The organism is Rhizobium sp. PP-CC-3G-465, from assembly GCF_004343445.1.
GTDB lineage: Bacteria > Pseudomonadota > Alphaproteobacteria > Rhizobiales > Rhizobiaceae > Ferranicluibacter > Ferranicluibacter rubi.
On record NZ_SLYH01000001.1, the window covers coordinates 1,188,799 to 1,237,178 of the forward strand.

General features: G+C 60.9%; 58 protein-coding genes and 1 tRNA gene (1 of these 59 running past the window's edge). 12 read left to right on the top strand and 47 right to left on the bottom strand.

Annotated features, from left to right (window positions below):
* Positions 1–89, top strand: the final stretch of a protein-coding gene (gene lipB, locus C8J33_RS05515) for a lipoyl(octanoyl) transferase LipB (protein ID WP_132663405.1). It extends 667 nt beyond the left edge of the window; the window shows 89 of its 756 coding nt (coding positions 668–756); its start codon lies off the left edge, out of view; its stop codon occupies positions 87–89.
* Here the strand turns inward: lipB and C8J33_RS05520 are convergent.
* The gene (locus C8J33_RS05520) at positions 52–936 is read right to left on the bottom strand and encodes a DMT family transporter (RefSeq protein ID WP_132664465.1); all 885 of its coding nucleotides are present in this window, start codon (positions 934–936) and stop codon (positions 52–54) included. The genes lipB and C8J33_RS05520 overlap by 38 nt on opposite strands.
* A 296-nt stretch (positions 937–1,232) precedes the next feature.
* Here C8J33_RS05520 and C8J33_RS05525 point away from each other — a divergent pair, with 296 nt between their 5' ends.
* From C8J33_RS05525 to C8J33_RS05570, 10 genes are all read left to right on the top strand, one after another.
* Entirely contained in the window at positions 1,233–1,628 is a 396-nt protein-coding gene (locus C8J33_RS05525) for a helix-turn-helix domain-containing protein (RefSeq protein WP_132663406.1), read from the top strand.
* Positions 1,629–1,706: 78 nt separating this feature from the next.
* Positions 1,707–2,834, top strand: coding sequence for an S-(hydroxymethyl)glutathione dehydrogenase/class III alcohol dehydrogenase (locus tag C8J33_RS05530; protein WP_132663407.1), 1,128 nt, complete (start codon positions 1,707–1,709; stop codon positions 2,832–2,834).
* Positions 2,834–3,316, top strand: coding sequence for a GNAT family N-acetyltransferase (locus tag C8J33_RS05535; protein WP_132663408.1), 483 nt, complete (start codon positions 2,834–2,836; stop codon positions 3,314–3,316). The genes C8J33_RS05530 and C8J33_RS05535 overlap by 1 nt, the downstream gene beginning before the upstream one ends.
* On the top strand, positions 3,313–3,756 hold the full coding sequence (locus C8J33_RS05540) for a YaiI/YqxD family protein (RefSeq protein ID WP_132663409.1): 444 nt from the start codon (positions 3,313–3,315) through the stop codon (positions 3,754–3,756). Before C8J33_RS05535 ends, C8J33_RS05540 begins: the two co-directional genes overlap by 4 nt.
* Before the next feature lie 4 nt (positions 3,757–3,760).
* On the top strand, positions 3,761–4,426 hold the full coding sequence (locus C8J33_RS05545) for a DUF1345 domain-containing protein (RefSeq protein ID WP_132663410.1): 666 nt from the start codon (positions 3,761–3,763) through the stop codon (positions 4,424–4,426).
* Positions 4,427–4,459: 33 nt separating this feature from the next.
* Positions 4,460–5,293, top strand: coding sequence for an S-formylglutathione hydrolase (gene fghA, locus C8J33_RS05550; protein WP_132663411.1), 834 nt, complete (start codon positions 4,460–4,462; stop codon positions 5,291–5,293).
* Positions 5,294–5,351: 58 nt separating this feature from the next.
* The gene (gene crcB / locus C8J33_RS05555) at positions 5,352–5,729 is read left to right on the top strand and encodes a fluoride efflux transporter CrcB (protein ID WP_132663412.1); all 378 of its coding nucleotides are present in this window, start codon (positions 5,352–5,354) and stop codon (positions 5,727–5,729) included.
* Between the two features lie 65 nt (positions 5,730–5,794).
* The gene (locus tag C8J33_RS05560) at positions 5,795–6,781 is read left to right on the top strand and encodes an RluA family pseudouridine synthase (RefSeq protein WP_132663413.1); all 987 of its coding nucleotides are present in this window, start codon (positions 5,795–5,797) and stop codon (positions 6,779–6,781) included.
* Positions 6,781–7,437, top strand: coding sequence for an HAD-IA family hydrolase (locus C8J33_RS05565; RefSeq protein ID WP_132664466.1), 657 nt, complete (start codon positions 6,781–6,783; stop codon positions 7,435–7,437). Before C8J33_RS05560 ends, C8J33_RS05565 begins: the two co-directional genes overlap by 1 nt.
* Positions 7,430–8,221: an ATP12 family chaperone protein gene (locus tag C8J33_RS05570; RefSeq protein ID WP_132663414.1), complete on the top strand. Its 792-nt coding sequence runs from the start codon at positions 7,430–7,432 to the stop codon at positions 8,219–8,221. The genes C8J33_RS05565 and C8J33_RS05570 overlap by 8 nt, the downstream gene beginning before the upstream one ends.
* 3 nt (positions 8,222–8,224) lie before the next feature.
* Here C8J33_RS05570 and sugE read toward each other — a convergent pair whose 3' ends face one another.
* The 34 genes from sugE to rpsL all read right to left on the bottom strand — a co-directional run bounded on the left by sugE (position 8,225) and on the right by rpsL (position 31,550).
* A complete protein-coding gene (gene sugE / locus C8J33_RS05575; RefSeq protein ID WP_132663415.1) occupies positions 8,225–8,539 on the bottom strand; it encodes a quaternary ammonium compound efflux SMR transporter SugE in 315 nt (104 codons plus the stop codon).
* A gap of 101 nt (positions 8,540–8,640) precedes the next feature.
* Positions 8,641–9,957: a replication-associated recombination protein A gene (locus tag C8J33_RS05580; protein ID WP_132663416.1), complete on the bottom strand. Its 1,317-nt coding sequence runs from the start codon at positions 9,955–9,957 to the stop codon at positions 8,641–8,643.
* Positions 9,954–11,249 carry a DegQ family serine endoprotease gene (locus C8J33_RS05585; RefSeq protein WP_422038061.1) on the bottom strand — a complete coding sequence of 432 codons (1,296 nt, stop codon included), beginning with the start codon at positions 11,247–11,249 and terminating at the stop codon, positions 9,954–9,956. Before C8J33_RS05585 ends, C8J33_RS05580 begins: the two co-directional genes overlap by 4 nt.
* Before the next feature lie 501 nt (positions 11,250–11,750).
* Positions 11,751–12,176, bottom strand: a complete 426-nt coding sequence (gene rplQ / locus C8J33_RS05590) for a 50S ribosomal protein L17 (RefSeq protein ID WP_110798751.1) — start codon at positions 12,174–12,176, stop codon at positions 11,751–11,753.
* Positions 12,177–12,367: 191 nt separating this feature from the next.
* A complete protein-coding gene (locus tag C8J33_RS05595; protein ID WP_110729614.1) occupies positions 12,368–13,378 on the bottom strand; it encodes a DNA-directed RNA polymerase subunit alpha in 1,011 nt (336 codons plus the stop codon).
* A 100-nt stretch (positions 13,379–13,478) separates the two neighbouring features.
* Entirely contained in the window at positions 13,479–13,868 is a 390-nt protein-coding gene (gene rpsK / locus C8J33_RS05600) for a 30S ribosomal protein S11 (RefSeq protein WP_062468256.1), read from the bottom strand.
* Between the two features lie 233 nt (positions 13,869–14,101).
* A complete protein-coding gene (rpsM, locus tag C8J33_RS05605; protein WP_062596570.1) occupies positions 14,102–14,470 on the bottom strand; it encodes a 30S ribosomal protein S13 in 369 nt (122 codons plus the stop codon).
* A 242-nt stretch (positions 14,471–14,712) separates the two neighbouring features.
* Positions 14,713–15,309 carry an adenylate kinase gene (locus C8J33_RS05610; protein ID WP_132663418.1) on the bottom strand — a complete coding sequence of 199 codons (597 nt, stop codon included), beginning with the start codon at positions 15,307–15,309 and terminating at the stop codon, positions 14,713–14,715.
* Positions 15,306–16,646 carry a preprotein translocase subunit SecY gene (gene secY / locus C8J33_RS05615; protein ID WP_132449306.1) on the bottom strand — a complete coding sequence of 447 codons (1,341 nt, stop codon included), beginning with the start codon at positions 16,644–16,646 and terminating at the stop codon, positions 15,306–15,308. The genes C8J33_RS05610 and secY overlap by 4 nt, the downstream gene beginning before the upstream one ends.
* 316 nt (positions 16,647–16,962) lie before the next feature.
* Positions 16,963–17,445, bottom strand: coding sequence for a 50S ribosomal protein L15 (gene rplO, locus C8J33_RS05620; protein ID WP_110729611.1), 483 nt, complete (start codon positions 17,443–17,445; stop codon positions 16,963–16,965).
* 13 nt (positions 17,446–17,458) lie between these two features.
* Complete coding sequence (gene rpmD / locus C8J33_RS05625) at positions 17,459–17,659, bottom strand: 50S ribosomal protein L30 (protein WP_062596574.1); 201 nt, start codon at positions 17,657–17,659, stop codon at positions 17,459–17,461.
* A 13-nt stretch (positions 17,660–17,672) separates the two neighbouring features.
* A complete protein-coding gene (rpsE, locus tag C8J33_RS05630) occupies positions 17,673–18,242 on the bottom strand; it encodes a 30S ribosomal protein S5 (RefSeq protein ID WP_062468268.1) in 570 nt (189 codons plus the stop codon).
* A gap of 192 nt (positions 18,243–18,434) precedes the next feature.
* Positions 18,435–18,797, bottom strand: a complete 363-nt coding sequence (gene rplR, locus C8J33_RS05635) for a 50S ribosomal protein L18 (RefSeq protein ID WP_062468270.1) — start codon at positions 18,795–18,797, stop codon at positions 18,435–18,437.
* 12 nt (positions 18,798–18,809) lie between these two features.
* Positions 18,810–19,343 (bottom strand): 50S ribosomal protein L6, encoded by a 534-nt coding sequence (rplF, locus tag C8J33_RS05640; RefSeq protein WP_110798748.1) that lies wholly within the window; start codon positions 19,341–19,343, stop codon positions 18,810–18,812.
* Between the two features lie 42 nt (positions 19,344–19,385).
* Positions 19,386–19,784 (bottom strand): 30S ribosomal protein S8, encoded by a 399-nt coding sequence (gene rpsH / locus C8J33_RS05645; RefSeq protein ID WP_062468274.1) that lies wholly within the window; start codon positions 19,782–19,784, stop codon positions 19,386–19,388.
* A gap of 12 nt (positions 19,785–19,796) precedes the next feature.
* Positions 19,797–20,102 carry a 30S ribosomal protein S14 gene (gene rpsN, locus C8J33_RS05650; protein WP_062596576.1) on the bottom strand — a complete coding sequence of 102 codons (306 nt, stop codon included), beginning with the start codon at positions 20,100–20,102 and terminating at the stop codon, positions 19,797–19,799.
* A gap of 31 nt (positions 20,103–20,133) precedes the next feature.
* Positions 20,134–20,694, bottom strand: coding sequence for a 50S ribosomal protein L5 (gene rplE, locus C8J33_RS05655; protein WP_110798747.1), 561 nt, complete (start codon positions 20,692–20,694; stop codon positions 20,134–20,136).
* The gene (gene rplX / locus C8J33_RS05660; RefSeq protein WP_062596578.1) at positions 20,694–20,996 is read right to left on the bottom strand and encodes a 50S ribosomal protein L24; all 303 of its coding nucleotides are present in this window, start codon (positions 20,994–20,996) and stop codon (positions 20,694–20,696) included. The genes rplE and rplX overlap by 1 nt, the downstream gene beginning before the upstream one ends.
* A 13-nt stretch (positions 20,997–21,009) precedes the next feature.
* Positions 21,010–21,378 (bottom strand): 50S ribosomal protein L14, encoded by a 369-nt coding sequence (rplN, locus tag C8J33_RS05665; protein ID WP_062468282.1) that lies wholly within the window; start codon positions 21,376–21,378, stop codon positions 21,010–21,012.
* A gap of 442 nt (positions 21,379–21,820) precedes the next feature.
* A complete protein-coding gene (rpsQ, locus tag C8J33_RS05670; protein ID WP_062596579.1) occupies positions 21,821–22,057 on the bottom strand; it encodes a 30S ribosomal protein S17 in 237 nt (78 codons plus the stop codon).
* A 12-nt stretch (positions 22,058–22,069) separates the two neighbouring features.
* Positions 22,070–22,270 (bottom strand): 50S ribosomal protein L29, encoded by a 201-nt coding sequence (rpmC, locus tag C8J33_RS05675; protein WP_092933405.1) that lies wholly within the window; start codon positions 22,268–22,270, stop codon positions 22,070–22,072.
* Positions 22,271–22,281: 11 nt separating this feature from the next.
* The gene (gene rplP, locus C8J33_RS05680) at positions 22,282–22,695 is read right to left on the bottom strand and encodes a 50S ribosomal protein L16 (RefSeq protein WP_062601052.1); all 414 of its coding nucleotides are present in this window, start codon (positions 22,693–22,695) and stop codon (positions 22,282–22,284) included.
* 38 nt (positions 22,696–22,733) lie between these two features.
* The gene (gene rpsC / locus C8J33_RS05685; RefSeq protein ID WP_062468290.1) at positions 22,734–23,465 is read right to left on the bottom strand and encodes a 30S ribosomal protein S3; all 732 of its coding nucleotides are present in this window, start codon (positions 23,463–23,465) and stop codon (positions 22,734–22,736) included.
* Entirely contained in the window at positions 23,465–23,854 is a 390-nt protein-coding gene (gene rplV, locus C8J33_RS05690) for a 50S ribosomal protein L22 (RefSeq protein WP_092933403.1), read from the bottom strand. Before rplV ends, rpsC begins: the two co-directional genes overlap by 1 nt.
* Positions 23,855–23,856: 2 nt before the next feature.
* The gene (gene rpsS / locus C8J33_RS05695) at positions 23,857–24,135 is read right to left on the bottom strand and encodes a 30S ribosomal protein S19 (RefSeq protein ID WP_092933401.1); all 279 of its coding nucleotides are present in this window, start codon (positions 24,133–24,135) and stop codon (positions 23,857–23,859) included.
* A gap of 16 nt (positions 24,136–24,151) precedes the next feature.
* Positions 24,152–24,988 carry a 50S ribosomal protein L2 gene (gene rplB, locus C8J33_RS05700; protein ID WP_110798746.1) on the bottom strand — a complete coding sequence of 279 codons (837 nt, stop codon included), beginning with the start codon at positions 24,986–24,988 and terminating at the stop codon, positions 24,152–24,154.
* 59 nt (positions 24,989–25,047) lie between these two features.
* A complete protein-coding gene (locus tag C8J33_RS05705) occupies positions 25,048–25,341 on the bottom strand; it encodes a 50S ribosomal protein L23 (protein WP_062468296.1) in 294 nt (97 codons plus the stop codon).
* Positions 25,338–25,958, bottom strand: coding sequence for a 50S ribosomal protein L4 (gene rplD, locus C8J33_RS05710; protein ID WP_092933399.1), 621 nt, complete (start codon positions 25,956–25,958; stop codon positions 25,338–25,340). Before rplD ends, C8J33_RS05705 begins: the two co-directional genes overlap by 4 nt.
* Positions 25,958–26,653: a 50S ribosomal protein L3 gene (rplC, locus tag C8J33_RS05715; protein WP_062468299.1), complete on the bottom strand. Its 696-nt coding sequence runs from the start codon at positions 26,651–26,653 to the stop codon at positions 25,958–25,960. The genes rplD and rplC overlap by 1 nt, the downstream gene beginning before the upstream one ends.
* Before the next feature lie 173 nt (positions 26,654–26,826).
* Positions 26,827–27,135 (bottom strand): 30S ribosomal protein S10, encoded by a 309-nt coding sequence (gene rpsJ, locus C8J33_RS05720; protein WP_003507767.1) that lies wholly within the window; start codon positions 27,133–27,135, stop codon positions 26,827–26,829.
* A 140-nt stretch (positions 27,136–27,275) separates the two neighbouring features.
* Positions 27,276–28,451 (bottom strand): elongation factor Tu, encoded by a 1,176-nt coding sequence (tuf, locus tag C8J33_RS05725; protein WP_092933380.1) that lies wholly within the window; start codon positions 28,449–28,451, stop codon positions 27,276–27,278.
* A gap of 69 nt (positions 28,452–28,520) precedes the next feature.
* On the bottom strand, positions 28,521–30,620 hold the full coding sequence (fusA, locus tag C8J33_RS05730) for an elongation factor G (RefSeq protein ID WP_132663419.1): 2,100 nt from the start codon (positions 30,618–30,620) through the stop codon (positions 28,521–28,523).
* Between the two features lie 30 nt (positions 30,621–30,650).
* Positions 30,651–31,121, bottom strand: a complete 471-nt coding sequence (rpsG, locus tag C8J33_RS05735; RefSeq protein ID WP_018325882.1) for a 30S ribosomal protein S7 — start codon at positions 31,119–31,121, stop codon at positions 30,651–30,653.
* A gap of 57 nt (positions 31,122–31,178) precedes the next feature.
* On the bottom strand, positions 31,179–31,550 hold the full coding sequence (gene rpsL / locus C8J33_RS05740; protein ID WP_003507760.1) for a 30S ribosomal protein S12: 372 nt from the start codon (positions 31,548–31,550) through the stop codon (positions 31,179–31,181).
* Between the two features lie 548 nt (positions 31,551–32,098).
* Between rpsL and C8J33_RS05745 the strand changes: the two genes are divergently transcribed.
* Positions 32,099–32,395, top strand: coding sequence for a transcriptional regulator (locus C8J33_RS05745; RefSeq protein WP_092933395.1), 297 nt, complete (start codon positions 32,099–32,101; stop codon positions 32,393–32,395).
* Positions 32,396–32,497: 102 nt separating this feature from the next.
* On the opposite strand, the gene rpoC is transcribed toward C8J33_RS05745, so the two are convergent.
* The 12 genes from rpoC to tuf (C8J33_RS05805) all read right to left on the bottom strand — a co-directional run bounded on the left by rpoC (position 32,498) and on the right by tuf (C8J33_RS05805) (position 48,377).
* A complete protein-coding gene (gene rpoC / locus C8J33_RS05750) occupies positions 32,498–36,703 on the bottom strand; it encodes a DNA-directed RNA polymerase subunit beta' (protein WP_110803129.1) in 4,206 nt (1,401 codons plus the stop codon).
* A gap of 194 nt (positions 36,704–36,897) precedes the next feature.
* Entirely contained in the window at positions 36,898–41,037 is a 4,140-nt protein-coding gene (gene rpoB / locus C8J33_RS05755; protein WP_132663420.1) for a DNA-directed RNA polymerase subunit beta, read from the bottom strand.
* Between the two features lie 265 nt (positions 41,038–41,302).
* On the bottom strand, positions 41,303–41,680 hold the full coding sequence (rplL, locus tag C8J33_RS05760) for a 50S ribosomal protein L7/L12 (protein WP_092933389.1): 378 nt from the start codon (positions 41,678–41,680) through the stop codon (positions 41,303–41,305).
* Between the two features lie 59 nt (positions 41,681–41,739).
* Positions 41,740–42,261, bottom strand: coding sequence for a 50S ribosomal protein L10 (rplJ, locus tag C8J33_RS05765; RefSeq protein WP_110731253.1), 522 nt, complete (start codon positions 42,259–42,261; stop codon positions 41,740–41,742).
* Between the two features lie 328 nt (positions 42,262–42,589).
* Complete coding sequence (rplA, locus tag C8J33_RS05770; RefSeq protein ID WP_110731252.1) at positions 42,590–43,288, bottom strand: 50S ribosomal protein L1; 699 nt, start codon at positions 43,286–43,288, stop codon at positions 42,590–42,592.
* Between the two features lies 1 nt (position 43,289).
* On the bottom strand, positions 43,290–43,721 hold the full coding sequence (gene rplK, locus C8J33_RS05775; protein ID WP_092933386.1) for a 50S ribosomal protein L11: 432 nt from the start codon (positions 43,719–43,721) through the stop codon (positions 43,290–43,292).
* Between the two features lie 229 nt (positions 43,722–43,950).
* Positions 43,951–44,481: a transcription termination/antitermination protein NusG gene (nusG, locus tag C8J33_RS05780; protein ID WP_062594498.1), complete on the bottom strand. Its 531-nt coding sequence runs from the start codon at positions 44,479–44,481 to the stop codon at positions 43,951–43,953.
* Positions 44,482–44,497: 16 nt separating this feature from the next.
* Entirely contained in the window at positions 44,498–44,698 is a 201-nt protein-coding gene (secE, locus tag C8J33_RS05785; protein ID WP_062594489.1) for a preprotein translocase subunit SecE, read from the bottom strand.
* A gap of 237 nt (positions 44,699–44,935) precedes the next feature.
* Positions 44,936–45,011, bottom strand: a tRNA-Trp gene (locus C8J33_RS05790).
* A gap of 147 nt (positions 45,012–45,158) precedes the next feature.
* Positions 45,159–45,818: a hypothetical protein gene (locus tag C8J33_RS05795; RefSeq protein ID WP_132663421.1), complete on the bottom strand. Its 660-nt coding sequence runs from the start codon at positions 45,816–45,818 to the stop codon at positions 45,159–45,161.
* A 273-nt stretch (positions 45,819–46,091) separates the two neighbouring features.
* The gene (locus C8J33_RS05800; protein WP_132663422.1) at positions 46,092–47,006 is read right to left on the bottom strand and encodes an NAD-dependent epimerase/dehydratase family protein; all 915 of its coding nucleotides are present in this window, start codon (positions 47,004–47,006) and stop codon (positions 46,092–46,094) included.
* A gap of 195 nt (positions 47,007–47,201) precedes the next feature.
* Positions 47,202–48,377 (bottom strand): elongation factor Tu, encoded by a 1,176-nt coding sequence (gene tuf, locus C8J33_RS05805; protein WP_092933380.1) that lies wholly within the window; start codon positions 48,375–48,377, stop codon positions 47,202–47,204.
* Between the last annotated feature and the right edge of the window lie 3 nt (positions 48,378–48,380).

The following is a 48,380-nucleotide window of genomic DNA, read 5'->3' on the forward strand; positions in this document are numbered from 1 at the left end:
TTCGGGATGCGTTCGAGGCCGTCTTCGGGCCGACGGTGACAGACACGACCGTCAGTGCGCCGGCTGGCGACGCTCCCGCCAGATCATGAACAGGCCGGACCCGACGATGATGGCGACGCCGAGCCATTTGGAAGCCGTCGGGAACTCACCGAAGACGAGATAGCCGAGCGCGGTTGCCGCGATGATCTCGAAATAATGCAGCGGCGCCAGCACCGAGGCGGGCGCGGCCTGGAACGCCTTGACCACCATGAGGTGCCCGTAGCCGGAGATCGTGCCGAGCGCGATGACGAGCACCCAGCCGAGCGGCGTATGCGGCAGCGACGGCACGAAATCCGCAGCGCCCATGCCATGGCCGATGCCAATCGTCGCTATCATGAACAATGTGCCGCCGACACCGGCGAAGGTCTGCATGGCGAGCGGGCTGTCGGCAGCGCCGGAGGCGCGGTTCATCAGGAGATAGCAGGCGAAGAGAAAGGCGCAGGCCACGGGCATCAGCGCGGTGAGGCCGAACACCTGAAAGCTCGGCTGGATGACGATCATCGCACCGAAGAAGCCGATCCCGATCGCCACCCACCGCCGCCAGCCGACCTTCTCACCGAGGATGAGCGCCGACAGGCAGGTGAGGATGAACGGCTCGACGAAATAGATCGCGAAGACGTCGGCAAGCGGCATGTATTTGACCGAAACGAAGAAGAACAGCGATGCCGCCGCGAGCAGAATGCCGCGCAGCATGTTGTACCACGGCCTCTGCGGCACGAGGGCCTTTGGGCCGCCGAGCCGCAGCAGCATGGGCAGCGTCGCGACGAGCTGGAAGAAGAAGCGGTAGAACGTCACCTGCGCCGGCGACATGCCGAGTTCGACAGCCATATATTTGGCGATGGCATCCATGCAGGGCAGGATCATCATGGCGGCGAGCAGCAGGAGGACCCCCTGCATGACCGTGGCCGGCACGACCGTTGCGGGCAGAGCGGACGGAGATGGACGTGTCATGCGAATCAGGCTCCAGGTCCGGTGTCGGACATGCTTATGGCAATGCCCTCGCGACGCTTTCCGCAAGGCGTGTCTCGACAGATAATTGACGCTGCAGGCTCTTTTCTTTCCCGGTCGCGGCTGTAGGCTCAGGCATATGGAAGGCCCCGGGCATCTGCGTTCAGGAACGGTTTCGACGTGGTGGTCAACGCGTCGTTCCAAGGTACCCAGCGCGGCACCGGAGCACGATCAGGGAGAACGCCATGCGCGTATCGACGGAAGCCATGATGGCGATGCTGCGGCAGCCGCGCGACACGGATACGCCCGGTGGGCGGCTTTTCCGCGCACGGGGCGCGCTCAACCTCAGCCTTGCGGATCTCGCGGAACGCCTTGCCGTTTCGCCCGACACGGTTTCGGACTGGGAACGTGACCGGAGCGAGCCGGAGGGCGAAAAGCTGGCGCTGCTCGCCGACCTGCTGGGCGTCACGCCGAAATGGCTGATTGCCGGCATTGCGGAACCCTCCGGCGTCATGCTTTCACCATCGGCCGTGCAGTCCCTGCTCGATGAGCTGGCCACCGCCAAGGCGTTGCATGCGCAGACCGGCAAGGCGATAGACGCGCTTGAGACCTCGCTTCGCCGCGTCCTAAAGGGTATCTGAATCGCAAGCCCCGAATCGTGGACTTTGGTCCGCGTGACGCCACGACCAACCAAGACCTTCAAATCCAGGAGACATTTCATGGACGTTCGCGCTGCTGTCGCCGTTCAGGCCGGCAAACCCCTCGAGATCATGACCGTACAACTGGAAGGCCCACGGGTCGGCGAAGTGCTGGTCGAGGTCAAGGCCACCGGCATTTGCCATACGGACGAGTTCACCCTGTCGGGTGCCGATCCGGAAGGCCTGTTTCCCGCCATCCTCGGCCATGAGGGTGCCGGCATCGTGGTCGACGTCGGCCCGGGCGTGACATCGTTGAAGAAGGGCGACCACGTCATTCCGCTCTACACGCCGGAATGCCGCGAATGCTATTCGTGCCTGTCGCGCAAGACGAACCTCTGCACCTCCATCCGCGCAACGCAGGGCCAGGGCCTGATGCCGGACGGCACGTCGCGGTTCTCGATCGGCAAGGACAAGATCTTCCACTACATGGGCTGCTCCACCTTCGCGAACTTCACGGTCCTGCCGGAAATCGCGTTGGCCAAGGTCAACCCGGACGCGCCCTTCGACAAGATCTGCTACATCGGCTGCGGCGTGACGACCGGCATCGGCGCCGTGATCAACACGGCCAAGGTCGAGATCGGTTCGACCGCCATTGTCTTCGGCCTCGGCGGCATCGGTCTCAACGTGCTGCAGGGTCTGCGTCTTGCCGGCGCGGACATGATCATCGGCGTCGACATCAACAATGATCGCAAGGCCTGGGGCGAAAAATTCGGCATGACGCATTTCGTCAATCCGAAGGAGGTCGGCGACGACATCGTGCCCTATCTGGTCAACCTGACGAAACGCAATGGCGACACGATCGGCGGCGCAGACTACACCTTCGACTGCACCGGCAACACGAAGGTCATGCGCCAGGCGCTCGAATCGTCGCATCGCGGCTGGGGCAAGTCCATCATCATCGGCGTTGCCGGCGCGGGCCAGGAAATCTCCACCCGCCCCTTTCAGCTGGTCACCGGCCGCAACTGGATGGGCACGGCCTTCGGTGGCGCGCGCGGCCGCACGGACGTGCCGAAGATCGTCGAATGGTACATGGAGGGCAAGATCCAGATCGACCCGATGATCACCCACACGATGCCGCTGGACGACATCAACAAGGGCTTCGACCTGATGCATTCGGGCGAAAGCATCCGCGGCGTCGTGGTCTACTGATGCCCAAAACCGCCTATACGGTCGATCTGCGGACGATGGACGCCCTGTCCGCAGCCGACCTGTATGCGCTGTTGAAAATGCGGGTCGATGTGTTCGTGGTGGAGCAGGCGTGCCCCTACCCGGAACTCGACGGCAAGGATTCGGCCGCATTGCACCTGCGGCTGATCGAGGGCGATGCGCTCGTCGCGTCCGCCCGACTGATCGAACCGCAGCAGTCGGGCGATCCGGTCCGCATCGGCCGCGTCGTCGTTTCACCGGATCATCGTGGCAGGCGGCTCGGAGACGCCCTGATGCGCGAGGCGGTCTCTGCCTGCGACACGACATTTCCAGGCGTGCCGATCGCACTTTCGGCGCAGAGCCATCTGCACGCGTTCTACACCGGTTTCGGCTTCATCGTGACATCCGACGAATATCTCGAAGACGGCATTCCCCATGTCGACATGCTGCGGCCCGCCTCACCCAGATCAACGGACATCTCATGATCTACGTCGATGCCGATGCCTGCCCCGTCAAGCCCGAAATCCTCAAGGTTGCCGAGCGGCACAATCTGCCGGTCACGCTGGTGGCCAATTCAGGGCTCCGGCCATCGCGCGATCCAATGGTGACGAACGTGATCGTGTCAACCGGTTTCGATGCGGCCGACGACTGGATTGCGGAACGCGCCGGCCCCGGCGATGTCGTGATTACCGCAGATGTGCCACTCGCCGGGCGCTGCGTTGCCAAGGGCGCACTGGTGACCGGACCGACGGGTCGCGTTTTCGATGTCGCGAATATCGGCATGGCAACCGCCATGCGGGATCTCGGCGCCCACCTTCGCGAGACCGGCGAGAGCCGTGGCTTCAATGCCGCCTTCACGGCCCGCGACCGTTCGGCCTTTCTCGAAACGCTCGACCGGCTCTGCCGTCGGGCGAAGCAGGCCTGAGGCGATGGCGCGCGCGAGCAGCAGGCTGATCCCCCGGCGACACCTGCCCTTTACGCTCGGTGCGGTCGTTGCTGCCCTGTCGCTGCCGATCGGCTTCGTCGAAAGCGAGCGCTTCGCGATCGAGCTTGCTGCCGTTCTCTTCTTCCTCGTTTACCTCGTGATGATCGCGATCCGTATTCCGAAGCTGAGCGGCGCCTATCTCAAGGAGAACGCTGCCGGTACAGACGAGCCGGAGATCGTCATCCTCGGCGTCACGCTCGCCGCCGTCGTCATCTGCCTCGTCTCCCTGTTTCAGGCGTTGAACGAGAAGGACGGCGCACCGCCCGCCGATCAGATCCTCGCCTTCGCCTCCGTGGCGCTCGGCTGGCTGACGGTGCATACGATGGCGGCCATCCATTATGCGCATCGTTACTGGAGCCCGGAGCTTTCCGAAGCCGGCGCGGGAGAGAACGGCGATCGCCGCGGGCTGGACTTTCCGGGCACGGACATGCCGGGTATCTTCGATTTCCTCTATTTCTCCTTCGTCATCGGCATGACGGCGCAGACATCGGATGTCGCGATCAACACGACGGCGATGCGCAAGATCAACCTGCTGCACGCCATCATCTCCTACTTCTTCAACACCGTGCTCATCGCCGTGGCGGTCAATGCTGCGGTCGCCCTGCTTTAACGCATCGTCCGGTTTGCCCTAAGGGAGTCTCCCATGAAAGTCCTGTCCCAGAACGTCGCCTTTGGTGGCATGCAAGGCGTTTATTCGCATCGCTCGGAAGCCTGCGACTGCGATATGACCTTTGCCGTCTTCGTGCCGCCGCAGGCCGTCAGCCAGCCCTGCCCGGTCGTCTGGTACCTCTCCGGCCTGACCTGCAGCCATGCCAACGTAATGGATAAGGGCGAGTACCGCCGGCTTGCGGCGGAACTCGGCCTCATCATCGTCTGCCCGGATACCAGCCCGCGAGGCGACGACGTTGCCGACGAAGCGGCGAACTGGCAGATGGGCAAGGGCGCCGGCTTCTATCTCGATGCCACGCAGGAACCCTGGGCGCGCCATTACCGCATGGAGACCTATATCACGCAGGAGCTGCCGGCGCTGATCGCCGCGCAGTTCCGCACGGACATGAACCGTCAGGCGATCTTCGGCCACTCCATGGGCGGACACGGCGCGATGACGATCGCCTTGAAGAACCCGGAACGTTTCCGCAGCTGCTCGGCCTTCGCCCCCATCGTTCAGCCCTCGACGGCCGATTGGTCTATGGGCACCTTCGAGAAATATCTCGGCACAGACAAGGCCGCCTGGCGCGCTTACGATGCATGCGCACTGGTCGAAGACGGCGCACGCTTCCCCGAATTCCTGATCGACCAGGGTACGGCCGACGGGTTCCTCGAAAACGGCCTGCGTCCTTGGGCTTTCGAGGAGGCGATCAAGGGCACCGGCATCGCCCTGACGCTCCGCATGCAGGAGCGCTATGATCACTCCTATTATTTCATCTCCACCTTCATGGACGATCACCTGCGGTGGCATGCGGAGCGGCTGGGCTGATGCCGGACACGGCAGTGCTTTCTCACGCGTCGGCCACTCGGCCCGGAAGATCCGGGCGATGCTGAACGTTCTCCTCGTCGCGCTGGGCGGCGCGCTCGGCTCCGTCCTTCGTTATCTCTGCGGCGTCGCCAGCGTCCGGCTGATGGGTGCCGGCTTTCCCTGGGGCACGCTGTTCGTCAACGTCACCGGCTCGTTCCTCATCGGCGTGCTCTCCGAGGTCGTCGTTCGGCGGTTCGGGGCTTCGCCGGAGCTGCGCCTCTTCCTCGTCACCGGCATTCTCGGCGGCTACACCACCTTCTCCGCCTTCTCGCTCGATGCCGCGATGCTGGCCGAACAGGGGCAATTCGGCTCGGCGGCGCTCTATGTGGCCCTCAGCCTCGTGCTTTCCGGCCTCGCCGTCGTTGCAGGTCTGGCCCTGATGCGCGCAATCGTCTAAAGCGGGCGCTTGAAGACGATGATGGATGGCAGGCCTTTGGCCGCCGAGGACGAAAGACCACTGACATGGCGGGTATCGAGCACAAGACGGTGGAAGCCGACGAAAACGGCATGCGCCTCGATCGCTGGTTCAAGGTGCATTATCCAGGCCTCGGATTCGGGCCGCTGCAGAAGCTGCTCCGCTCCGGTCAGGTCCGCGTGAACGGTGGCCGCGTGAAATCCGACTTTCGGGTGGAAGCCGGCCAGATGATCCGTATTCCGCCGATGGATGTCGATGAAAACCGCAAGTCGGGGCCCATCCCGAACCACGACCTGAAGCACTCGTCCGACCACGAGCTGCTGTCGCGCATGCTGCTGCACGAAGATGCCAAGGTGATCGTGCTGAACAAGCCGCCAGGCATCGCCGTGCAGGGCGGCTCTGGCCTCAACCGGCATATCGACCAGATGCTTGAAGCCTGGACCAGCCCGCGGGGCGAGAAGCCGCGGCTCGTGCACCGGCTCGATCGCGACACGTCGGGCGTGCTGGTCGTGGCGCGCACCCGCGGTGCTGCCCAGAAGCTGACGGCCGCGTTTCGCGAACGCGACACGAAGAAGACCTACTGGTCGCTGGTGAAGGGCGTTCCGCGCAAGCGCGAGGACAAGGTGTCCAGCTGGCTCGTCAAGGAACAGACGCCCGATGGCGACCGGATGCGCATCGCCCGTCATGGCGACGACGGCGCCGACCACGCGATTTCCTACTACCGGGTTCTGGAGCAGGCGGGCCAGAACTTTGCCTGGCTGGAGATGGAGCCTTACACCGGCCGAACCCACCAACTGCGCGTCCACGCCCTCCATATCGGCAATCCCATTATTGGCGACCCCAAGTACTTCGACGACGCCCCCGGCTGGAATTTCCCCAGCGGCGTCCAGAACCGCCTTCACCTCCATGCGCGCAAGATCGACATTCCCCATCCCGATGGCGGACGTCTGACGATCACGGCGCCGATGCCCCAGCATATGGTCCAGACCTGGAACCTCTTCGGTTTCGACATGGCCAATGCCGGAGAGGAATGATGCGGCTCGTCCTGTTCGATTGCGACGGCACGCTGGTCGATAGCGCCGGCGTGATCCACGCCACGATGGCGCGGACATTCGAGGCCTTCGGCCTCACGCCGCCGGCGCTCGAGGACACGAAGTCGATCATCGGCCTGACGCTCGACATCGCGATCGCCCGGCTGACCGGCGAACCGCATGTCAACGACCAGGCGCTGGCGATGACCGCGCATTACAAGGACATCTATACGGACGTCCGCGCCGCCGGCATGTCCGAGCAGCCCTTCCCGGGCATCGCCGCCATGATGGAAACGCTCTCGCAACGCGACGATCTGGTCATCGGTGCCGTCACGGGAAAATCCCGGCGCGGATTGGACATGATCCGCACGTCGCACGGCTTCGACTTCGCGGTCTCGCGCACCGCCGACGACTGCCCGTCCAAACCGCATCCCGCCATGGTGGCCGAATGCTGTGCGGAAGCCGGTTTTGAGCCGAGCGATACGCTTGTCATCGGCGACGCTATTTACGATATGCAGATGGCAAAGAGTGCGGGCGCCAAGGCCATCGGCGTTTCCTGGGGCTATGCGCCCACAAGCGCCCTCCTTGCCGCCGGCGCCGACCATATCGTCCAGACGCCGGACGATATTCTTGCCCTGCTGGAGACTGCGCATGTCTGATATCCGCGACGAATTCACAAACACCTTCAGCGATCCGGATCCGGTTCGCCGTGCGCAGATCCAGATGCTGAAGCCATTGCCGAAGCGTTTCTACAAAGAGGTCTCGATCGGCCGCGGTGAGGGCGACAGCTTCGCGATCCTGCTCGACGGACGCCCGGTGAAGACGCCTGCCAAGCAGGTACTGGCCGTGCCGACCGAGGGACTGGCCGAACTTCTGGCGGCGGAATGGGATGCACAGGTCGAAAACATCGATCCCGGTATCATGCCGGTCACGCGTCTGGTCAACAGCGCGCTTGATGGCGTGGCGAAGGACATTCGCGGCGTGTTCGAGGACATTTTGAACTTCGCAGGGACCGACATGCTCTGCTACCGCGCCGACCAGCCGGAAGGGCTCGTCGGCCGCCAGCAAGCGCAATGGGATCCCATCCTCGCCTGGATGTCGGAAGCGTTCGGCGCGCGTTTCATCCTTGCAGAGGGCGTCATCCACCAGCGCCAGCCGCAGGCGGCCATCTCGGCCTTTGCCGAGGCGCTGCGAGCCTATGCGACGCCGCTCGGGCTCTCCGCCATCCACGCCATGACCACCCTCACCGGCTCCGCCGTCCTGCCGCTCGCCATTGCCGAGCGTCGCCTGAGCGTGGACGAGGCCTGGGCGCTCGCCCATCTCGACGAAGACTGGCAGATTGAGCATTGGGGTACGGACGACGAAGCCTTTCAGCGCCGCGAACTTCGCTGGCGCGACATGCAGGCAGCAAATGCCGTGCTTGATTCGCTCAGAACAGCCTGAGACTCAGGCCGTCAGCTTCAGACCGGCGATACCCGCAACGATAAGGCCGATGCAGCCGAGCCGAAGTGCCGTTGCGGGCTCTGCAAACAGCACGATACCGAGAATAACGGTTCCGACCGTGCCGATGCCGGTCCAGATCGCATAGGCCGTTCCGAGCGGCAGGGTGCGCAACGCCATACCGAGGAGCGCAATGCTGGCCGCCATGGCGGCAATGGTCAGGATGGTGGGAAGCGGCTTCGAGAAGCCCTCGGTATATTTGAGGCCGATGGCCCAACCGATTTCGAACAGTCCGGCGAGAAAAAGCAGAAACCAAGACATGGAGATCACTCCCGTGAGGAGCGAGGCCGTCCCCGCATTGGTGTGAATTCGCGGTCGTCCGCTGCGCGCCTTATGCCATATAGAGCGACATTGCGCAATCTTCAGCGGTCGCCGCCCCGCTCCTTGCGCAGCTTGTCCCACCATTCCAACCGCTTGCGGATGTCGCGCTCGAAGCCGCGCTCGGGCGGATCGTAAAATTTCTGGCGACCCATCTTCTCCGGGAAATAATCCTGACCGGAGAACGCGTCGGGCTCATCATGATCGTAGCGGTAGCCATCGCCGTAGCCCTCGCCCTTCATGAGCTTGGTCGGGGCGTTGAGAATGTGCTTGGGTGGCAGCAGCGAGCCGTTCTGCTTGGCCGCCCGCATCGCCGCCTTGTAGGCCATGTAGACGGCGTTCGATTTCGGTGCGGTGGCGAGATAGACGCAGGCCTGCGCCAGCGCCAGTTCGCCCTCGGGCGAGCCGAGATAGTCATAGGCATCCTTGGCGGCATTGCAGACCACGAGCGCCTGCGGATCGGCCAGCCCGATATCCTCGACAGCCATGCGCACCAGACGCCGACCGAGATAGAGCGGGTCCTCCCCGGCATCGAACATGCGGCAGAGATAGTAGAGTGCCGCATCCGGATCCGAGCCGCGCACAGCCTTGTGGAGGGCCGAGATCAGATTGTAGTGCCCATCCTGCCCTTTGTCATAGACCGGCGCCCGTCGCTGGACCACATCCTGCAGCCCAGCAACGTCGAAGGTTTCGCCCTTGCGCGCGGCGCGCCAGACTTCCTCAGCCAGCGTCAGTGCCGCACGCCCGTCACCGTCCGCCATGCGCACGAGGCTCGCCCGCGCGTCCTCATCAAGCGGCAGCGGCTTGCCCTCGGTCGCCTCTGCGCGGCCCAGAAGTTCCCGCAGGCTCTCTTCGTCGTGGGAGCGGAAGGTGAGCACGCGCGCACGGGACAGGAGAGCCGCGTTGAGCTCGAAGGACGGGTTCTCCGTGGTGGCGCCAACGAGGATGATGGTGCCGTCTTCCATGACCGGCAAGAAGCTATCCTGCTGCGCACGATTGAACCGATGGATCTCGTCTACGAAGAGCAGGGTCTGGCGGCCGGACATGCGGCGTGTGCGTGCCGTCTCGAAGACCTTCTTCAGATCGGCCACGCCGGAGAAGATCGCCGAAATCTGCTCGAAAGCCAGTCCCGTTTCGCCGGAAAGAAGCCGTGCAACGGTCGTCTTGCCCGTGCCCGGCGGCCCCCAGAAGATCATGGAGCCGAGCGAACCAGAATCGATCATGCGCCGCAGCGCGCCGTCTTCCCCCGTCAGATGGGCTTGGCCCGTGACGTCGGCCAAAGTTTGCGGCCGCAGCCGGTCCGCCAGCGGCCGCTTCGCCTGCATTCCCTCCGGCTCGTGCGGCGCAAACAGATCGCTCATCGGAAGAACTGGCGGATCCGCTGCCCATCGCGCAGGATCTCGACACGCCAGAATGCCGGATCATCCGCCGTCGCCTTGACCAGCGTCTCGGTCTTATCGATCGGAACGCCGTTGACGGCCAAGATGATGTCCTTCGGCGCAAAGCCGACGCGAGCGGCAGGCGAACCTCGGTTTATCGCCGTGATCACGACGCCTTCCGACGTCGCCGGCATGCGGAGCTCATCGGCAAGGCGCGGCGAGAGGTTTCCGACGACGGCGCCGGCAAACGGCGTACGACCCTCGATCAGCCTCTCATCGCGCGGTGCCGTCTCCGGGGCCCGCTCGAGCCGCAGCATGACATCGCGCACCTTGCCGTTATCGGCCACGCTCAGCCGCGCATCCTTGCCGATGCCAACGGTGGTCAGGCGATAGCCGAGCGCATCGGGATGTTCGACCGGAATGCCATTCACGGCAGTGACCACCTCGCCGGGGCGGATGCCGGCTTTCTCGGCAGGGCCACCCTCAATGACGGAACTGACGAGAGCGCCGCGCGCGCGATCGAGACCGAGGGCGTCGGCGACTTCCGATGTTACGGGCTCGAAGCTCGCGCCGATGAACGGACGAACGAAGCTCCCGGTACCGCCCTTCGCCGATTCGATAAAGACTTTGACGAGATTGGCAGGAATGGCGAAGCCGACACCATTCGATCCGCCGCCGCGCGAGAAGATGGCCGTGTTGATGCCGATCAGTTCGCCCTTCATATCGATCAGGCCGCCACCAGAGTTGCCGGGATTGATCGCTGCGTCCGTCTGGATGAAGAAGCCGAAATCGCTACCCGGCGTCACTTGGTTGCGTGCAAGCGCCGACACGATACCGCTCGTCACCGTCTGCCCGACGCCGAAGGGGTTGCCGATCGCGAGCACGAGATCGCCCACCTCCACGCTGTCCGAATCACCGAGCGGAATTGTCTGGAACGGTACATTTCCTTCGATCTTCAGGACGGCGAGATCCAGCCGATCATCTTTCAGTACGACCTTCGATTCGAACTCGCGGCCATCCGCAAGCGCAACCTTGATGTCATCAGCGCCCTCGATGACGTGGTTGTTCGTCACCACGATGCCATCTGCCCCAACGATCACGCCGGACCCAAGCGAGGACTGCTTCTCGGAGCGGTTCGGCATGCGCTGGCCGAAGAACTGCTGCAGGAAGGGATCGTCGGCCAGTGGAGACCGGCTCTCGACAAGCTTCTCGGCATAGACGTTCACAACAGCATTCGCCGTCTGCTTGACGAGCGGCGAGAACGACATCTGCATGTCCGCCCGGCTTTCGGGGACTGCTTTCGTCGTACCGTCCGTTGCCGTGCTCGTGGCCGCCACCGGCGTCGTGACCGCACTGGTCTGTAGCTGGTCTACCGTTGGATAGGACACGCTGAGATCGGTCGGCGCCACGAAATGCGCAAGGAACATGATGATGACGAGGCCGGCGATACCGGACAGGACGAGGGACAATGGCGAGCGACGCATGGAAAACCCTTGGTGAAACGAGGATTGGCCGGAGCGATTCGGATGAACATGCGTCCACCCGAAAACTCCGGGTCGTTGTTCTATGGCATTGTCCGACCGCGAAGCGAACACGCTCCGCCCAGAAATGCTCTCGGGATGAGAAATAGGATGAAGCGCTTGGAAAGCAAAGACATCGTCCGCGGCAAAAACAAGACGCGCATTGTTCTGCCAGCCATCATCCGCGAGCAAGTACCCAAACGAAAACAGCCGGACTTTCGCCCGGCTGCTTTCAAACACAAAGACCTGAAGAAATCAGGCTGCTTCAGCGGCGTCCGCTTCTGCGACGACACGGGCCTTGTCAGCCGCGCCCTTGGCATCGACGTCGCGATCGACGAACTCGATGACGGCGATCGGTGCGTTGTCGCCCTGACGGTAGCCGGCCTTCATGATGCGAAGGTAGCCGCCATTGCGGGTGGCGTAGCGCGTCGCAATAGCATCGAACAGCTTGGCGACGACCGTGACGTCGCGGATCTGCGAGATGGCCTGACGACGGGCGTGCAGGTCGCCGCGCTTGCCGAGCGTGACGAGCTTTTCAACGATCGGACGGATTTCCTTGGCCTTCGGCAGGGTCGTGATGATCTGCTCGTGCAGGATCAGCGAAGCCGCCATGTTGGCGAACATCGCCTTACGGTGGCTGGCGGTACGGTTCAGCTTGCGGCCGGCTTTCTTGTGGCGCATGGCTATTCTCCTTTATGCAGGTGTCGCTCTCTCTGGAGGACCTGCCGTTTCCTGGCACATACAGGCACCAAACCGTATCCGGCCGGGCCTGCTGTTTGACGGGGAAAGGCAGAGTTTGGACCTGCCTTGTCTATTGTTCAAATCGCGGAATGCGAGCGGAAAACCGCTTCACAATTTTCCTCATCCCGCGATCAATACTGGTCTTCGTAACGCTTTGCGAGATCTTCGATGTTCTCAGGCGGCCATGCGGGCACTTCCATGCCGAGGTGCAGGCCCATGGAAGCGAGAACTTCCTTGATTTCGTTCAGCGACTTGCGGCCGAAGTTCGGAGTCCGGAGCATTTCGGCTTCCGTCTTCTGAATGAGGTCGCCGATGTAGACGATGTTGTCGTTCTTCAGGCAGTTTGCCGAACGGACCGACAGCTCGAGCTCGTCGACCTTCTTTAGCAGCGCCGGGTTGAACGCCAGTTCGGTAACGGCTTCTTCTTCAGCTTCCTTCTGCGGTTCGTCGAAGTTGACGAAGACGCCGAGCTGGTCCTGAAGGATACGCGCCGCGAAAGCGACGGCATCTTCGCCCGTTACCGAGCCATCGGTTTCGATCTGCATGGACAGCTTGTCGTAGTCGAGAACCTGGCCTTCACGGGTGTTTTCCACCTTGTAGGACACTTTCTTGACCGGCGAGTAGAGGCTGTCGACCGGGATGAGGCCGATCGGTGCATCTTCCGAACGGTTGCGATCCGCCGGAACATAGCCCTTGCCGTTGTTGACCGTGAACTCCATGCGGATCTCCGCGCCCTCGTCGAGCGTGCAGATGACATGGTTCGGGTTCAGGATCTCGATGTCGCCGACCGTCTGGATATCGCCAGCCGTGACCACACCCGGGCCCTGCTTGCGAACGACCATGCGCTTGGCATCGTCGCCGTCCATCTTGATGGCGATCTCCTTGATGTTCAGGACGATGTCGGTGACATCTTCGCGAACACCCGGGATCGACGAGAACTCATGCAGAACGCCGTCGATCTGCACGGCCGTGACGGCGGCGCCGCGGAGCGACGAGAGAAGAACGCGGCGCAGCGCGTTGCCGAGGGTCAGACCGAAGCCACGTTCCAGCGGTTCCGCGACCAAGCTAACCTTGGTGCGACCGGAAGACGCGAACTCGACCTTGTTCGGCTTGATCAGTTCCTGCCAGTTTTTCTGAATCATATGTTTTGCCTTCCGTTCATTGCCACCATCCAGTCGTGGCAACGGAGCCCTGAAGCGCCGGCGAGAGCGATCTCCCGCCGGACCTGATGACGAGTGCGTATCAGACGCGGCGCTTCTTGCGCGGACGGCAACCATTGTGCGGGATCGGCGTCACGTCGCGGATGGACGTGATCATGAAGCCGGCGGCCTGCAGAGCGCGCAGAGCCGACTCACGGCCGGAACCCGGGCCGGTGACTTCGACTTCGAGCGTCTTCATGCCGTGTTCCTGCGCCTTCTTGGCAGCATCTTCAGCGGCGATCTGGGCGGCGAACGGGGTCGACTTGCGCGAGCCCTTGAAGCCCTTCGAGCCGGCCGACGACCATGCAATGGCATTGCCCTGCGCATCGGTGATGGTGATCATCGTATTGTTGAACGACGAGTTCACGTGGGCGACGCCCGTCGAGATATTCTTGCGTTCGCGACGACGTACGCGTGTGGCTTCCTTGGCCATGTTTACCCTTTCACGGATCTCTGCACCGCCGTAATTCCAGCGGCTACACCGGGGAGCCATGCTCCCCACTTTCATCAGCAATGCCGGAACCCTTCAGGGGCTCCCCGGCATCGCGGCGATATCAACGCTGCCGTATTTCCAGCAGCTCCACCGAACGATGGCCCAGCCATCCTCGACATACCAAAAAGAGGCCGGTGCTTCGCACCAGCCCCCTCACCCCCGTTTCCGGGAGATTATTTCTTCTTACCAGCAATCGCCTTTGCCGGGCCCTTGCGGGTGCGGGCATTGGTGTGCGTGCGCTGGCCGCGAACGGGCAGCGAGCGACGATGACGCAGGCCGCGGTAGCAGCCGAGGTCCATCAGACGCTTGATGTTCATCGACGTCTCGCGACGCAGGTCACCTTCGACCTGGTATTCGCGGTCGATGGCTTCGCGGATCTGAAGAACTTCAGCATCCGTGAGCTGATGCACGCGGCGTTCAGCCGGAATACCGACCTTTGCGACGATTTCCTGTGCGAATTTCGGTCCAATCCCGTGAATATAGGTGAGCGCGATAACAACGCGCTTTGCCGTCGGGATGTTGACGCCAGCGATACGAGCCACGTCTGTTCTCCTTGCTTCCAGTTGCCATCCGGCAATAGGTGCTTCTATGCAGCCTTGAATAGCCGTCAGTTTCAATTTTCGTTCGGAACACGGGACAAATGCCGAGCCCGGACTTCACTTGTGAAATCCGCGCCATTCCCCTGCATGTTGCGAGTTAGCGCGGTCTTTAGACGGAATCGGCCGGAAAAGTCAACTCCCGGCCAGTCCTTTTCTTGTCCAACAAGGCTTTGCGCCCGGTATCGTCAGGCTTCGGCCGCAGCCGAAGCAAGAATCTCGTTGATCTGTCGCGTGACCGTTTCCACAGGCGCCATACCATCAAGCGTTTTCAGCTCTCCGGTCTTTGCGTAATGCTGCGAAAGCGGTGCTGTCTTCTCGCGATATTCGACAAGACGCTTCTTAACCGATTCTGGATTGTCGTCCGAGCGAACTTTGCCGCCGGCTGCCAAAGTTTCTGCGACTCGATTCTCGATCCGGCGCAGAAGGGCTGCTTCATCGACCTTGAGCTCTATAACGGCATCCAACTTCAGCCCCTTGCCCTCAAGCATCTGCCCGAGGGCGACCGCCTGCGGAACCGTCCGCGGGTAGCCGTCCAGAATGAAGCCATTCGCACAGTCGGGAGTGTCGATGCGATCCGAGACGATCTCGTTGACGATCTCGTCCGACACGAGCTGCCCCGCGTCCATGACCGCCTTCGCCCGCTTGCCGACGTCGCTCTCCTCCGCGACGGCGGCCCGTAGCATGTCACCGGTCGACAACTGGGGAATGCCGAAGCGTTCCGTCAGAAGCTTGGCCTGCGTCCCCTTGCCGGCCCCGGGCGGTCCTAAAAATATCAGTCTCATCGGCCCCTCTTCCCTCCACGCAACTTCGACTTCTTGATCAGCCCCTCATACTGCTGAGCGATCAGATGACCCTGGATCTGTGCTACAGTATCAAGCGTCACGCTGACAACAATCAAAAGCGATGTACCACCAAGGTAGAAGGGCACGCCCGTCTGCGCGATGACGAATTCCGGCAGGATGCAGACGAAGATCAGGTAGATCGCGCCAACGACGGTGATCCGCGTCAGGACGTAGTCGATGTATTCGGCCGTGCGTTCACCCGGACGGATACCGAGGATGAAGCCACCGTGCTTTTTCAGGTTATCGGCCGTGTCCTTCGGATTGAACACGATCGCCGTGTAGAAGAAGGCAAAGAACGCGATCATGGCGGCGTAGAGCACCATGTAGAGCGGCTGTCCGTGCGCAAGCGAGCCGACGATGGTGGTTGCCCAGCCCGGAAGCGTGGCGCTGTCTGCGAAGCCTGCCAGCGTTGCCGGCAGCAGAAGCAGCGACGAGGCGAAGATCGCGGGGATGACGCCGGCCGTGTTCAGCTTCAGCGGCAGGTGCGACGTGTCGCCCTGGAACATGCGGTTGCCGACCTGGCGCTTCGGATACTGGATCAGCAGGCGGCGCTGCGCGCGTTCAACGAAAACGATGAGCGCGATAACGCCGACGACCATGATGATGATGCCGAGAATCAGTGGCGTGGACAGAGCGCCCGTACGACCAAGCTCAAGCGTACCGGCAAGGGCCGTCGGCAGGTGCGCGACGATGCCAGCGAAGATGATCAGCGAGATACCGTTGCCGATACCGCGCGAAGTGATCTGTTCGCCGAGCCACATCAGGAACATCGTGCCGCCGAGCAGCGAGATGACGGTGGAGATGCGGAAGAACCAGCCCGGATCGTTCACGAGACCGTTGCCGCTCTCAAGGCCGACGGCAATGCCGTATGCCTGCAGCAGGCCGAGCAGCACCGTGCCGTAGCGCGTGTACTGGTTGATGATCTTGCGGCCCTGCTCGCCTTCCTTCTTCAGCTGCTCCAGCGAGGGAACGACCGAGGTCATGAGCTGGACGATGATCGAAGCGGAGATATAGGGCATGATCCCGAGCGCGAAGATCGCCATGCGCGAGACCGCGCCGCCGGAAAACATGTTGAAAAGGCCGAGGATGCCGCCGCTCTGTCCCTGGAATGCCTGGGCGAACGCATCGGGATTGAGACCCGGAAGCGGGATATAGGTGCCGAGCCGGTAGACCAGCAGCGCGCCGAGCGTAAACCAGAGGCGCTTCTTGAGGTCCTCCGCCTTCGCGAACGTTCTGAAATTGAGATTGGAGGCGAGCTGTTCCGCTGCAGAAGCCATGCGATTCTCCGCGTAGCCAGTTCCGAACCCGCGGCGTCAGACCCGGCCGACTCCGGAAAAGCTTGAATTACGTTTCTGCACGACGTCTTAGAACCAAATCGATTGAAAGAGCAATCATGCGCTTGTCGATATCTCCAGGCATATCGTCACATCCACCAAGGGAATGTCGTCCAGTCGCCTTTGGAGATCCGGCCCGGAGATGCTGGCCAACCGACCGACCTCCCCTGCCCTCTACGCCTCGCCCGCGCTTCTCGCGCGTCCTCCAGACGCAATAAACCGCCCGGTGTGTAACACCCCGGGCGGTCCGTCTTCAAGATTATTCGCTGGCAGCGACCGGCTTGGCAGACAGCAGCTTGATGGAGCCGCCGGCCTTTTCGATCTTCTCGACAGCGGACTGCGAGGCACCGGCCACTTCGATCGTAACCTTGCCCGTGAGTTCGCCGTCCGAGAGAACGCGAACGCCGTCGCGCGCGCGGCGGATGATGCCGGCAGCCTTCAGGGCAGCAGCATCGATCGTGGCGGTTGCGTCGAGCTTCTTGGCGTCGATTGCGGTCTGGATACGGCCGAGCGACACGACAACAAAGTCCGAACGGAAGATGTTGTTGAAGCCGCGCTTCGGCAGACGACGGTAGATAGGCATCTGACCGCCTTCAAAGCCGTTGATCGCGACGCCGGAACGGGCCTTCTGACCCTTGACACCGCGGCCGGCCGTCTTGCCGGAGCCCGAGCCGATACCACGACCCAGACGCTTGCGCGAATGGGTGGCACCTTCGTTGTCTCTGATTTCATTCAGCTTCATGATGGTATCTCCCTCACTTCTCGTCGATAACGCGGACGAGGTGCTGGACGGACCGGATCATGCCGCGAACGGAAGGCGTGTCTTCCAGCGTGCGCACCCGGTGCATCTTGTTGAGACCCAGGCCGATCAGCGTTGCACGCTGGCTGGCGGGGCGGCGGATGGGGCTGCCGATCTGCTCGACAGTAACCGTCTTACCGGTGGTTTCAGTAGCCATCGTACGGACTCCCTTATTCTTCCGACGTGACGCCAGCCGCTTCGCGACGGGCCTGCAGCGTGGCGAACTTGAGGCCGCGCTGTGCCGCGATATCCTTCGGGTGCATCTGGTTCTTCAGAGCATCGAAAGTGGCGCGGATCATGTTGTAGGGGTTGGACGAACCGGTCGACTTGGCAACGACGTCGTGCATGCCGAGCGTTTCGAAAACAGCGCGCATCGGGCCGCCGGCGATGATGCCGGTACCAGCCTTGGCCGAACGCAGCAGGACCTTGCCGGCGCCGTGGCGGCCGTGAACGTCATGATGCAGGGTACGGCCGGAGCGCAGCGGAACGAAGATCAGTTCGCGCTTGGCAGCTTCTGTCGCCTTGCGGATGGCTTCCGGCACTTCACGTGCCTTGCCATGACCGAAGCCGACGCGGCCCTTCTGGTCGCCGACGACGACGAGAGCAGCGAAGCCGAAACGACGGCCGCCCTTCACCACTTTGGCGACGCGGTTGATTGCTACGAGCTTGTCAACGAATTCGCTGTCGCGCTCTTCACGGTTCTGGCGGTCGTCGCGAGAACCTCTTCTTTCTTGTGCCATTGTCCTTTTCCTTTTTCTTTTCCGGGTGCAATCGGCAGATTGATCGGTGCCGCCCCTCGCAAGTTGCGAGAGTACGGCGAATTCCCAACATGGCTTCGGCCCGGATGTACCGGGCCGGCCCGTCGTGGAAATGGGAGCCTTACTTGCCTTCGTCAGATTCGGAAAGCCGGTTCTCGGCTTTCCTCATCAAACTTAGAAGTTGAGGCCACCTTCGCGGGCGGCTTCAGCCAGGGCCTTGATACGGCCATGATAGATGAAGGCGCCACGATCGAAGACGACGTCCTTGACGCCGGCTTCGGATGCACGCTCCGCGAGGAGCTTGCCGACGGCAGCAGCTGCTGCCGTGTCGGCGCCCGTCTTCAGAGACGTGCGCAGACCGGTGTCGAGCGTCGAAGCGGACGCCAGCGTCGTGCCAGCGACATCGTCGATGACCTGTGCGTAGATGTTCTTCGACGAGCGATGAACCGACAGGCGCGGACGGCCGTTGGCGACCGCCTTGATTTGACGACGAACGCGCGAAGCGCGACGTACAAGATTATCTTTCCTGCTAGCCATTTCGCGTGATCCTTACTTCTTCTTGCCTTCTTTGCGGATGATCCGCTCGCCCGCGTACTTGACGCCCTTGCCCTTGTAGGGCTCGGGGCCGCGGTATTCGCGAATCTCTGCTGCCACCTGGCCGACCTGCTGCTTGTTGATACCCGTGACGACGATTTCCGTCGGCTTGGGAACAGCGATCGTGATGCCTTCCGGCGTCTGGTAGACGACGTCATGGCTGAAGCCGAGTGCCAGCTGCAGGTTCTTGCCCTGCAGGGCCGCACGGTAACCGACGCCGTTGATTTCGAGCTTGCGCTCGAAGCCGTCCTTAACGCCCTTCAGGATGTTCTCGACCATCGTGCGGGACATGCCCCACTTGGAACGAGCATCCTTGGACTGGCTGACCGGCTCGACGACAACGGCGTTGTCTTCCAGCTTTACAGTGACTTCGTCGTTCGCGACGAAGAACAGTTCGCCCTTCGGGCCCTTTGCCGTCACCTTCTGTCCATCGACAGTCGCGGTGACACCAGCGGGAACCTGAACGGGCTTCTTACCGATACGAGACATGTTTCAATCCTGTCTGTTCGTTCTGGAGATCCCTGGTCCGTATTAGAATACGGAGCAGAGAACCTCGCCGCCAACGTTCTGTTCACGAGCCTGGTGATCGGCCATCACACCCTTCGGAGTCGAAAGGATGGTGATGCCGAGACCGTTCGCGACCTGCGGAATGGACTTTACCGAGACATAGACCCGGCGGCCCGGCTTGGACACGCGGCCGATCTCACGGATCACCGACGCGCCTTCGTAGTACTTCAGCTCGATGTTGAGCTCGGACTTGCCGTTGTCGAAATCGACTTCGGAGTAGCCGCGGATGTAGCCTTCCGACTGCAGCACGTCGAGAACGCGGGCGCGCAGCTTGGAAGCCGGCGTCGTTACGTTCGTCTTGCGGCGTGCAGCGCCGTTACGGATACGGGTGAGCATATCGCCCAAGGGATCAGTCATTGTCATTTGCCCGTCTCCTTACCAGCTCGACTTCACGATACCCGGGATCTTGCCGAAATTGCCCAGTTCGCGCAGAGCGATACGGGACATTCCCAGCTTCCGGTAGTAGGCGCGCGGACGGCCGGTGACTTCGCAACGGTTGCGAACGCGGGTCTTCGACCCATCACGCGGCAGGCTTGCCAGTTTCAGAGTTGCCTTGAACCGCTCTTCGATCGGAAGAGACTGGTTCATGATGGTCGCCTTCAGCTCGGCCCGCTTGGAGGCCTGCTGGGTGACCAGCTTGCGGCGGCGCTTGTTCTTTTCAACTGCGCTCGTTTTCGCCATGAAACGTAATCCTTCTGCTTGTCGTTACGGCTTACTGGCGGAACGGGAAGTTGAACTCTGTGAGCAGAGCCCGCGCTTCGTCGTCCGTCGTGGCCGTCGTGCAAACGATGATGTCCATGCCCCACATCTGATCGACCTTGTCGTAGTTGATCTCAGGGAACACAATGTGTTCCTTCACGCCCATGGCGAAGTTGCCACGGCCGTCGAAGGATTTCGGGTTCAGTCCGCGGAAGTCGCGAACGCGCGGAAGCGCGATGTTGATCAGGCGGTCCAGAAATTCATACATGCGTGCGCCGCGCAGGGTAACCTTTGCGCCGATCGGCATGTCTTCGCGCAGCTTGAAGCCGGCGATGGAGGTGCGAGCCTTGGTGACAACCGGCTTCTGGCCGGCGATCGCTGCAAGGTCGGCAGCCGCGATCGTAGGCTTCTTCGAGTCTGCCGTCGCTTCGCCCACGCCCATGTTGATGACGATCTTGTCGAGCTTCGGGATCATCATTTCGTTGGCGTAGGAGAACTTCTCCCGCAGTGCCGGACGAATGCGAGCGTTGTACTCGCTCTTGAGCCGAGGCTCATAGGTCTTGGTGTCAGCCATCAGATAACATCTCCCGAACGCTTGGCCACGCGAACCTTCTTGTCGCCATCGATGCGGAAACCGACGCGGGTGGCCTTGCCGTCCGTGTCAGCGATCGCGATGTTCGACAGGTGGATCGGGGCTTCCTTGTTGATGATGCCGGCTTCCTGGCTCTGGGTCTGGCGCTGGTGACGCTTCACCATGTTGACGCCACGCACGACAGCCTTGTCGTCCTTCGGCATGACCTGGATAACTTCGCCGGTCCGGCCCTTGTCCTTGCCGGCGAGTACGACGACCTTGTCGCCCTTACGAATCTTGTTCATCTCTAATCGCCCCTTACAGTACTTCTGGAGCCAGCGAGATGATCTTCATGTGGTTCTTGGCGCGAAGCTCGCGCGGAACCGGTCCGAAGATACGGGTGCCGATCGGCTCTTTCTTGTTGTCGATAAGAACGGCTGCGTTGTTATCGAAGCGGATGACGCTGCCGTCCGGACGACGAATGTCCTTGGCGGTGCGTACGACGACCGCCTTCATCACATCGCCCTTCTTGACGCGGCCGCGCGGGATGGCTTCCTTGATGGAAACGACGATGACGTCGCCCACGGAAGCATACTTGCGCTTGGAGCCGCCCAGCACCTTGATGCACATGACACGACGTGCGCCGGAATTATCCGCCACGTCGAGGTTTGTTTGCATCTGAATCATGTCAGGTCGCCTTCTTGTTGTGACCGAACCGGTTGGGATCTCCTCATCGTGAAAGAGAGCCCCCTGTTCCGGCTTATGAAAATTTGCATGCGGCGCGCTGCACCCTCTTGCGAAGGGCGGCACGCCACAATGCTTTCAATGGCATTCCCAGTCCCTCGCCTCTCGGGAGAAGCAGGCGGGACATGATGCGACAGCGCGGGATCGGTCTTGCCAGGGTGGTTTCCTGAAGACAGGACCTTCCGTGCGCTCAAAGCAAAAGAACGCTCGTAACCCCGAGCGTTCCGTGGCTGCTTCTTACAGAGATTCTCGCCGATTACAAGAGGCGACGTCCCAAACCCGAGCCGAATTGGCCAGAAGCAGGACGACCCTCGATCTTACGAAGACGCCGCGCTTCCGTGTCTTGCGACACTGCGCGGCGCCATCGGCGTGACGTCTGGTAGAATTAGGCCTGGGCGGAAATGACCGTCCAGGTCTTGTCCTTGGAGATCGGCGCGCATTCCTGAATGGAAACAAGGTCGCCGACCTTGAACTGGTTCTTCTCGTCGTGCGCCTTGTACTTCTTGGAGCGACGGACGGTCTTCTGGAGGATCGGATGCGCAAAGCGGCGCTCGACCCGTACGACGACGGTCTTCTCGTTCTTGTCGGAGACGACGGTGCCCTGCAGAATGCGTTTCGGCATTTTTCTTGGTCCTTAAGCCTTGGCTTCTGCCGCCTTCTGGCGGGCAATTGTTTTGATGCGCGCGATGTCCTTGCGGACCTCGTTGATGCGCGACGACTTTTCAAGCTGGCCGGTCGCCTTCTGGAAGCGCAGGTTGAACTGCTCCTTCTTCAGCTTGGCAAGCTCGTCGTTGAGCTGGTCGGCGCTGAGCGCCCGAACGTCATTGGTTTTCATGGGGCTTCTCCTTACTCCGCAATGCGCTGAACGAAGCGCGTCTTGACGGAGAGTTTCGCAGCACCAAGACGAAGGGCTTCGCGTGCGAGCTCCTCGTTGACGCCATCGATCTCGAACATCATACGACCAGGCTTGACCTTGCACGCCCAGTATTCGACGGAGCCCTTACCCTTACCCATGCGGACTTCGGTTGGCTTCGCGGTAACCGGAACGTCCGGGAATACACGGATCCAAACGCGGCCGGCACGCTTCATGTGACGCGTGATCGCGCGGCGGGCCGCTTCGATCTCGCGCGCATTGACGCGGTTCGGTTCCAAGGACTTCAAGCCGAATTCGCCGAAAGCAAGATCAGATCCGCCCTTGGCTACGCCCTTGATGCGGCCCTTGAATTGCTTGCGATACTTCGTACGCTTTGGCTGCAACATTTTTTTAATTCTCCGATATTGGCTGCCAAACGCGACTGTTACGCGTTTTCACGACGGCGATCACGATCGCGATCGCGATCACGTCCACCACTACCCTGACTGTCACTCTCGCTCGCACGGCGCTCGGAGGCCATCGGATCGTGTTCAAGGATTTCGCCCTTGAAGATCCAGACCTTGATGCCGCAGATGCCGAAGGCCGTCACAGCTTCGGCAACACCGTAGTCGATGTCGGCGCGCAGCGTGTGAAGCGGAACGCGACCTTCGCGATACCACTCGGTACGGGCGATTTCGGCGCCACCCAGGCGGCCGGCGCAGGTGATCTTGATGCCTTCGGCACCCAGACGCATGGCCGACTGAACCGAACGCTTCATCGCACGGCGGAAAGCCACGCGGCGCTCGAGCTGCTGAGCGATCGACTGAGCGACGAGCGTCGCGTCGACTTCCGGCTTGCGCACTTCAACGATGTTGAGGTGCGTTTCCGAGTTCGTCATTTCCGACAGCTTGCGACGCAGCTTTTCGATGTCTGCGCCCTTCTTGCCGATGATCAGACCCGGGCGAGCCGAGTGGATCGTGACGCGGCACTTCTTGTGCGGACGCTCGATGACGACCTTCGAGATGCCGGCCTGCTTCAGTTCGTCCATCAGATACTTGCGGATCTTCAGGTCTTCGTGGAGCAGCTTGCCGTATTCGGCATTGTCAGCGAACCAACGGCTATCCCAGGTCCGGTTGATGCCGAGACGGAAACCGATTGGATTAATTTTCTGGCCCATTATGCGGCCTCCCCTTTGGCTTCCACTTCACGAACAATGATCGTCAAGTGTGCAAACGGCTTTTCGATCCGCGATGCACGGCCGCGACCACGAGCGTGGAAGCGCTTCATCACCATCGACTTGCCAACAAAAGCTTCCGCAACGACGAGCGAGTCGACGTCGAGGTCGTGGTTGTTCTCGGCGTTTGCGATGGCCGATTCCAGGGTCTTCTTGACCGTGCCGGCGATACGCTTGCGGGAGAATTCAAGTTCGGCCAGAGCACGGTCGACCTTCTTGCCGCGGATCATCGCGGCAACGAGGTTGAGCTTCTGGGGGCTGACGCGGATCGTGCGCGCAACAGCCTGCGCTTCATTATCCGCCAGCCGACGTTCGGCTTTTGCCTTACCCATCGTTACTTCCTCTTTGCCTTCTTGTCCGCACCGTGACCGTAGTAGGTCCGGGTCGGAGAGAATTCACCGAACTTGTGACCGACCATGTCTTCATTGACATTGACGGGAACATGCTTGGAACCGTTGTAAACGCCAAAGGTCAGACCGACGAACTGCGGCAAGATGGTGGAGCGACGGCTCCACATCTTGATGACCTCATTGCGCCCGCCTTCGCGAACCTTCTCAGCCTTCTTGAGAAGATAGCCGTCGACGAACGGACCTTTCCATACTGAACGAGCCATTTGTGACTACCTCTTCTTACTTCTTGCGCTGATGGCGCGAACGCATGATGAACTTGTCGGTCGACTTGTTCGAACGCGTGCGCTTGCCCTTGGTCGGCTTGCCCCACGGTGAAACCGGGTGGCGGCCGCCCGAGGTGCGGCCTTCGCCGCCGCCGTGCGGGTGGTCGACCGGGTTCATGACGACACCGCGGTTATGCGGGGTCTTGCCGCGCCAGCGCGTACGACCGGCCTTGCCGTCGTTGATGTTGCCGTGATCCGGGTTGGACACGGCGCCGATCGATGCGAGGCAGCTCGCATGAACCAGGCGCTGTTCGCCGGAGTTAAGGCGCAGGATCGCCATGCCCTGGTCGCGACCGACGAGCTGCACGTAGGTGCCTGCCGAGCGCGCCATCTGGCCACCCTTGCCGGGCTTCATTTCCACGTTGTGGATGATGGAGCCGACCGGGATGAACTGCAGCGGCATGGTGTTGCCGGGCTTTACGTCGACAGCCTTCTCGGAGGCGATGACCTTGTCACCGACGGCGAGGCGCTGCGGCGCAATGATGTAGGCCTGCGTGCCGTCTTCGTACTTGATCAGCGCGATGAACGCCGTACGGTTCGGGTCGTACTCCAGACGCTCGACCGTGCCATCAACGTCGAACTTACGACGCTTGAAGTCGATCAGACGGTAGGTCCGCTTGTGACCGCCGCCAATGAAGCGAGCCGTGATACGGCCGAGGTTGTTACGACCACCGCTCTTGGTGAGACCCTGTGTCAGCGACTTGACCGGCTTGCCCTTGTAGAGCGAAGAACGGTCGACGATGACCAGCTGACGCTGGCTTGGGGTCGTCGGATTGAAACTTTTCAATGCCATTTTCTTGTTCCCTTTTGGGTCTTTACCCGGGGGTTATGAAACCGCTCTAGGTTTAACCTTTAGAGTCCGGTGGAGACGTCGATGGACTGACCGTCAGCAAGTGTGACGATCGCCTTCTTGACATCCCGCTGCCGGCCAGCGAAGCCACGGAAGCGCTTGAGCTTGCCCTTGCGGAGAAGCGTGTTCACTGCCGTAACCTTGACGCCGAACAGAGCTTCGATCGCAGCCTTGATTTCCGGCTTCGATGCGTCCTTGGCGACGTTGAAGATGATCTGGTTCTGTTCAGAAACCAGCGTGGATTTTTCCGTGATCGACGGAGAGAGGATCACATCGTAATGGCGAAGATCCGTCACTTGAACCGCTCCTCCAGAGCCTCGATCGCATCCTTGGAAAGCACGAGCTTGCCGCGACGCAGAATGTCGTAAACGTTGATGCCCTGGATCGGGAGAACGTCCACGTTCGGGATGTTCTTGGCAGCGAGCTTGAAGTTGTTGTCGAGCTCGGCCCCGCCGATGAACAGTGCGTTGGTGAGGCCCAGCGATGCAAATGCACCGGTCAGGGACTTCGTCTTGGCTTCCGTCGCAACCAGGCTGTCGATGATGATCAACTCATCGGCCTTCAGCTTGGCAGAGAGCGCGTGACGCAGGCCGAGCGCGCGAACCTTCTTGGGAAGGTCATGCTCGTGGCTGCGCGTGACCGGGCCGTGAGCCTTGCCACCGCCGCGGAACTGCGGAGCGCGTGCGGAATGGTGACGAGCGCGGCCCGTACCCTTCTGCTTGTACATCTTGGCGCCGGTGCGGGAAACTTCGCCGCGCGTCAGGGTCTTGTGCGTGCCCTGCTGCTTCTTGGCGAGCTGCCAGCGGATGACGCGGGCGATCAGGTCCTTGCGGACATCAAGGCCGAAGATGGCGTCGGACAGGGAAACCGTGCCTGCGTCCTTACCATCCAGTGTGGTGACGGTGAGATCCATTATTCGGCTCCCTCATGTGCTGCTGCGCGGACGCCGGCCGGACGCGGAGCGTTTTCCGGGATGCCGGCCTTGATGGCGTCGCGGACGACGATCCAGGAGCCCTTGGAGCCGGGTACGGCACCCTTGACGAGGATCAGACCGCGGTCTTCATCGGTGGATACGACTTCGAGGTTCTGGGTAGTGATGCGCGTCTGGCCCATGTGACCAGCCATGCGCTTGCCCTTCCAGACGCGGCCCGGATCCTGGTTGGAACCGGTCGAACCATGCGAACGGTGCGAGACCGAAACGCCGTGCGTTGCACGCAGACCGCCGAAGTTGTGGCGCTTCATGGCGCCAGCAAAGCCCTTACCGATCGAGGTGCCGGTGACGTCAACCAGCTGGCCGGTGACGAAGTGGCTTGCCGTCAGCTCGGAGCCGACGTCGATCAGGTTTTCCGAGGTCACCCGGAATTCGACGAGCTTGGCCTTCGGCTCGACGTTTGCAGCGGCGAAGTGGCCGCGCATCGCCTTCGGCGTGTTCTTGACCTTGGCCTGGCCTGCGCCGAGCTGCACGGCGACGTAGCCGTTCTTTTCTTCCGTGCGCTGGCCTACCACCTGGCAGTTTTCCATCCGCAACACGGTCACTGGAATGTGCTCGCCGGCGTCGTTGTAGACCCGGGTCATTCCCACTTTCTGTGCAATCACACCTGAACGCATCGGTTCATTCCTCTTCAGAGTCCCTGTCGGGGAAAACCCCTTCAGCCTCTTTGTTCAAGGCTTCCATCCGGCATTCGCGCCATTGGTCACCCGTTTCTGGAAGTCGTTGGACGGAATGTCCACGTACCTTCCTTGTTATATCCACCCGGTCCGAAGCGTTCCGGGAGGGGCCTTTAGAGCTTGATCTCGACGTCGACGCCGGCGGCCAGATCGAGCTTCATCAGGGCATCGACCGTCTGGGGGGTCGGATCGACGATATCGAGAAGACGCTTGTGCGTGCGCATCTCGAACTGTTCGCGGCTCTTCTTGTCGACGTGGGGCGACCGGTTGACCGTGAACTTTTCGATACGCGTGGGCAGCGGCACGGGGCCACGGACGCTGGCGCCCGTACGCTTGGCCGTCGACACGATTTCACGCGTGGAGGCATCGAGGATCCGGTGATCAAACGCCTTCAGGCGGATGCGGATATTCTGGCCGTTCATTCGACTAGTCCTTTTTTTCGTATGGGCAACTGGCCATACGCCAAATCTTCAATTGTTACGGTCGGCCGCGTCTTGTCAAAAAGCGCAGGAACCGGGTTGTTAGCGCCCGGTTCCTGCTAGGTCAACGGCCTAGCCGCTGATTACTCGACGATCGAAGCCACGATGCCGGCGCCGACGGTACGGCCGCCTTCGCGGATCGCGAAGCGCAGCTTTTCTTCCATCGCGATCGGAACGATCAGCTCGACAGCAACGGTAACGTTGTCGCCGGGCATGACCATTTCCGTGCCTTCCGGAAGCGTCACGATGCCCGTCACGTCCGTCGTGCGGAAGTAGAACTGCGGACGGTAGTTGGTGAAGAACGGCGTATGACGACCGCCTTCTTCCTTCGTCAGGATGTAGGCTTCAGCCATGAACTTCTTGTGCGGCTTGACAGAGCCCGGCTTGCACAGGATCTGGCCACGCTCGACGCCGTCACGCGTGACGCCGCGGACGAGAGCACCGATGTTGTCGCCGGCCTGGCCCTGATCGAGCAGCTTGCGGAACATTTCGACGCCGGTGACGGTGGTCTTCGACGTCGCACGGATGCCGACGATCTCGACTTCTTCACCGACCTTGACGATGCCGCGCTCGACGCGACCGGTCACGACCGTACCACGACCCGAGATCGAGAACACGTCTTCGATCGGCATCAGGAACGGCATGTTGATCGGACGCTCAGGCGTCGGGATGTACGCATCGACAGCGGCCATCAGTTCGCGGATCGCGTCTTCGCCGATCTTCTTGTCCGAATCTTCCAGAGCGGCCAGAGCCGAGCCCTTGACGATCGGAATGTCGTCGCCGGGGAAGTCGTAGGACGACAGCAGTTCGCGAACTTCCAGCTCGACGAGCTCGAGAAGCTCGGCGTCGTCAACCTGGTCGACCTTGTTGAGAAACACGACGATCGCGGGAACGCCGACCTGACGGGCGAGCAGGATGTGCTCGCGGGTCTGGGGCATCGGGCCGTCGGCTGCCGAGCAGACGAGGATCGCGCCGTCCATCTGCGCCGCACCGGTGATCATGTTCTTGACGTAGTCGGCGTGGCCGGGGCAGTCGACGTGCGCGTAGTGGCGAGCCGGCGTCTCATATTCGACGTGTGCCGTCGAGATGGTGATGCCGCGGGCCTTTTCTTCCGGAGCGGCGTCGATCTGGTCGTACGCCTTGTATTCGCCGAAGTACTTTGTGATCGCTGCCGTCAGCGACGTCTTGCCATGGTCGACGTGACCGATCGTTCCGATGTTCACGTGCGGCTTGTTGCGTTCAAACTTGCTCTTTGCCATTTTCGGCTCTCCATCTGTGGCCCCTTGCGGGGTTCAATTCTGTTTTAACGGGCGTCAGTCAAGCTCCGGTCACTTCTGACCGGAGTACTTCGCCTGGATTTCGGTCGCGACGTTCGACGGAACCGGTGCGTAGTGATCGAAGACCATCGAGTACTGCGCGCGGCCCTGGCTCATGGAGCGAAGGTTGTCGACGTACTTGAACATGTTGGCCAGCGGCACGTTGGCAGCGATCACGACGGCGATACCGCGGCTTTCCTGGCCCTGGATCTGACCACGACGAGAGTTCAGGTCGCCGATGACGTCGCCGACGTAATCTTCCGGGGTGACGACTTCGACCTTCATCATCGGCTCGAGCAGCTGAGCGCCGGCCTTGCGCGATGCTTCACGGAAGCAGGCACGCGATGCGATTTCGAAGGCGAGGACCGAGGAGTCGACGTCGTGGAAGGCACCGTCGATGAGCGTCGCCTTGACGCCGAGCATCGGGAAGCCAGCCAGCGGGCCGGAAGACAGAACGCTTTCGATGCCCTTCTGAACGCCGGGGATGTATTCCTTCGGAATGGAACCACCGACGATCTTGGACTCGAACTTGAACTCGTCGCCATCCGGGTTGGGTTCGAAGACGATCTTGACGCGCGCGAACTGGCCGGTACCACCGGACTGCTTCTTGTGCGTGTAGTCTTCCTCGTGCTTCTTCGTGATGGTTTCACGATAAGCAACCTGCGGAGCACCGACGTTGGCTTCGACCTTGAACTCGCGACGCATGCGGTCAACGAGAATGTCGAGGTGAAGTTCGCCCATGCCGGCGATGATCGTCTGGCCGGATTCTTCGTCCGTCTTGACGCGGAACGACGGGTCTTCGGCTGCGAGGCGATTGAGTGCGAGGCCCATCTTTTCCTGGTCGCCCTTGGACTTCGGCTCGATGGCGATCTGGATGACCGGCTCGGGGAATTCCATACGCTCAAGGATGACCTGCTTCAGGGGATCGCAGAGCGTGTCACCCGTCGTGGTTTCCTTGAGGCCTGCGAGAGCGACGATGTCGCCAGCAAAGGCTTCTTCGATGTCTTCACGCGAGTTGGAATGCATCTGAAGCATACGGCCGACGCGCTCGCGCTTTTCCTTGACCGTGTTCATGACCGACGTGCCCTTTTCGAGCTTGCCGGAATAGATGCGGGCGAAGGTGAGCGAACCGACGAAGGGGTCGTTCATGATCTTGAACGCGAGCATGGACAAAGGCTCTTCGTCCGTTGCATGACGCTCGATTTCGGCTTCCGTCTTGACGTCGATACCCTTGATTGCAGGGATATCAGCCGGCGACGGCAGGTAGTCGCAGACGGCGTCGAGCAGGGGCTGAACGCCCTTGTTCTTGAAGGCAGTGCCACAGAACATCGGGTGGAACTTGACGTCGATGGTGCCGCGACGAACGAGCGCACGGATCTGATCGTTGTCGGGCATGACACCGTTCAGGTAGTTTTCCATTGCTTCTTCGTCGATATCGACAACCGTCTCGATCAGGAGCTCGCGATATTCCTGAGCCTTTTCCTTCATGTCGTCCGGGATTTCGGTCACATCCCACATCGCACCGAGCGATTCGTCGCGCCAAACGAGAGCGTTCATCTCGATCAGGTCGATGACGCCCTTGAATTCAGTTTCCGCACCGATCGGGAGCTGCATGACGACCGGGATCGCGCCGAGACGCGACTTGATCATGGACACCGAGCGATAGAAGTCAGCGCCCGTCTTGTCCATCTTGTTGCAGAAGATCATGCGCGGAACGTTGTACTTCTCAGCCTGGCGCCAGACGGTTTCTGTCTGCGGCTCTACGCCGGCGTTGGCGTCGAGAAGAGCGATTGCACCGTCGAGAACGCGCAGCGAACGCTCGACTTCAATGGTGAAGTCGACGTGGCCGGGAGTGTCGATGATGTTGAAGCGACGCATGATGCCGTCGCGACCCTTCCAGTAGGTCGTGGTCGCAGCGGACGTGATGGTGATGCCGCGTTCCTGCTCCTGCTCCATCCAGTCCATGGTGGCAGCGCCGTCGTGCACTTCGCCGATCTTGTGCGACTTGCCTGTGTAGTAAAGAATCCGCTCGGTGGTCGTGGTCTTGCCGGCGTCGATGTGCGCCATGATCCCAAAATTGCGGTAGTCTTCGATTTTATATTCGCGAGCCATGATGGACTGCCTTTCGAAAATGTACGTCGATTACCAGCGATAGTGCGAGAAAGCGCGGTTGGCGTCGGCCATCTTGTGCGTGTCTTCGCGCTTCTTCACTGCGCTACCGCGATTGTTCGCGGCGTCCATGAGTTCGCCGCAGAGGCGATCGATCATGGTCGTTTCATTGCGCTTGCGAGCTGCGGCGATGAGCCAGCGGATGGCGAGAGCCTGACGACGCTCCGGACGAACATCGACCGGAACCTGGTACGTCGCACCACCAACGCGGCGCGAACGGACTTCTACGTGCGGAGCGATGTTGTCGAGAGCCGAATGGAACACGGCGACCGGCTCCTGCTTCAGCTTGCCCTGAACGGCATCGAAAGCACCGTAAACGATGTTTTCAGCAACCGACTTCTTCCCATGAAGCATGATGGCGTTCATGAACTTGGTGACAACGAGATCGCCGAACTTGGGGTCCGGGTTGATCTCACGCTTTTCTGCACTATGGCGACGGGACATATGTTTCGTCTCTCAACTTTATCTTTGTTTACCCAGCGAAATGGCGCTGGTGATCGATTACTTCGGACGCTTTGCGCCGTACTTCGAACGACGCTGCTTACGGTTCTTGACACCCTGGGTATCGAGAACACCACGGATGATGTGGTAGCGAACGCCGGGCAAGTCCTTGACGCGGCCGCCGCGGATCATCACGACGGAGTGTTCCTGCAGGTTGTGGCCTTCACCCGGGATGTAGCCGATGACTTCGAAGCCATTGGTCAGACGGATCTTGGCAACCTTACGAAGTGCCGAGTTCGGCTTCTTCGGGGTCGTCGTGTAGACGCGTGTGCAGACGCCGCGCTTCTGCGGATTTTCCTGAAGCGCCGGTACCTTGTTGCGCTTGACCTGTGCCTGACGCGGCTTGCGGATCAGCTGGTTTACGGTAGGCATATAACCATCCCTTGCAAAATCTTCGTTACCCTTTCGGGCGGATCAACGCCGTCTCCGGCTTTTGCGTACGCGTGAAAATGCGCGAACAAGGGCTGATCCGCGTTTCAGCAGATGCCCCATGAAAAGCAGAGGACGCCGTTTCAGGCGTCTTGCGTGCAGCATTCTTGGTCTTCAGCGTGCGTTTGAACCCTGTTTGAGGCGAACTCCAGAACGTGTCGTTCCGAACCAGCCAGCCTCACATGGGCTCCGATGAGGCGGGGTGTACTGTTTTACCCCCCGTGCGTCAAGGGCAAATCCTAAAGATTCTCCCCTCCTCTGGGCCCGAAAGCCTGCAAATGCGGGGTTTCCGGCGCTTCTCGATCGGCTGCGCTGTAGAGTCCCGAGCCGCAGACGGACGCCCATCATGAGAATCGGCAACAGCTTGCAGAAAGAATCGCTTCCGCTCAAAGATGCTGCGGGAACGAATTGTCGGGGCTGCCGCTTTTGATATAGATCACTTCATCGGCGCTCATTGCCGCATTTTCAAAGACCCGACAAGAGGAGTCTCCATGACGGTCCTGCCCGACAACGACAACAATTCCGACGATCCCATGGTCTTCATCATCATCGGCAAGGCCTTCGAAGAGGACGGTGGCGGCGAAGGTGTCGATATCCATGTGGTGCTCCGCGCTGCCGACGACGACTCCGCTGTCCGCGAAGCTCTGAACGCCCTGGCCGAGGAAGGCTTCCTCGAGGCAGATCTGGACCAGATCGGCATGCTCGAAGGCGTGCCGGAGGACGAGCCGCATGCGTCCGCTTACAAGGGTGCGCTGGAAGGCGAAGTGGCGATCATCCGGTTCAACTGACCGCGCCCAGAAGCTGAACCGCCCTCACCTTCTGAGACTTCTAAACGTCAAAAGCCGCCCGGATCGCTCCGGGCGGCTTTTTCATGTGGTTGCGTCTGCCGATTATTCGGCGGCCGCGTTCTCCGAAGCCATGTCGGCGAGCATCGGCGTTGCCGTGTCCGCGCCGGTCGACTTGCGGCGTTCCTCGAGGATCATCTCGTCGCGCGCCGTGGCGATGCGGCGGATCTGCGTCATGGTGCCACCGGTACCGGCCGGGATGAGACGGCCGACGATGACGTTTTCCTTGAGGCCCTGGAGACCGTCGGTCTTGCCGGCGATCGCAGCTTCCGTCAGCACCTTGGTCGTTTCCTGGAAGGACGCGGCCGAGATAAAGGACGGGGTCTGCAGCGACGCCTTGGTGATGCCGAGCAGGACGGGGTCGCCATAGGCCGGCTTCTTGCCCTGTTCGATCAGCTGGTCGTTCACGTCTTCCAGTTCGATCCGGTCCACGCTGTCGCCGACGATATAGGTGCTGTCCCCGGCGTCGGTGACTTCGACCTTCTGCAGCATCTGGCGAACGATCACCTCGATGTGCTTGTCGTTGATGACAACGCCCTGCAGGCGGTAGACTTCCTGGATTTCGTTCACGAGGTAGGAAGCGAGTGCTTCCACGCCCTTGATCGCCAGAATGTCGTGCGGCGCCGGGTTACCGTCGAGGATGTAGTCACCCTTTTCGATATAGTCGCCGTCCTGAAGGTGGAAGGGCTTGCCCTTCGGGATCAGGTATTCGACCGGCTCGACACCGTCTTCCGCCGGCTCGATCAGCACGCGACGCTTGTTCTTGTAGTCGCGACCGAAACGGATCGTGCCGTCGATCTCCGCGATGATCGCGTGGTCCTTCGGACGACGCGCTTCGAAGAGTTCGGCAACACGCGGCAGACCACCGGTGATGTCCTTGGTCTTGGCGCTTTCCAGCGGCGAACGTGCGAGCACGTCACCCTGGGAAACCTTCGTACCAGGCTCGACCGACAGGATCGCATCGACCGAGAGCAGGAACCGGGCTTCGCCACCACGCGACAGCTTGGCAACAACGCCGTTCTTGTCCTTGATGACGATCGCCGGCTTCAGGTCGATACCTCTCGGCGTCGAACGCCAGTCGATAACCTGACGCTTGGTGATGCCGGTCGCTTCGTCGGTCGCTTCGAGAACCGAGATACCATCGACGATATCCTCGAAGTGAACCGTCCCTTCGACTTCCGTCATCATCGGACGCGTGTAGGGGTCCCACTCTGCGAAACGCTGACCGCGACGAACCTTGTCGGCGTCGTCCACGAAGATCTTCGAACCGTAGGCGACACGCTGCGAGGACCGTTCCACGCCTCGTTCGTCAAGGATCTGGATCGCCATGTTACGACCCATGGCAATGAGGATGCCATCGGAGTTGCGCAGCATGTTGCGGTTCTTGATCTGAATCGTACCTTCGTACGATGCTTCCAAGAACGACTGGTCGACCACGTTGGCCGTACCACCAAGGTGGAACGTACGCATGGTCAGCTGCGTGCCCGGTTCGCCGATCGACTGAGCCGCGATAACGCCGACCGCTTCACCCATGTTGACAGGGGTCCCGCGGGCAAGGTCGCGACCGTAGCAGACGCCGCAGACGCCGGTCTGGATTTCGCAGGTCAGAGCCGAACGAATCCGGATCGACTGGATACCGGCCTTTTCGATCTCGACGACGTCGGCTTCAAGGATCATGCGGCCAGCATCGACGATGCGTTCACCCGTGACCGGATGATCGATGTTGTCGAGAGCCGTACGACCGAGAACGCGAACGCCGATGGAGGCAACGACCTGACCGGCATCGACGATGGCGGTCATGGTGAGGCCGTTTTCGGTACCGCAATCGACCGAGTTGACGATGCAATCCTGCGCAACGTCGACGAGACGACGCGTCAGGTAACCGGAGTTGGCCGTCTTCAAGGCCGTGTCTGCAAGACCCTTACGGGCACCGTGGGTCGAGTTGAAGTACTCGTTAACGGTCAGACCTTCCTTGAAGTTCGAGATGATCGGGGTCTCGATGATTTCGCCCGAGGGCTTGGCCATCAAACCACGCATCCCGCCCAGCTGACGCATCTGGTTCGGAGAACCACGGGCGCCGGAGTGCGACATCATGTAAATCGCGTTCATCGGCTTCTGACGGCCGTTGTCGTCGAATTCGACAGCCTTAATGCGGGCCATCATGTCTTCGGCAACCTTTTCGGTGGCCTTGCCCCAGGCGTCTACGACCTTGTTGTACTTTTCGCCCTGGGTGATCAGGCCGTCATTGTACTGCTGTTCGTATTCCTTCACCAGCGACTCGGTGTCGCCGACGATCTTCGCCTTGGTTTCCGGAATGACCATGTCGTCCTTACCGAACGAAATGCCGGCGCGGCAGGCATGTGCGAAGCCGAGCTGCATGATCCGGTCGCAGAAGATGACCGTGTCCTTCTGGCCGCAGTGACGGTAGACCGTGTCGATCATCTTGGAGATGTTCTTCTTGGTCAGTTCCTGATTGCAGACATCGAACGGCACGTTGACGTTCTTCGGCAGGAGTTCGCCGATGAGCATGCGGCCGGGGGTCGTTTCGAAGATCTTCGAGACCGGCTTGCCGTTCTCATCGACCGACTTGAAGCGACCACGGATCTTGGCATGCAGCGTGACCGACTTGTTGTCGAGCGCGTGATGCAGTTCCCCGATGTCGGAGAAGGCCATGCCTTCGCCCGGCTCGTTCTGGTTCATGATCGACAGGTAGTAGAGCCCGAGAACCATGTCCTGCGAGGGAACGATGATCGGTGCGCCGTTGGCCGGGTGCAGGATGTTGTTGGTCGACATCATCAGCACGCGGGCTTCAAGCTGGGCTTCCAGCGACAGCGGTACGTGAACAGCCATCTGGTCGCCGTCGAAGTCGGCGTTGAAGGCCGTGCAGACGAGCGGATGCAGCTGGATGGCCTTGCCTTCGACCAGCGTGGGCTCAAACGCCTGGATGCCCAGGCGGTGCAGCGTCGGTGCGCGGTTCAGGAGAACCGGGTGCTCGCGGATGACCTCGTCGAGGATATCCCAGACTTCCGGCTTTTCCTTTTCGACCAGCTTCTTGGCCTGCTTGACGGTGGACGAGAAGCCCTTGGCGTCGAGGCGGGCGTAGATGAACGGCTTGAAGAGTTCGAGCGCCATCTTCTTCGGCAGGCCGCACTGATGCAGCTTCAGTTCCGGACCGGTCACGATAACCGAACGGCCGGAATAATCGACGCGCTTGCCGAGCAGGTTCTGACGGAAGCGGCCCTGCTTGCCCTTCAGCATGTCGGACAGCGACTTCAGCGGACGCTTGTTGGCACCCGTGATGACGCGACCGCGACGGCCGTTGTCAAACAGCGCATCGACGGATTCCTGCAGCATACGCTTTTCGTTGCGGATGATGATGCCCGGCGCACGCAGTTCGATCAGCCGCTTCAGGCGGTTGTTACGGTTGATGACGCGGCGGTAGAGATCGTTCAGGTCGGAGGTCGCGAAACGACCACCGTCCAGGGGAACGAGCGGACGCAGATCCGGCGGGATCACCGGAACGACCTTCATGATCATCCACTCCGGACGGTTGCCGGATTCCATGAAGTTCTCGACGATCTTCAGGCGCTTCATCAGCTTCTTCTGCTTCAGCTCGGACGTGGTGTCAGCCATGTCCTGGCGCAGATCGCCGGCGATCTTCTCGAGGTTCATCGAGGCGAGCATCTCGTAGATGGCTTCCGCGCCGATCATCGCCGTGAACTGATCTTCGCCGAACTCGTCAACGGCGATCATGTACTCTTCTTCCGAGAGAAGCTGGTTCTCCTTCAGAGAGGTCAGGCCCGGCTCGGTGACGATGTAGTTTTCGAAGTAGAGAACGCGTTCGATATCCTTCAGCGTCATGTCGAGCAGCGTCGAGATGCGGCTCGGCAGGGACTTCAGGAACCAGATGTGGGCGACAGGCGCAGCAAGCTCGATGTGGCCCATGCGCTCGCGGCGAACGCGCGAGAGCGTGACTTCCACGCCGCACTTTTCGCAGATGATGCCCTTGTACTTCATGCGCTTGTACTTGCCGCACAGGCACTCATAGTCCTTGATGGGCCCGAAGATGCGCGCGCAGAAAAGGCCGTCGCGTTCCGGCTTGAACGTACGGTAGTTGATGGTTTCCGGCTTCTTGATCTCGCCGAACGACCATGAGAGAATCTTCTCCGGCGACGCGATCGAGATGCGGATCGAATCGAAGGTCTGTGCAGGCATCTGCGGATTGAAAAGGTTCATGACCTCTTGGTTCATGCCTATCTCCTTTGGGGCAAGGCCCCTTATCATGAGCGCGGTGGCCGGCATTTCCCGGGGCGCCGGCCCCTCTGCTCGTCAAACGGATAAAACCGCATCGGGTGCGGCTCAGCGCCCTGCCCCGTCATCCCCTTTCGGAAGACGACCGGCAGGACCTGCGCGCGCCTGGTCGAGGCGCGCGCGTCAATCGCGTTTTATTCAGCGGCGTCCGGCAGCTGCGTCGGCTGTAGCTCTTCAAGCTTCGAGTTCTCGAGCTCGACGGACAGGCCGAGGGAGCGCATTTCCTTAACGAGAACGTTGAAGCTCTCCGGAATGCCTGCCTCGAACGTGTCGTCGCCGCGCACGATCGCCTCGTAGACCTTTGTACGCCCGGCCACGTCGTCCGACTTCACCGTCAGCATTTCCTGCAGGGTGTAGGCGGCGCCGTAGGCTTCCAGCGCCCAGACTTCCATTTCCCCGAAGCGCTGACCGCCGAACTGGGCCTTGCCGCCGAGCGGCTGCTGGGTGACCAGCGAGTAAGGACCGATCGAACGCGCGTGGATCTTGTCGTCCACAAGGTGGTTCAGCTTCAGCATGTAGATGTAGCCGACGGTCACCTGACGGTCGAACTGGTCGCCCGTGCGGCCATCGTAAAGCGTGGACTGACCGGAAACGTTCAGGCCTGCCTGCTCCAGCATTTCGTTGACGTCGGCTTCCACCGCGCCGTCGAAGACCGGCGTTGCGATCGACACACCGCGGCGTGTCTGCTCGGCCAAACGAACGATACTATCGTCGTCGTAGTCCTTGATCGGCTCGCCCTTGGGACCGGATCCGATGACGCTGTCGATGACATCGCGCAGCGGCTGGATTTCAGCCCCTGCCTTATAGGCATCTAGCATCGCGCCGATCTTGCGACCCATGCCGGCGCAAGCCCAGCCGAGGTGCGTCTCGAGGATCTGGCCGACGTTCATGCGCGACGGCACGCCCAGCGGGTTCAGAACCACGTCCACATGCGTACCGTCTTCCAGGAACGGCATGTCTTCGATCGGAACGATGCGCGACACGACACCCTTGTTGCCGTGACGGCCGGCCATCTTGTCGCCCGGCTGGATCTTGCGCTTCACAGCGACGAAGACCTTGACCATCTTCATGACGCCCGGAGGCATTTCGTCGCCGCGCTGGACCTTTTCGACCTTGTCCATGAAGCGATGCTCGAGCAGCGACTTCGACTCGTCGTACTGGCCCCGCAGAGCTTCGATCTCGCCCTGAGCCTTTTCGTCCTCGACGGCGAACATCCACCACTGCGAGCGGGGATATTCGGAGACGATCGAGTTGGTCAGCTCCGTGCCCTTCTTGAAGCTCTTCGGACCTGCAACGGCGGCATGGCCGCGCAGCATGTCGATCAAGCGGGCATAGACGTTGCGGTCGAGAATCGCCTGCTCGTCGTCGCGGTCCTTTGCGAGACGTTCGATTTCCTCGCGCTCGATCGCCATCGCACGCTCGTCCTTCTCAACGCCGTGGCGGTTGAAAACGCGAACTTCGACGATGGTCCCAAACGTGCCCGGGGGCATGCGCATGGACGTGTCACGGACGTCGGAAGCCTTTTCGCCGAAGATGGCGCGCAGAAGCTTCTCTTCCGGCGTCATCGGGCTTTCACCCTTCGGCGTGATCTTGCCGACGAGGATATCGCCCGGCTGCACTTCCGCACCGATATAGACGATGCCGGCTTCGTCGAGGTTCTTCAGCGCTTCTTCCGAAACGTTCGGAATGTCGCGCGTGATTTCTTCCGGACCCAGCTTCGTGTCGCGCGCCATCACTTCGAATTCTTCGATGTGGATGGAGGTGAACACGTCGTCGCGCACGATGCGCTCGGACAGCAGGATCGAGTCCTCATAGTTGTAGCCGTTCCAGGGCATGAACGCGACGAGCGCGTTGCGGCCGAGTGCGAGGTCGCCGAGGTCGGTCGAGGGACCGTCCGCGATGATGTCGCCCTTGTTCAGGATGTCACCGACGGTGACCAGCGGGCGCTGGTTGACGCAGGTGTTCTGGTTGGAGCGCTGGAACTTCTGCAGGCGATAGATATCGACGCCGGACTTGCCGGACTCGAGATCTTCCGTGGCGCGGATAACGATACGCGTCGCATCGACCTGGTCGACGACGCCACTACGGCGAGCCGCGATGGCGGCGCCCGAGTCACGGGCCACGACGGGCTCCATGCCGGTGCCCACGAAAGGTGCTTCGGCGCGCAGCAGAGGCACGGCCTGACGCTGCATGTTCGAACCCATGAGCGCGCGGTTCGCATCGTCGTTCTCAAGGAACGGGATGAGAGCGGCGGCAACGGATACGAGCTGCTTCGGCGAGACGTCCATCAGGTTGATCTGATCGCGCGGCGTCAGCATGACTTCACCCGAGTGACGGCAGACAACGAATTCTTCCTCGAATTCGTTCTCGGCGTTCAGCACGGAGTTGGCCTGTGCGACGTGGTACTTGGCCTCTTCCATGGCGGAGAGGTAGACAACTTCGCGCGTCACCTTGCCGTCCACGATCTTGCGGTACGGGCTTTCGATGAAGCCGTACTTGTTGACGCGGGCAAAGGTTGCAAGCGAGTTGATCAGACCGATGTTCGGGCCTTCCGGCGTCTCGATCGGGCAAATACGGCCATAGTGGGTCGGGTGAACGTCGCGGACTTCGAAGCCTGCGCGCTCACGGGTCAGACCGCCCGGTCCAAGAGCCGAAAGACGGCGCTTGTGGGTGATTTCCGAGAGCGGGTTCACCTGGTCCATGAACTGCGACAGCTGCGAGGAACCGAAGAACTCGCGCACGGCGGCAGCCGCCGGCTTGGCGTTGATCAGGTCTTGCGGCATGACGGTGTCGATCTCGATCGAAGACATTCGCTCCTTGATGGCGCGCTCCATACGGAGCAGGCCGAGACGATACTGATTTTCCATCAGTTCGCCGACGGAACGAACACGGCGGTTGCCGAGGTTGTCGATGTCGTCGATTTCGCCCTTGCCGTCACGCAGATCGACCAGCATCCGGACCACGGCAAGGATGTCTTCCTTGCGCAGAACGCGGACCGTATCGGCAGCGTCGACGTCGAGACGCATGTTCATCTTCACGCGGCCGACGGCGGAGAGATCGTAACGCTCCGAATCGAAGAACAGCGTGTTGAACATGGCTTCGGCCGAATCCATGGTCGGCGGCTCGCCCGGGCGCATGACGCGGTAGATATCGAACAGAGCGTCCTGACGGTTCTCGTTCTTATCAACAGCGATCGTGTTGCGGATGTAGGCGCCGACATTGATGTGGTCGATGTCGAGAACGGGGATCTCATCGAAGCCTGCAGCGAGGATGACGCCGAGGGTCTTCTCGTCGATCTCATCGCCGGCTTCCAGGAAGATTTCACCGGTTTCCGTATTGACGAGGTCTTCGGCAAGGTAGTTGCCGTAGAGATCGTCGTCGGACGCCTTAATGGCCTTCAGGCCCTTCTCGGTCAGCGAACGGAGCAGCCGCGGGGTCAGCTTCTTGCCGCTTTCCACGACGACTTCGCCGGTGTCGGCGTCGACCATCTCGGTGATAGCCTTCTGGCCCTTCAGGACCTCCGGCTGGAACGGAATCCGCCAGCCCTTGCCGTCACGCTTGTAGAAGGACTTGGTGTAGAATGTCTCGAGGATCTCCTCGCCGTCCATGCCGAGTGCCATCAGCAGGGAGGAGACGGGGATCTTGCGGCGACGGTCGATACGTGCGTGCACGATGTCCTTGGCGTCGAATTCGATATCGAGCCAGGAACCGCGATACGGAATGACGCGTGCAGCGAACAGCAGCTTGCCCGACGAGTGGCTCTTGCCCTTGTCGTGGTCGAAGAACACGCCCGGCGAACGGTGCATCTGCGAAACGATGACGCGCTCGGTGCCGTTGACGATGAACGTACCGTTGTTCGTCATGAGCGGCATGTCGCCCATGTAAACGTTCTGTTCCTTGATGTCCTTGACGGACTTCGCACCCGTATCTTCATCGATATCGAACACGATGAGGCGCAGCGTCACCTTGAGCGGCGCTGCGTAGGTCAGGTCGCGCTGACGGCATTCGTCGACGTCGAACTTCGGGGGCTCGAACTCATAGGAGACGAACTCCAGCATGGAGGCGCCGGAAAAATCGCTGATCGGGAAGACGGACTTGAAAACCGACTGCAGCCCTTCGTCAGGACGGCCGCCGGCCGGCTCCTTGACCATCAGGAACTGGTCGTAGGACGCCTTCTGAACCTCGATGAGGTTCGGCATTTCTGCGACTTCGGGAATTTTGCCGAAAAACTTGCGTACGCGCCTGCGACCGTTAAACGTAAGGGTCTGAGCCATCGTCGCTCCTTCAATATGTGCATCCGGGCCTGCAACGGACGGGGACCGATGGCCAGTCGACCCCGTCTAAGATGGATTGCTCAATCTCGTCTCGCGGCCCAGGACACAAAGCGCGGAATGCCGTGTCGTCCAGGTACCGGGACCATCCTCTTGAAGAACCCATTACCAAAAAGCCGATTATGTGGGGGCTTTTGGGTAATACGTTCGAAAAACGGTCAAAGAGAGGCAGCCCTTTCGGGCCGCCTCTCTCTGTCATAAAGCCAGATTACTTGACGTCAACCTTGGCGCCAGCATCTTCGAGCTTCTTCTTGAGGTCAGCAGCTTCAGCCTTCGTGACGCCTTCCTTGACGGCCTTCGGAGCAGCTTCGACAAGGTCCTTGGCTTCCTTGAGGCCGAGGCCGGTGATCGCGCGGACTTCCTTGATGACGTTGATCTTGTTAGCGCCGGCTTCAGCCAGGATAACGTCGAACTCGGTCTTTTCTTCTTCGACGGGAGCAGCAGCGCCAGCGCCGCCGGCAGCAGCAACGGCTACCGGTGCAGCAGCGGAAACGCCCCACTTTTCTTCGAGAAGCTTCGACAGTTCTGCGGCTTCCAGAACGGTCAGCGAGGAGAGGTCTTCAACGATCTTAGAGAGATCAGCCATAGTCATAGTTCCTTTTGTTCAATTCGAACCGATGTTGATATAAACAGCGAAAAACCGCCTTATGCGGCTTCTTCGTCCTTCTTGGCGTAGGCCGCGAACACGCGGGCAAGCTGGCTTGCCGGTGCTGCAACAACGCTTGCGATCCGGGTAGCCGGCGTCTGGATCATACCCAGCAGCCTTCCACGCAGTTCGTCCAGCGAAGGCAGGGTCGCAAGCGACTTGACGCCTTCCGCATTCAGCGTTGTGGTGCCCATGGAACCACCGAGAACAACGACCTTGTCGTTGGTCTTGGCGAAATCCACGACGACCTTGGGAGCCACGATCGGATCGACGCTGTATGCAATCAGCGTCTGACCCTTGAAGAGATCGATGATCCCTTCGGACTCCGTACCCTGAAGGGCAATCTTGGCCAGACGGTTCTTCGCGACTTTGACGGTGCCGCCAGCTGCGCGCATCTTCGAACGAAAATCGTTCATTTGCGCAACGGTGACGCCGGCATAGTGGGCCACAACAACCGAACCGGAAGCCTTGAAGACTTCGTTCAGCTCCGTGACGAATTCGCGTTTTTCCGCTCTTTCCACTGCCTATCTCCAGTTGGCAGACCGCAATCCTGCAGGCCTGCCGGGTTTGCCTTTGCCGCGCGGGATACAAACGATCCCGTGCGACGCTCGAGGATCCTGTCCCCTGCGAAGCGCCGCGAGGCGCTCACAAGGCAAGCCGAGGTTCGAACCGATGTTTCCCTTGGCCAAAGCCTCGGGACAAATTCGGGTCTCACCCGTCTCATGCAGGCATCAGTGATTAAGGGATAACCACCTGCAATCTCGGACAGGAGTTCCGGGCCGAAGCCCGGAGATCCGATCCCGAAGGACCGAAATTCGTGTTCGGCAGGGCTTTCACCCCGCCGACAAATCAGGCGACGCTGAGCGTCGACAGATCGATCTTGACGCCCGGACCCATGGTCGAGGAAATCGCGATGCGCTTGACGTAGTTGCCCTTGGCACCTGCCGGCTTCGCCTTGATGACCGCATCCGCGAAAGCACGGATGTTTTCTTCCAGAGCGCCCGGAGCGAACGAGGCCTTGCCGATGCCGGCGTGGATAATACCAGCCTTCTCGACGCGGAACTCGACAGCGCCACCCTTGGAAGCCTTGACGGCGCCGGTGACGTCCATGGTCACGGTGCCGACCTTCGGGTTCGGCATCATGCCGCGGGGGCCGAGAACCTTGCCGAGGCGGCCGACGAGCGGCATCATGTCCGGGGTCGCGATGCAACGATCGAAGTCGATCTTGCCGCCCTGAACGATCTCGACGAGATCTTCGGCGCCAACAACGTCTGCGCCAGCAGCGCGGGCTTCGTCAGCCTTGGCGCCACGTGCGAAAACGGCGACGCGAACGTCGCGGCCGGTGCCGTTCGGCAGGTTGACGACGCCGCGGACCATCTGGTCGGCGTGACGCGGGTCAACGCCGAGGTTCATGGCCACTTCGATGGTTTCGTCGAACTTGGCGATTGCCCGTTCCTTGACCATGCCGATAGCGTCCGACAGGCTGTAGATCTTGGTGGGATCGACGCCTTCGCGGGTCTTCTGTACGCGCTTTGCAAGCTTTGTCATCTTACGCCACCACTTCCAGACCCATGGCGCGGGCGGAGCCCTCGATCATGGTCATCGCGCCTTCGATATCGGCTGCATTAAGATCCTTCATCTTGGCTTCTGCGATCGAACGGATCTGAGCCTTGGTGAGGGTTGCGGCAGCGCCGCCCTTGCCCGGGGTCTTGGAGCCCGAGGTGATCTTTGCTTCCTTCTTGAGGAAGTAGCTGACCGGCGGCTTCTTCATCATGAAGGTAAAGGACTTGTCCTGGAAGTAGGTGATGACGACCGGGATCGGCATGCCCTTTTCCATTTCCTGCGTGGCGGCATTGAACGCCTTGCAGAATTCCATGATGTTGATGCCGCGCTGACCAAGTGCAGGACCGATCGGCGGGGACGGATTGGCCGACCCTGCCTTCACCTGCAGCTTGAGGTGGCCCATAACTTTCTTAGCCATTACTCTCTGCCTTTTCTCTGTCCGACCCTCGGACGCACCGTGAAGGCGCATCGTGGACCGGGCGTTTGACCGGTTTCCCGGTCACGGATGCCGTATCTCGATGAAATGCGGCGGCTGCGGTTGCGTGGTGCGGTTTCCGGGTCCGGCTAAGAGCCCTTCCCCTTCCACGCGGTGGCGGCGATATCGCCGCCAGAAGATCCACCCTTGGGCGGATCGTCATTACGTCGACTCAGACCTTCTCGACCTGAGCGAATTCGAGATCGACCGGCGTTGCGCGACCAAAGATCGAAACTTCGACCTTGAGACGGGCCCGCTCTTCGTCGACATCCTGAACGATGCCGTTGAACGAGGCGAAGGGACCGTCCGAAACGCGAACCTGCTCGCCGACCTCGAACGAGATCGAAGGCTTCGGCCGGTCAACACCGTCCTGGACCTGACCGAGAATGCGCTCGGCCTCATGGTCCGGGATCGGAACAGGCTTATTGTCGGAACCGAGGAACCCAGTGACCTTCGGTGTGTTCTTGATGAGGTGATAGGCCTCATCCGTCAGGTTGGCGCGAACCATCACGTAACCCGGAAAGAACTTGCGCTCGGCATCGACCTTGCGGCCGCGACGGACTTCGACAACCTTTTCCGTCGGAACCAGGATCTTTTCAAACAGATGGCTCAAGCCCTTCTGCTTGGCCTTCTCTTCGATCGACTCGGCAACCTTCTTCTCGAAATTCGAATAGGCGTGAACGATATACCAACGCGGAGCCATGTTCATTCCCACTCGATTAGATGCCGACATTGAGGACGAGGCCGATGAGCCAGCCCATCAATTGATCCGCAGCAAAGAAGAAAGCCGCAGAAATGATGACCATGATAAACACCATCAGCGTGGAGATCACGGTTTCCCGGCGGGAGGGCCATGTCACTTTTGCCGTCTCGGAGCGGACCTGCTTCAGAAACGTTACGGGATTAGTCTTCGCTGCCATTGAATGCTCACGCCTTGACGGCCCGTAAAGCTGAATGCTCAGCCCCACGCGCCGCGTGTCTGTTGGACCCTACATAAAGACCGATTCTGAAAATCACAAGGACTTTCCGATCTTTTAAGCGAATTATGCCGCCCAACACCAAGGGCGCCACGCGGTCTTTCCAATATATAAAACGTCGTTGCTTTGACAGTCACGACGAGATGTGTCGCTATGGAATGACGCTATCACATATGAAAATGGCAGGGGCAGCCGGGCTTGAACCGACGACCTGCGGTTTTGGAGACCGCCGCTCTACCAACTGAGCTATACCCCTTCACGGCGCAGACGGAACAACTCCAAGGAGCGTATCGTCGTCGTGTCGACCGTGCGCTCCTTTAAGACGGGCGGGCCGGATTGGCAAGAGCCCTTTTCATCTTTTCGGCCGGGACGGTCCCCTCATCCACGAATTGAACCCGCAGGCCTACCAGTTGAAGGCGTAGGACAGGCTGAGGCTCGCCTGTCGATCATTCTTGAACGGCGCGGCAAGCGCCGCCGTCACATTCATCTTCCGCGTGACCTTCTGTTCGACGCGAACGACATTGGAGAAGTCGAGCGTTGCGGAGGAGTAGTTCCCTTCCGCGACGAGCGCTGTTCCGGTTGCCACGGCCGACAAACGGGCCGACTGGCTGAGAACGACATTGTCGCAGCGCTTGAGATGCGCGTTGCAGGAGACGTTGACGTTGCGGCCGCGCTCCAGATCGAAACTTTCGGTCATGATTCGCTTTCGATCCATGCCGACATCCAGATTGCCGTTCCCCGTCCGTGGGTCGAACACACCGTCAATGGTTCGGCTAGTGACCACGGCCGTGCTCGTGCCGCGGCGAACGGCGACGCGCGCCCAGACATCGACCGGCGTGTCCTCGACGCGGCCGGAGCGGCTGGCGGCCACCGCCACGTCGGCGCCTGCGCTCGCCTCTCCTTCCACCGGAAGCTTGATACCCATCCGCAGATGCATGCCATTTTCGCCCGACTTCGTCGGCTGCCAGATCAAGCGATCCTCTGCCTGTGCAGCATGAGGGAGACTGAAGGCTATGAGCGCATAGCAAGCAGCGGCAAGAGCCGTTCGGGACATCGTGATCATGTATGCGTTCCACCGTTCGAGGCTGCCAGTCGATTTCCATCGACGGACACGCCCTGTCGAAAATCCATCACCTGGAACGCGGACCGCACAGGAGACGTTGATACCGCTCGCTTCGGATGTGCCGGCGGCAGACGCTTCGGGACGCAATCGTGCGTCAAAGCTTTTCTAGGATAGTCTCCGCATCTCCATTGCGAAACCCCAAAAACTTGGGGGTCATTCGCAGGATCGCTTGGCGCGACCGAACCGCGCCAAGCGATCGTTAAAGTGATGGCATTAGCCGGCGACCGGCACGTATTTGCGCCAGTCATGCTCTTGGCTGAAACCAAGGACATCGCGGATCTTCTGGTTCGACAAGAGACTCTCATAGGTTCCGAGTTCACGCGATACCGGCACATTCGGGAAGAAATCCCGAAGGAGGTCCGCCGTCGGCGTGTTGGCGGACGTTGTATCGTTGGCAGCGTTGAACACCTGGAAACCAAGCCCGTCTTTCTCGATGCCGAGCTTGCAGATCTGGCCGAGATCGCGGGCGTCGATATAGCTCCAGGCGATGCGTTTACGGATGGTCGGATCGGCAAACCACGTCGGGAACATCCCATATTCATGGGGCTCAATGACGTTGCCGATGCGGATCGCGTAGATATCGATGCCGAAGCGCTCGGCAAAGGCCCGTGCCGTCTTCTCGTTCAGCACCTTGGACAGGCCGTAGCTGTCCATGGGGCTGACATCGTCGTCCTCCTCCAGCGGGAACTTGCCAACGTCGCGATGCCCCTCGGCAAAGCAGATGCCGTAGGTCGTTTCGCTGGAGGCGACGAGGATCTTGCGGACGCCGAATTTCGCGGCGGCTTCGATGACGTTGTAGGTGCCGATCGTGTTGATGCGGAAGGTTTCGTTGTCCGGCTTGATCAGGATGCGCGGAATGGCCGCGAAGTGCACCACGGCGTCGTAGGGCTGCATGCCCCTGCCCTTGCCGATCGGTGCGCGATCGAGATCCGGCATGTCGGCGTGCATGGACAATGCATTGAAGACCTGCCCGCTATCCGTGATGTCGACGATGAGATTGGTGACGCCGGGATGCTCCAACGGCACGAGGTCAAGATTGTGAACCTCATAGCCGGCGTCCAGCAGATACGGCACGACATGCCGGCCGGCCTTGCCGGCGCCGCCGGTAAACAGAATGCGTTTCTTCACGGTATATCCTCCAGAATGGCAAGGCGGATCTAACGCATTGACGGCGAAGAGCAAGCGGGAGGAAGCAGGCGCGTTCGAACATCCGCGTTTCCCACACCGAAACGAGAAAAGCGCCACCCGAAGGCAGCGCTTTCCAGAATGTCATCTGTCGATCAACGGCGCGGCTTAGAAATGCCGCACCGTCGTCGTTCAGGATTACTCGACGATCGAAGCCACGATGCCGGCGCCGACGGTACGGCCGCCTTCGCGGATCGCGAAGCGCAGCTTTTCTTCCATCGCGATCGGAACGATCAGCTCGACAGCAACGGTAACGTTGTCGCCGGGCATGACCATTTCCGTGCCTTCCGGAAGCGTCACGATGCCCGTCACGTCCGTCGTGCGGAAGTAGAACTGCGGACGGTAGTTCGTGAAGAACGGCGTATGACGGCCGCCTTCTTCCTTCGTCAGGATGTAGGCTTCAGCCATGAACTTCTTGTGCGGCTTGACAGAGCCCGGCTTGCACAGGATCTGGCCACGCTCGACGCCGTCACGGGTGACGCCGCGGACGAGAGCACCGATGTTGTCGCCGGCCTGGCCCTGATCGAGCAGCTTGCGGAACATTTCGACGCCGGTGACGGTGGTCTTGGACGTCGCACGGATGCCGACGATCTCGACTTCTTCACCGACCTTGACGATGCCGCGCTCGACGCGACCGGTCACGACCGTACCACGACCCGAGATCGAGAACACGTCTTCGATCGGCATCAGGAACGGCATGTTGATCGGACGCTCAGGCGTCGGGATGTACGCATCGACAGCGGCCATCAGTTCGCGGATCGCGTCTTCGCCGATCTTCTTGTCCGAATCTTCCAGAGCGGCCAGAGCCGAGCCCTTGACGATCGGAATGTCGTCGCCGGGGAAGTCGTAGGACGACAGCAGTTCGCGAACTTCCAGCTCGACGAGCTCGAGAAGCTCGGCGTCGTCAACCTGGTCGACCTTGTTGAGAAACACGACGATCGCGGGAACGCCGACCTGACGGGCCAGCAGGATGTGTTCGCGGGTCTGGGGCATCGGGCCATCGGCTGCCGAGCAGACGAGGATCGCGCCGTCCATCTGCGCCGCACCGGTGATCATGTTCTTGACGTAGTCGGCGTGGCCGGGGCAGTCGACGTGCGCGTAGTGGCGAGCCGGCGTCTCATATTCGACGTGTGCCGTCGAGATGGTGATGCCGCGGGCCTTTTCTTCCGGAGCGGCGTCGATCTGGTCGTACGCCTTGTATTCGCCGAAATACTTCGTGATCGCTGCCGTCAGCGACGTCTTGCCATGGTCGACGTGACCGATCGTTCCGATGTTCACGTGCGGCTTGTTGCGTTCAAACTTGCTCTTTGCCATGGG

What these genes read in the sequence shown, in the direction of transcription:
- C8J33_RS05560 (WP_132663413.1), top strand. Translation starts at nt 5,795, where the DNA reads ATGGCGGGTATCGAGCACAAGACGGTGGAAGCCGACGAAAACGGCATG.
- rpsN (WP_062596576.1), bottom strand. Translation starts at nt 20,102, where the DNA reads ATGGCGAAAACGAGCGCAGTTGAAAAGAACAAGCGCCGCCGCAAGCTG.
- rplL (WP_092933389.1), bottom strand. Translation starts at nt 41,680, where the DNA reads ATGGCTGATCTCTCTAAGATCGTTGAAGACCTCTCCTCGCTGACCGTT.
- rplX (WP_062596578.1), bottom strand. Translation starts at nt 20,996, where the DNA reads ATGAACAAGATTCGTAAGGGCGACAAGGTCGTCGTACTCGCCGGCAAG.
- rplO (WP_110729611.1), bottom strand. Translation starts at nt 17,445, where the DNA reads ATGAAGCTGAATGAAATCAGAGACAACGAAGGTGCCACCCATTCGCGC.
- C8J33_RS05595 (WP_110729614.1), bottom strand. Translation starts at nt 13,378, where the DNA reads ATGATTCAGAAAAACTGGCAGGAACTGATCAAGCCGAACAAGGTCGAG.
- rplA (WP_110731252.1), bottom strand. Translation starts at nt 43,288, where the DNA reads ATGACAAAGCTTGCAAAGCGCGTACAGAAGACCCGCGAAGGCGTCGAT.
- rplR (WP_062468270.1), bottom strand. Translation starts at nt 18,797, where the DNA reads ATGGCTAGCAGGAAAGATAATCTTGTACGTCGCGCTTCGCGCGTTCGT.
- rpsG (WP_018325882.1), bottom strand. Translation starts at nt 31,121, where the DNA reads ATGTCCCGTCGCCATAGTGCAGAAAAGCGTGAGATCAACCCGGACCCC.
- C8J33_RS05565 (WP_132664466.1), top strand. Translation starts at nt 6,781, where the DNA reads ATGCGGCTCGTCCTGTTCGATTGCGACGGCACGCTGGTCGATAGCGCC.
- C8J33_RS05745 (WP_092933395.1), top strand. Translation starts at nt 32,099, where the DNA reads ATGACGGTCCTGCCCGACAACGACAACAATTCCGACGATCCCATGGTC.
- rplN (WP_062468282.1), bottom strand. Translation starts at nt 21,378, where the DNA reads ATGATTCAGATGCAAACAAACCTCGACGTGGCGGATAATTCCGGCGCA.
- rplB (WP_110798746.1), bottom strand. Translation starts at nt 24,988, where the DNA reads ATGGCATTGAAAAGTTTCAATCCGACGACCCCAAGCCAGCGTCAGCTG.
- C8J33_RS05540 (WP_132663409.1), top strand. Translation starts at nt 3,313, where the DNA reads ATGATCTACGTCGATGCCGATGCCTGCCCCGTCAAGCCCGAAATCCTC.
- rpsJ (WP_003507767.1), bottom strand. Translation starts at nt 27,135, where the DNA reads ATGAACGGCCAGAATATCCGCATCCGCCTGAAGGCGTTTGATCACCGG.
- rplC (WP_062468299.1), bottom strand. Translation starts at nt 26,653, where the DNA reads ATGCGTTCAGGTGTGATTGCACAGAAAGTGGGAATGACCCGGGTCTAC.
- rplF (WP_110798748.1), bottom strand. Translation starts at nt 19,343, where the DNA reads ATGTCTCGTATCGGTAAGAAGCCCGTTCAGGTTCCCGCTGGTGTCACC.
- secE (WP_062594489.1), bottom strand. Translation starts at nt 44,698, where the DNA reads ATGGCAGCGAAGACTAATCCCGTAACGTTTCTGAAGCAGGTCCGCTCC.
- rpsQ (WP_062596579.1), bottom strand. Translation starts at nt 22,057, where the DNA reads ATGCCGAAACGCATTCTGCAGGGCACCGTCGTCTCCGACAAGAACGAG.
- C8J33_RS05525 (WP_132663406.1), top strand. Translation starts at nt 1,233, where the DNA reads ATGCGCGTATCGACGGAAGCCATGATGGCGATGCTGCGGCAGCCGCGC.
- rpsK (WP_062468256.1), bottom strand. Translation starts at nt 13,868, where the DNA reads ATGGCCAAGGAAGCCACACGCGTACGTCGTCGCGAACGCAAGAATATC.
- C8J33_RS05580 (WP_132663416.1), bottom strand. Translation starts at nt 9,957, where the DNA reads ATGAGCGATCTGTTTGCGCCGCACGAGCCGGAGGGAATGCAGGCGAAG.
- rplQ (WP_110798751.1), bottom strand. Translation starts at nt 12,176, where the DNA reads ATGCGCCACAAGAAAGCCGGCCGCAAGCTGAACCGTACCGCCAGCCAC.
- C8J33_RS05520 (WP_132664465.1), bottom strand. Translation starts at nt 936, where the DNA reads ATGCAGGGGGTCCTCCTGCTGCTCGCCGCCATGATGATCCTGCCCTGC.
- rpoB (WP_132663420.1), bottom strand. Translation starts at nt 41,037, where the DNA reads ATGGCTCAGACCCTTACGTTTAACGGTCGCAGGCGCGTACGCAAGTTT.
- secY (WP_132449306.1), bottom strand. Translation starts at nt 16,646, where the DNA reads ATGGCTTCTGCAGCGGAACAGCTCGCCTCCAATCTCAATTTCAGAACG.
- tuf (WP_092933380.1), bottom strand. Translation starts at nt 28,451, where the DNA reads ATGGCAAAGAGCAAGTTTGAACGCAACAAGCCGCACGTGAACATCGGA.
- rpsH (WP_062468274.1), bottom strand. Translation starts at nt 19,784, where the DNA reads ATGACAATGACTGATCCCTTGGGCGATATGCTCACCCGTATCCGTAAC.
- nusG (WP_062594498.1), bottom strand. Translation starts at nt 44,481, where the DNA reads ATGGCTCCGCGTTGGTATATCGTTCACGCCTATTCGAATTTCGAGAAG.
- rpsC (WP_062468290.1), bottom strand. Translation starts at nt 23,465, where the DNA reads ATGGGCCAGAAAATTAATCCAATCGGTTTCCGTCTCGGCATCAACCGG.
- rpsS (WP_092933401.1), bottom strand. Translation starts at nt 24,135, where the DNA reads ATGGCTCGTTCAGTATGGAAAGGTCCGTTCGTCGACGGCTATCTTCTC.
- sugE (WP_132663415.1), bottom strand. Translation starts at nt 8,539, where the DNA reads ATGTCTTGGTTTCTGCTTTTTCTCGCCGGACTGTTCGAAATCGGTTGG.
- C8J33_RS05610 (WP_132663418.1), bottom strand. Translation starts at nt 15,309, where the DNA reads ATGAGACTGATATTTTTAGGACCGCCCGGGGCCGGCAAGGGGACGCAG.
- rpoC (WP_110803129.1), bottom strand. Translation starts at nt 36,703, where the DNA reads ATGAACCAAGAGGTCATGAACCTTTTCAATCCGCAGATGCCTGCACAG.
- C8J33_RS05535 (WP_132663408.1), top strand. Translation starts at nt 2,834, where the DNA reads ATGCCCAAAACCGCCTATACGGTCGATCTGCGGACGATGGACGCCCTG.
- C8J33_RS05545 (WP_132663410.1), top strand. Translation starts at nt 3,761, where the DNA reads ATGGCGCGCGCGAGCAGCAGGCTGATCCCCCGGCGACACCTGCCCTTT.
- rplK (WP_092933386.1), bottom strand. Translation starts at nt 43,721, where the DNA reads ATGGCTAAGAAAGTTATGGGCCACCTCAAGCTGCAGGTGAAGGCAGGG.
- rpsE (WP_062468268.1), bottom strand. Translation starts at nt 18,242, where the DNA reads ATGGCACAAGAAAGAAGAGGTTCTCGCGACGACCGCCAGAACCGTGAA.
- fghA (WP_132663411.1), top strand. Translation starts at nt 4,460, where the DNA reads ATGAAAGTCCTGTCCCAGAACGTCGCCTTTGGTGGCATGCAAGGCGTT.
- crcB (WP_132663412.1), top strand. Translation starts at nt 5,352, where the DNA reads ATGCTGAACGTTCTCCTCGTCGCGCTGGGCGGCGCGCTCGGCTCCGTC.
- rplP (WP_062601052.1), bottom strand. Translation starts at nt 22,695, where the DNA reads ATGTTGCAGCCAAAGCGTACGAAGTATCGCAAGCAATTCAAGGGCCGC.
- C8J33_RS05570 (WP_132663414.1), top strand. Translation starts at nt 7,430, where the DNA reads ATGTCTGATATCCGCGACGAATTCACAAACACCTTCAGCGATCCGGAT.
- rpmD (WP_062596574.1), bottom strand. Translation starts at nt 17,659, where the DNA reads ATGGCTACTGAAACCACCGGTAAGACGGTTACTGTCGAGCAGATCGGC.
- rplV (WP_092933403.1), bottom strand. Translation starts at nt 23,854, where the DNA reads ATGGGTAAGGCAAAAGCCGAACGTCGGCTGGCGGATAATGAAGCGCAG.
- C8J33_RS05585 (WP_422038061.1), bottom strand. Translation starts at nt 11,249, where the DNA reads ATGCAGATGTCGTTCTCGCCGCTCGTCAAGCAGACGGCGAATGCTGTT.
- rplD (WP_092933399.1), bottom strand. Translation starts at nt 25,958, where the DNA reads ATGGATCTCACCGTCACCACACTGGATGGTAAGGACGCAGGCACGGTT.
- rpsL (WP_003507760.1), bottom strand. Translation starts at nt 31,550, where the DNA reads ATGCCTACCGTAAACCAGCTGATCCGCAAGCCGCGTCAGGCACAGGTC.
- C8J33_RS05795 (WP_132663421.1), bottom strand. Translation starts at nt 45,818, where the DNA reads ATGATCACGATGTCCCGAACGGCTCTTGCCGCTGCTTGCTATGCGCTC.
- rpmC (WP_092933405.1), bottom strand. Translation starts at nt 22,270, where the DNA reads ATGAAAACCAATGACGTTCGGGCGCTCAGCGCCGACCAGCTCAACGAC.
- rplE (WP_110798747.1), bottom strand. Translation starts at nt 20,694, where the DNA reads ATGGCTGACACCAAGACCTATGAGCCTCGGCTCAAGAGCGAGTACAAC.
- C8J33_RS05530 (WP_132663407.1), top strand. Translation starts at nt 1,707, where the DNA reads ATGGACGTTCGCGCTGCTGTCGCCGTTCAGGCCGGCAAACCCCTCGAG.
- tuf (WP_092933380.1), bottom strand. Translation starts at nt 48,377, where the DNA reads ATGGCAAAGAGCAAGTTTGAACGCAACAAGCCGCACGTGAACATCGGA.
- fusA (WP_132663419.1), bottom strand. Translation starts at nt 30,620, where the DNA reads ATGGCTCGCGAATATAAAATCGAAGACTACCGCAATTTTGGGATCATG.